This is a genomic window from Candidatus Brocadia sinica JPN1 (assembly GCF_000949635.1).
GTDB lineage: Bacteria > Planctomycetota > Brocadiia > Brocadiales > Brocadiaceae > Brocadia > Brocadia sinica.
In genome coordinates, this window is the sequence record NZ_BAFN01000001.1 from 2,536,891 (window position 1) to 2,594,561 (window position 57,671).

Genomic DNA, 57,671 nt, shown 5'->3' on the forward strand with positions numbered 1-57,671 from the left:
CGCTTACCAGAAGCGTGGGAAAGTCAACGCTGGGAAGGTCGCTTACCGGCAGGAATCTGTACCCTGCAATACCAAAGAGAAGTATCCCGATCATAACGAGGGTTGTCATGACAGGGCGACGAATAAAGGATCCTGAGATGCTCACCGATCCATGCCTCCGTTTTGTGCCAAGGGTTCTGTGTTATTTTTAATTTCCACTTTACTCCCATGGGCAAGCTGAAATTGACCATCAATTACTACTTTTTCTCCGGGTCGGAGTCCCTTTGTGATGACCGTTTCCTGATGAAAACGATTTCCTAAAACAACTGGACGGGATTCTACGGTAAAGTCGGATCTGACGACGAAGACATAATGGCCTTCTTGTCCTATCTGGATCGCCCGCGAAGGAATTACTACTGCGTCATATTGTATCGTGAGAGTTAATGCCACGTTAACAAACTGCCTCGGCCAAAGAGATTCATCTTCATTGGCAAAGAGCGCTTTCAGCAGAATGGTTCCTGTCGATTTATTTACCTCGTTGTTTATGAAGGTCAGTTTCCCAGCGGCGGGATTCATTTCATCGTTGGGAACAATAGCCTCTACTTTCAAATCTTTCTGGGCCATGTGTCGCCTGACTTCTGATAGTTCCTGTTCAGGCAAAAAAAAGGTGACGTATATCGGTTTCGTCTGATTAATCGTTACCAGTATGGTATCAATGTCTTTAACAATGTTGCCCTGGTTAACCTCGATCCTTCCGATACGTCCGTTTATGGGGGAACGGATATGACAGTATCCAAGCTGAAGTTTGGCATTTACTACAGCGGCCTCATCAGCTCTTACAGTCGCACTAAGCGCCTCAAAATTGGTACGATATTGGTCGTATTCCTGCTTAGAAACCACGCCACTTTTTAACAACTCTTCGTAACGACGGACATCTGCCTCTGCCTTTTTCATCTGAGCTGTATCTCTTGCCAGATTGGCTTCAAATTGCCTGAGCAATGCCTTAAAAGGACGGGAATCAATCATGAACAGGAGATCACCTTTTTTCACCTCTTGCCCCTCTTTGAAATAGACGTGCGACAGTTCTCCTTCGACCCGTGTCTTGACCAATACCGTAGAATAGGCCTCCACGTTTCCAATGGTGCGTATTTGAATGGGGACGTCGTTTTGTTCAGCGACTGCCACGGTAACCGGTAGGCTGGTGGGCATTGCATGTTTCTCCTTTGATCCGGGAGAACAAGAAATTGTGAGGATTACGATTCCCAGGATAAAACTGCGTCTTATAATGAGAAAAAAAGTCATTTCACGGTTCCTTTGATAAAGATTACGACGAATTCTCTGATGATCGCGTCAGTATCAGTACGCCGGTATTTTTTCAGTAACAAAAAATTCTCGGCATCGAAATAGGAAAAGAACATTCCAAGGAATGCCCTTGCCCCTAATTCTGTATCAAAAGTTCTCAGGATTCCCTTCTTTTGCATTTCAGCAAAGTAGGATGCAAGGGTCTTCAATATTTCATCAATAATGGAATGATAAATCCTATGGATTTTCTCGGTATAGCGGTGTATTTCTGAATGCATAATCCGTATTAAGTCTTTTCTCTCCGTGAGAGAGTCCAGAAACCTTTTGGAAATTACCCGTAATCCTTCTTCATATGGTAATCCGGCGATCTCCGGAAGGAGTCCTCTGAGAGCCGGCAGAAAAGAATGGGTATTGATTACCTCCTCAAAGAGTTTTTCCTTTGAAGGAAAATGCCTGAACAGGGTGATTTCAGCAATACCGGCCGTCCTTGCAATTTCTTTTGTGGTTGCGCCAAGATAGCCCTTTTTCGAAAAGAGTTTCAGCCCCGTCTCCAGGATTTTATCCTTTGTTTTCATAATGCCCGTTTTATAAGTATGTAAGTTATTACTTACATACATAATAGTCTTAAAAATTTTCTTATCAATAGAAAATTCTGTCTCTTTAACTATACGATAAAACCTCAGTTCTTCACGTCTTGTGCCGGCATTTCATGAAATCTTATAAAGAGGCTGTGATTTTATCTGCGTAATCTGTAAAATCTGAGGCTTCTTTCCTTTTCTCTATTGGTCTAAGGCTTTTCTTGCCAGTTCATGCCTGAAAATCAATTCCTTCATCTCTGAAACGGCCTTCTGGATTCCTACAAAGACCGCTCGCGACACAATGCTGTGCCCAATATGCAATTCTTCGACGTCCATGGATTCCACGAGTAATCCAACATTCTGATACGTCAGCCCATGTCCCGCATTTACCCGCAATCCCAATTTTTGAGCAACCTCCATACCGCTCTGAAGTTTCCCGATCGTTTTACTTTTAGAAATATCATCTCTAGCATGGGCATAATTTCCCGTATGCAATTCAATATACTGTGCCCCAACATCCTTTGATGCAGATATCTGATCTTCCTCCGGATCGATAAAAAAACTAACGCAGATGCCAGCATCTCTGAATCTTTTAACGATATCCACAAGTACCTTTTTATGAGAAACAACATCCAATCCCCCTTCAGTTGTAACCTCCTGCCTTTTTTCAGGTACAAGGGTTACCTGCTCCGGTTTCGTTTCAATTGCAATGTCTACAATCTCCCGTGCAATGGACATCTCAAGATTCAGCTTGGTAAACACTGTTCCCCGAAGCAATCTCACGTCACGGTCCTGGATATGCCTTCGATCCTCTCTCAGATGAACGGTAATAATATCAGCGCCTCCAAGAATTGCCAGAGATGCCGCCGTAACCGGGTCTGGTTCGAATGTCTTTCTTGCCTGCCGTATTGTGGCAACATGGTCTATATTTACTCCCAGCTTTATCATTTTACCTCCGCAGAACGTATGGTTTCCCGAATGTCCAGGTGTACTTCCGGTAATTTATCGACAAGTTCAACGTTTTTGGGTAGAATGCTTTTGACCGGTTGTTTATAGGGTCCCGGTGGTTTTAATGAAGTAACGTCAATATATAATACAATATCTTCAGCATTCAATTTATCTAATAAAAGCTTGGGACCTTTTATCCTCACATTGGCAAATTCATCCTGCAGCTTAATTGTGTAAGGATACTCCGCAGGTCCTATTATCTTGATCTTCATTTTCTCAAACAATCTTGTATCTTGCTGCTCCACAATCTGTAACCATACCCGTACATCCTCATTGCATACGACCGGCACTGAAATGGTTTTATCGCCTCGCTTAATTATCACCTTCTGGTCTATTTCAATCCTCCAGGGAAACGTACGGTTTTGCTCTCCGGTAATTCCACCAATGTCAATAGGAACCGTATGAATAAAAGAGGCCTCTTTTAAGGCGTTTAAGGGACCTGTTACCTCCACTTCACCCGGAAATACGAATTCATTTGCGACAGCATATCCGATTGCCGGTTCGCCTTTCTTTTGCAAACTGACTTTTAACCTTTTCTTTTGTAATTTACCGAGCACGATATCGACCTTATCAGGATAGACGGAAACCAATTTAACGGCGCTTGGCAGATCCAGGTTTTCTCTTCTGATGGAGATCGTTTGTTTGACTTGGTCTTCAATCATATTCGGAGATTCCCGCACAGTATATCTCGCCAAAATTTTCCGATCTTTTATCATATCTTCAACCGTGTCAATCACATTTTGCGGGCCTCGCAGATGTATGGTAATCTCCTCAAAGTTTTGTTCCAGTACGGTGATGCCTTCAGGGACAGAAACAGTCAGGCCAACCACCTCCGTCAAATCACCGGTATGCCGGTTGATAGCGTATAACCAAAGGGCAACTGCCATAACCAGTGCCATAAGTTTTGTAGGGATATTGCCGGTAAATATCTCTTTGATCAAACGTGGGCGCTCCTTGCAACTCCAAATCTTTCTGTGGATAGTTCATCGAGAACCTTTTTCAATCCTTTTTCATCGACATTCCGATTCAACACCCCTTTAAACCCGGTAGAAATCGTACCAGTTTCTTCTGATACAATGATAACCATAGCATCGGTTTCTTCCGTAAGTCCAATACCCGCCCTATGGCGCGTGCCAAGGCTCTTTGATAGTTCCGTCTTTTCAGTAAGCGGGAGCAAACAGCCCGCAGCGCTTATCTTCTGCTCTTGAATGATAACAGCCCCGTCATGTAAGGGCGAACCAGGCCAAAATATGGCATTGAGCAATTCGCTCGATACATTCGCATTCAACTTCGTTCCCGTTTCCACGAAATTATCCAGGCCAATTTCTCTTTCAAGAGCAATGAGCGCGCCAATTTTATTTCTGGATAAAATTTCAACAGCCTTTATAATTTCATTAGTCACCTGATATTCAGACTTTGAAAACATGCGGAAAACGGGATTTTGACCGAGTTTTAACAGTGCACGCCGGAATTCAGGTTGAAAGAGAATAATAATGGGAATGATAAATACGGGGACAAACTCTGTCATTAACCAATCGATTGTGTAGAGTTGCAATTTTCGCACAAAAAACAGTACGCCAATGGAGATCAAAACGATAATGAATGCCAGACCTCTCAGAATGCTCGTCCCGCTGGTACCCTGCATGATTCGTAAAACAACATATACCACCGTATAGATAAGAAATATCTCACCCAGAGACCTCCCTATCATCCAGACATTTATATTGTTGAATAAATCAGCTATACTTTCTAACATGAACTATTCCTGATTGCGTCACACATCGTTACAACGTGGACAGCTTCGCGCACATCATGAACTCTTACAATGTGCGCGCCATTCATGACTGCGATGGCAAGAGTTGCAAGCGTCCCATACAAACTTTCCTGAACAGGAAGTTTTAAAATAGTACCGATAAACCTTTTTCGTGACGTACCGATTAAGATGGGAAAGCCCATGCTTTTGAGATCTTGCAATCTTTTCAGTATCACCAGATTCTGTTGTAAGGTTTTACCAAAACCGATACCGGGATCTAAAATAATTTTCTCTTCCTCCACCCCTGCATCGAGTGCAATGGAAACGGACTTTCTCAGAGAAGATAATATTTCCGGCAATACATTTTTCCGTATGGGATATTTTTGCATCGTTCTGGGTGTGCCTTTTTTATGCATAATGATAACAGGCGCTTTTGTCTCTGCGGCGACTTTTGCCATCTTCCTATCCATAAGCAACCCGCCGATGTCATTGATAATCGATGCCCCTGCATCAATCGCTTTTTCAGCAACCTTTGCCTTATAGGTATCAATGGAAATTGGTTTCCGTATCTGTTTTGATAACAACTTTATCACAGGAATAACCCTCTGTATTTCTTCGGCCTCCGATACGGGATATGCGCCGGGTCTCGTAGATTCACCACCAACGTCAATAATATCTGCCCCTTCCTCCACCATTTCGAGCGCATGATCAATGGCATTTTCCCGTGTGTTATATCTTTCACCGTCATAAAATGAGTCCGGAGTTACATTCAGGATTCCCATGACATATGTTTTCCTACCGAGATGTAATATGCCACGTAGAGACGGCACATCGAAAAACTCTCTATTGAAATTATCAGTAATATCCTCGTTTTTTTGTTCGTATTCGTATAGATTCGTATTCATTGAAATTAAAGATAAGGAGGTGGCCGTTACCAGGGAGAGATGCAATAACAATTTCCACCGCCAGATGCCTTTAGCGTACTGCCTGCCGCATCATTTTTGCAGATGGTTACACCATCCGCTCAGGTTTCCAGCACAACCATCTCAGTGTATTACCAGTCCTCTTCCATAGCATCCACAATACTTTGGGCAACTTTTACAAATGCCTCATTACCGGAAGAAGTAAGTGTTTCATTTCTGCGAACGATAAATTCCGTAGGTCTTTTGATGTTTCTCCGCTCAACAATGGTTCTTCCTGTCCTCTTGTCTACCCATCGAATTTCGATTGTCACCGTAACCCGGCTTTCAACGATGTTATCTTCCCTGTCTTCAATTAAGACGTTCTCATCAACACCCGTGATCTTCCCAAACAAGATGGAATCAGCCTCATCCTTATCAACAATGTCAAGACGCGTTCTGAGCAATATCTGGTCACGGACGGCCTTGGTAAGGTCAAACTCATACCCTCTCCGAAAGGTATTATTATCAAAAATCGGGATATAGATACTCCGGACATTGGAACGGAGCAACGATTTTGAAGAATAGCCGCAACTTCCGATAAAAACAGTAAAAAGCAGTAACAAAGCGACAGAGGCAAAAGACGTTATAGTATTACCCGGTAAAAACTTCTTTTTCGAGAAAACTTTTTCATTTCCCCCCCTGTTCTCCCTTACAAAGGGAGAACAGAGAGGGGTCTTTTGGTTGACGCCGTCCTGCGCTCTGTATTTGTATTTCAGCATATGGCCTGGCAATTCGCTTAGTAAAAATATTCTGACATTTTTGGCAAAATGTACCGGTTTTCCTATTTTATTGCCTCAATCATTCTCAGGAATTCAATCTTTTCATTAGCCCTCTCTGCCCAGATTGTATCAGGAAAATCGGCCTTAACATATTCAAAATACATGGCAGCCGAAGCAGGTTTTTTCACTCTCAGATAAAACTCTCCAATGTTAAATTCCCTTTCCGCCTCAATAATCCTTATTTCTTCAATTATTCTTTTCGCGTCCTCTGCATGGATACCCTGTGGATTTGAGACTAAATATTCTTCAAAACCTTCCCGGGCAGAAATCAGGAGACCATAATTGCGTTCTTGTTGCTTCTCATGATGAACTTTTGAAAGCGGTATCTGGTATTGTACGTAAGGAACCCATTCACTCTTTGGATAATTTTCCAAAAACTTCTCATAAGCGTCAAGGGCTTCTTCATATTGGCCGAGTTTAAAGTAACAATCCGCTATTTTTACTTGTGCATCAGAGGCAATAGGTCCTAAATGATGCTTTTCTATAATCTTTTCAAAAACACCGATTGCCGCTTCCTCATTGGTGTCCATCTGTGCAACGCCGACCTGATACTCCCTTCTGAGTATTTCCTCTGTCCTTTTTGTCCCCGGATATTTTTGTAAGACCTTCTCGTAGGCCTTCAACGCCCTTTTGTAATCACTGTTGAGAAAATAGGCCCATCCAATATTTATCTGAGAAGCTTCCGCATATTCAGAATCAGGAGCGGTACTAATAATCGATTCAAATTCTTTTACTGCAATGGTGTACTTTTGTTCTACCAGAAGGGAAAGGGCATATTTGTAACGTTGATCCAATGTTGAAATTGCAGTGGAAGGGGATTCCATCCAGCCCGTCTCCTTATTCCACACCCATTTTCCATAGGAAGAAGTCGCCGTCATACAGAATATGATCCCTGCGAGAAAAAGATATTGTAATTTTATCATGTTATTCACTCAAAATATCCCGTTAAATCTTGATATATTTCCAGGAATTGAGTCCTTTGTTTAAGAGAGAATTTATATAGTATCTCAGCATCTTTTCTATTTCAACACAAATAGATGATTGTATCCTGACACGTTCCAACCTCTGCAAATTAATATCCACGAATCGACCGGCAATGCTTATTGCACCGGCAGGAACAACAATCCCATTTTTAAATTTAACCTGGCATCTTCTGCACAATATCCCACCTTCTCTTGCGTTAAAATATACCCCGGAAATCTGCGGAATGCTGTTTTTGCAATTCACACAACACCCCCATTCAGGTAAATACCCCAGGATCTTCAGCATTTTTATCTCAAAGGCTAACAATGATATCATAGCATCGGTATCCCTTGCTATTCCCGTCAGCGTGTTTACAAAAACATCAAAGAGCTGTTCACTGGGATCATTTTCTCCGGTAAATTCGTTAACGAGTTCTGCCGCACACGAAGCCATATAGTATCTATCTAGATCGGTTCGTAGCATTGGGTAATTATCTTGTAAAACTGCCTCCGTAAGGGTATGAAGAGACGTATGTGTTTTTTTAATAAAGAGAATCTGATAGTACGTCAACAGATCTACTGCTTTCGAGCTGTACCTTCCCGATGTACGCTTGAACCCTTTAGCAAGGGTATGGATTTTACCGTAGTCACGGGTGTAGAAGGTAATTATTTGACTGGAATCGCTGTAATCTGTCCTTCCCAGTGCAACCGCCTCTGTTCTGAAGATGGACATATTTTTGTCTAAGGAAACGTTGTTCAGTTCGGTAAAGGGACACGATAACCAAAATTCGACAATAGTTCCCCTTCTCTCTGGTGCATCTTTTTCGCATCTCCTTTCTGTTTGTCATCATACCCGATCAGATGCAATAAACCATGAACCAGATAAAGGGCAACTTCCCCTTCAATTGAATATCCACGTTTTTGTGCTAGTTTTGCAGCCATTTCAACAGAGATAATAATTTCTCCGTTGATGTTATTTTTGAGGGAATGCCCCTGATAGGGAAAACTCAGTACATCGGTGGCATAGTTATGTCTCAGGAATGTCCTGTTAATTTCTTTCATCCTTTTGTTATCGACAAAAACAACACTGAGTTCTGCATTCTTCCCTTCTTTTTCAGCTTTTAGAACACCGGCAACAAGTTTTTTTATTTTGCTTTTATTAATAGGATGAAATTTTTGCAGATCTGTAATCTCTAATTTTATAAAATTTTTTTGCATCGTTATGATTCATACGCATCAACAATATCCTGAACGAGCTTGTGCCGGACAATATCGGCTTTGGTCAGATATACAAAAGAGACGTTGTTGATGTTCATCAGTCTTTCCTGGACATCGATTAATCCGGACATCTCTCCGGCAGGTAAATCAACCTGTGTAATATCACCTGTTACCACCACCTTCGATTTAACACCCAGTCTCGTTAAAAAAGTTTTCATCTGTTTTACGGTACAGTTTTGCGCTTCATCCAAAATGATAAAGGAATCGTTTAGCGTTCTTCCGCGCATATAGGCAAGGGGGAGAATCTCTATCAGGTCAGTTTCCAGATATTTTTTTACATGTCCAACATCCATCATATCCGCGATGGCATCATAGAGCGGGCGCAGATAGGGATTTACTTTAGCCTTAATATCACCGGGCAAATATCCGAGTTTTTCACCTGCTTCCACGGCCGGCCTGGCAAGCACAATCCTCCTTATCCGTCCACTTTTCAGAAAAGAAAGTGCCAGGGCTACTGCTAAATACGTCTTTCCCGTCCCTGCAGGCCCTATACAAAAAACCAGATCATTTTTTTTAATCGCCTCTATGTATTTTGCCTGGCCATCTGTCTTTGGTTTTATAAAGATACCCCGTTGGAAGACGTCGATCGTTTGGGAGGAATCCTCACCTGACACGTTTTTTGCATCAACAATGGCTTGCTCCACGTCTTCCAGATCCAATCTTCCTGTAGAACGAACGATTTCCAGCAATCTGTTCAACACTTCTTTGCTGGCATCTACCTGCTCTTTTTCTCCTTCGAGTTTCAGGAGCCCATGACGGGCTACTAATTGGACATGAAAGGCATCCCTGATAAGACGCAAATGTCTATCATGACTGCCATACAGGACGGATGCTTCCGCGTCGTTTTCAAGGATGAGTGTATTCTGATAGGTGAGAGGTTCTTGAAAATATTCTTTGTTTACAGGATGTTTTTGAATTTTAACTTTTTGATTCATACTAAACTAATTGAAAAAATACGAAGAAATAATACGCAACCGGCATGCTAACCAATAGACAATCAATAACATCCAGTACCCCCCCAAAGGCAGGTACCAGGCGGCCTGAATCTTTTACATTTGCATCCCGTTTGAGAAGTGATTCTGCCAAATCGCCCAACAGAGCAGAAAAACCTATGGTTACTCCAAACAATAGAGACCACGGCAAACTCATCACCCTGGTTTGCGGGATAAGATTAAAAATCAGCGCTATGAAAACACTTGATAAAAGCGAAAAACAGGCGCCCTCTATCGTCTTATTCGGACTGATAACCCTTGACAGCTTGTGTTTTCCATATTTTCTGCCGAATAAATAGCCTCCAATGTCGCCAAACTTGGAAACGAGTAAAACCAGAATTACGATACAAAGACCGTGAGGGAAATGACGCAAGGCGATGGCGAAACTCAGGAGAAAGATTACGTAAAAGATACCGAATAGAGTTACCGCAATATTTTTTATGGCATCCCGGGTACCACGGATGAAAGTCTGGATGAGTAAAAGCCAGAAGATAAGGATAACCATGGTTTCGTGTCTGAGAAAATGGGAACCAATGCCAGAATTTGTGCGTACAGATAGCCAATACGACACAGATAACCACACGCCGGCAACAATACCAGAAATACGAAATGGAGAAAAATTGTTTTTCCCTGCAATATGGTAAAATTCATATAAACCAATTCCACCAGCCAAAATAGCCAAACACCCGAATCCTATATCTGTGGAATAAACAGAGTCTAATGCCAGAATGCCAAAGAACAGCGCGAACATAATAACGCCGAACATGATCCTCGTTTGAAGCGTACTCACTCTTGTAACCCGCCAAAACGGCGTTCCCGGCGTGCATAGTCTTTCATCGCTTCCTCCAGATGTTCCTTCCGAAAATCCGGCCAGCAGATGGGGGTGACCCAAAGCTCCGTGTACGAAATTTCCCACAACAGAAAATTACTTACCCGCATCTCCCCACCCGTCCGTATGAGCAGGTCGGGATCTGTCATTTCACCTGTATACAGAAATTTCTTAAAGGTCTCCTCCGTAATTTCATTTAAATCCATCTTTCCATCTTTAACACTTTTAGCAATATCTTTTGCCGCATCTACGATCTCGGAACGTCCTCCGTAATTGAGCGCAAGACAGAGTACCATCCCGGTATTATCCTTGCTTTCTTCTATACTGATAGCGAGTTCTCTTTGTACATCTTCCGGCAGGCCGCTTATTCGGCCAATAGCCGTTAAGCGGATATTATTCTCTTCAATCTCTTTTCGCTCCTTGACAAGGAACTCTTTCAGGAGTTTCATCAATAAATTAACTTCCCGTTTCGGTCTTTTCCAGTTCTCCTGGGAAAATGCATACAGCGTTAACTGTTTTAAATGTCTTTTCGCACATTCACGCGTTATTTCACGGACAGACTCGATCCCTTCCTTATGTCCCCTGATCCTTACCAGTCCCCTTTGCCTTGCCCACCGTCCATTCCCATCCATAATGATCGCAACGTGGGAAGGTAAATGCCCGTTTCCGCTCATAGAAGATTCACAATCTGACCACGATCCGGACCAACAGAAAGCATTTCCACCCTGATACCCAAAATCTTTTCAAGGGTATTTATATAGCTCTTCGCTTGCGAAGGAATATCTCTGATATCTCGCATTTTTGACGTATCCTTCTGCCAACCTGGTACTTCCTTGTATACTGGTTGACAATCAGGCCGCGCTGCCAAATCTGTGGGAAAAAGATCGTATACTTTATCAGCAAATTTATAGCCTACACATATCTTTATCGTTTTTTGTTCGTCCAAAACATCCAGTTTTGTCAAAACAGCGCCGTCCACACCATTCACCATTATTGCATGCTTTACAGCCACTGCATCAAACCAGCCGCACCGTCTGGGCCTTCCCGTAGTAGCGCCGTATTCTCCCCCTTTTTTCCGTAAATACTCACCCAATTCATCATTCAATTCGGAAGGGAAGGGTCCGCTGCCGACCCGTGTCGTGTAGGATTTCATTACGCCGAGTACCTTGTGTATCTGTTTGGGGCAAATACCCGTACCAACCGCCGCGCCACCTGCAGTAACGGAGGACGACGTGATAAAGGGATAGGTACCAAAATCCACATCGAGCAATGAGCCTTGGGCGCCTTCAAATAATACCTTTTTTTTTGCTTTTATGGCATCATCCATGAACACTACCGTATTGCACACGTAAGGTTTTATCTGCTCTGCATACGCGCAATACGTATCGTAAATATCCTCCCATGATAACGCATCTGCATTATACAAACGTACGAATATCCTGTTTTTTTCCTCTACGATCTTTTTGAGCCTTTGTTTAAAGTGCTCAGGGTGGTAAAGATCGGCTACCCGTATGCCCGTACGCGCCATTTTATCGGTATAACACGGCCCGATACCCCTGCGGGTCGTACCAATCTTTTCGTCCCCTTTTTCGGACTCAGAAAGTTCATCCAGTTTTTTATGGTAGGGAAACACAAGATGTGCTATTTCACTGATACGGAGGTTATCGCCTACTTCTATATTTTTCTTCCTCAACTCTGCGATTTCTTCCAATAATTGGAGGGGATCCAGGGCTACTCCGCTACCGATGATGCAATATTTATTTTTCCTGAGGATTCCGGATGGAATGAGATGTAATACGAATTTTTCATTATTTACGATGACCGTATGGCCCGCGTTGCTTCCACCCTGATACCTTACGATAATGTCAAACGACTCCGTGAGTATATCAACAATCTTACCTTTCCCTTCATCACCCCACTGCAATCCGACGAGGCAGGTATTAGAACCCATAGTTAAATTTTCCATAAAATTTTGGCAAAATCCTCCGAATCCATTGGGAAATAAGCTTTTACAGGATTATAAAAAATGGGGTAATGAATGTCAAGGGAATACACTTTTGCGACCTTGTATAAGGATATTTTGAAGAGAGGAAGGGCAAAAAAACTCATGGGAGGATGAGGAAAAAAACGGTATCATAGAAAACCCGTCACAAAGATTCAAATTATGGAGTATGGCAACATCACCTGCCTTATTCCGTCAGTCGAAGAGTCTATGAAAACGGACGGCGGTCTTTTGCCATCAAAACCGCCTCTTTCAAAAAGTCTTATAAACCATTATAGATATTCTGCGACTTCTGATCGCTCAATGCTTGGTTGAGTCGGTCGATGAGACTTCATAGAGTATTTAGTTCTTTCCAAACACTTCTTTCAGGAGGTCTGTCACCCTTGCCGCAGGATTTTTTCTGATGTTCTTTTCCTCCTCCCCTACCATGTAAAAAAGCCCATCAAGGGCCTTGTTTGTCACATAATCATCAAGATCAATTGACTCCGCTTTCATGAAAGGAATCGCCGTGAATTTACCCATCATGTCCTTATAATAATTTGTAACCCCTACCTGGTTCATTGAGTCAGAAATAGTTGGCTTGAACGAGTCGTAAAGTTTATTGTATGTTTTTTTCCTGAAGAAATCAGTGGCTGCAGTGTCTCCGCCATCCAGGATTTTCATGGCATCCTTGAAAGTCATCTGTTTTATAGCATCGACGAAATATTCCCTCGCGACAGGCGCCGCCTTTTCCGCTGCGCGGTTCATACTCAGCACAAAGTCATCGACCTGTTTCTGGAATCCGAATTTCCCCAGGGTATCTGCTACCTTTTGGATCTTTTCAGGCATTAAAATCTTAATAGCCTTATTGGCAAAATAACCATCAAGAGAGGATACGGAGGCTATAGTTTTATCCGTTGCAACGGACAGGGCCTCTTTTAACCCGGATATAACCGTACTCTCATCAAGGCCAGTTTTTGAAACACCACCACCTCCCTTTTTAAAAAGATTACTCAGAAACCCTCCATATGTGGTGCTTGCCGTCAGTACCAATGCCAGCATAATCACAATGTTTTTCTTTTTCATAAAAATTATTATCCTCAAAGAAAGCTTATATTTATTCCCACCCGATAACCGTGTACCCCTTATCACCTAAGCATTTTTCCATATATTGTCTGACCAAAGGGTCAGGATCTCTGGCTTTAAATAAACCAAAGAAAAGCCCGCTGGCACCCCCACCGGCGGCTCCTGCAGCGGCACCACGTCCGACGTCGCCGGTAACAGCCCCTACAGCCGCACCTGTCGCTGCCCCTACAGCAGCACCCACAACTGTCTGTTCGGCAACTTTCTTTTCAGTGCCATACTTACCAACATATGCCTCTGCAAGCTGAAAACAGTCATCGATATCTTTATCAGCTATTTCACGTCCGACCTTATTGAGATGCTCATTGGGATAAAGGACAGGCCTTTTTGTGGCACACGAAGTGGTTATGAATAGTACTGAAAGAAGAACTATAAATAAATGATGTATCATTTTCATAGTACGAAACATTATAAACAACAATAGCTATTTTTAAAATCAAATTATTCTGCACTCCTAAAAGAGATGTTCCTTTGTTTCGACGCCTTTTCATGAAGCAACTGTGTAGCTCACATAAAGTCAGCGAAATTGGCCATTCAAATAATCTTCGAAGGTATTCAATAATGCTTTCTGATTCATGCCTTTGTGCTTATGGGTGAGTAGGGTGCAGACCTGTTTTTTGGCATTGTTCAAAAGAATCCTGTGATCATAGATTAATCGGGCTACATCCTGAATTTCCAGATAGAGTTCAAGGATGTCTCCGCCTGGACTGCTCATAATACAGCGCTCATCCCAGCCCAGCCAGTCCCACTTGCATACCAGATTTAATTTCCCTGCAATAAATGTATTGAAGATCGCCTGAAACCAGAGGCGATGGTACCTGCCATCAAAGACTATATAAGCAGGTTCACCCCAATGGCCTTCGCAGGATGACCATGTTGAAATCCCAAGGGAAGAAATTGATTTCACCAGGCGTGCTATGAAAGGTTCCAGATCATATACCCGTATCGCAGGAAGTTGCCCGTATGTCATAAAGTGATCGAACCTGCCGTACCGGTCCCGCTCCCAATTTAAACGAAAAAGATCAACAGGAATCTCATTTGTAAAGAGCTCAATTACATATTGATTGTTATTTGTATCATACAATTGTGTATCGATATGGTCAAAATATACATGCCGGTTCTGAAGACTGTCCTCGTTATCATGTTTGTCAATAGCGTCCTGATGCGGTTTGTTATAAATCTTTTTATAATCGATATTCCGCAGGACTTCCAGGAATTCACCATCCTCTCTATGTGAATCATCACTCAATCGTATTTTTCCGGAATCCCTGTCCAATTCCAGTAAAAATCCCCGTGCCGAAAAGATTTCATAAAAACGTTCAAGATGTTCTTTTTTCCCATATGTTATTTTTTCAGTAAACTTTTCTATAAGGGATGTGTTCATTTGTTGGCAGAAGTATGAATATATGTGACAAAAAATTGATTTTGTCATGCGAATAATTGTATAATAACCGTCAAGGAAATACAACTTTTAATGTTGCTGGAATACATTTTTGCCTGATATACTTTGCAATATTTCTATTTCTTTAGGTGAAAAGAATTTTTAATTTTGCATGTCAGGACAAACGATCCTTCTCACCATCTTGCCGTTAACCTGGCCTAATATGCCTCCCATTGGACTGGGATACCTCCAGGCATTTCTTGCACAAAAAGGGATTAGTGCAGACTTAATAGATTTTAATCAGATTTTTTATACCTTTTCAGACCATCAACTGCAAAAGCAGTGGCTAATAAGTTGTAATACGCTTTTAGAAGAAAATATCCTTTCTCTTTTGAAACAGAACAATTCGGGGGAATTTCAGGATGCAATAGAGAAGATGTTGGACTATGAGGTTGTAGGATTCTCTTGTTTCAAGAGTAACTTTGAAACCACTGTGAGTATAGCAGAACTCCTGAAATCAAAGAAAAATACCCTTAAGGTCGTATTAGGGGGACCAGAAATAACCCGCCAATATTTTAAAAGTGAAGGCAGTTTTCACGAGAAAGTCCTCCAGGTAGCTGATTACCTGGTTGTGGGTGAAGGTGAAATACCTTTGTATCAATATCTTATTGGCAACAATACCCATAAAACGGCAGCAACGTTTGAACAACTTAGTGATTTAACAGACCTCCCGTTTCCCCGTTATACAGGAATTGACCTGAATGCCTATCCCAGGAAAAATACCATACCATTACAGTTTTCAAGGGGATGTATTCGAAGATGTAACTTTTGTTCGGAAAGGCTTCTCTACAACAATTTCAGGACCAGGGAAGTTAACAACCTTATTGATGAAATCAAATATCACAAGACCCACAACAATATTACCTATTTTGTGTTTTATGACTCGTTAATCAATGCAAACCTGAAGAAATTGGAGGCCTTGTGTGATAACATCATAAATCATTTTGGTTCGATTCCCTGGGAGGCGCAGATAGCCATAAGGAACGATATGGACAAAAGGCTCTTGAAAAAGATGAAGCAGAGTGGCTGCTATAGTCTTTTTGTCGGGCTGGAGTCTGCGTCAAATACCACCCTTAAGAACATGAACAAGGGTTTTACTACCGATGATGCCCTCAATTTCTTTCATGCCCTTCATCAGGTGAATCTTTTTTTTGGCATAAGTATCATAGTAGGTTATCCTGGTGAGACCGACGAGGATTTTCAAAATACCCTTGATTTTATTATTCATCATAAAGAGATTATACCTCAAGTTGCTCAAATTAATCCCTTTACGTATTATGATGGCACAACGGCTGATGAAACGGCAGATTATCGAACAAATCCAATAGCCCTGAAAAGAATGGAAATCTTTGTTAAAGAAATTAAAAAACATAAACTTAAGTATACCAATGCATTCATTGGGAATTTAATAGAGAAACTGAACTGTCGCAAATATGCTGGAAATTCATGAAATTACGATAAACAGGATATTGAATCCCACCTCTATAGATTTAGGGGAGTACGTAATAAATCCCTATATGGGTTGCGAGTTTTCTTGCCTTTATTGTTACGTGAGGTCAAACAAGGTCGTTCGTAAGAGGGAGAAACCCTGGGGCACATACGTAGATGTAAGAAAAAACTCACCTGATTTACTCGAAAAAGAAGTTTTGGAGAAAAAACCAAAGATCGTACTTCTTGGTTCTACGACAGAGTGTTTCCAGCCCATTGAAAAGGAATACCAGCTAACCGGAAAGCTCCTTGAAATTTTAAACAGATATAAAGTTTTTTATGTGATACTTACCCGTTCCCCCTATATTGTGGACTCTATTCCATTGCTCAATCAGGGATTTTGCAAAAGGATATATTTTACGGTAAACAATTTCAGCCATACTCTGAAACAGGTTTTAGAACCAAAAAGCCCGTCATTTCCTTCCCGAAGTAATGCAGTTCGTATCCTGCTTGATGAGGGTTTATCTGTCATACCCTATTTTTCTCCCGTTATTCCCTGGTTAACTGATATCAAAGAAGCGTTCTCAGCCTTTGAAAAGGCAGAAAGGATTGAATTCGAGCACTTAAATTTCAATTTCAAAAATACGCAGGAAATCATAAACAGTATTTCCCTTGCGCAGCCTGTACTGAAAGAGAAATTTACATCAATGATCTGCGAAAGAGTCTTCTATGAGCAAATCTGGAAAGAATTAGATGAGGAAATAGAAAGGCAGGCAAAAGGAGTAAAGAAGGGGTATAAAATATATAAACACAGTTTTGGTGAATATTTTAAAAATACATATTTGTAAACACGACTTTTAAGCAGTTTGGCCTGGCTTACGACAAAGCCTTGCCTTTTCAAACCATCAGTTCCTGTTGTCATCTCTTTTTACGCAACGACCACATGCGATGGTGGCGCCATAAATTCCGGTCCAACAGGTTCCTTGATAACCTTTTTCACAATTTGTTCAATGGTCAGGCGCGACGTATCATCCATCGCCCATCCCATCACATCCACCACAGGGTCTAACTGATCGGGCCTGCGTGCGCCCCACAGTGCTATGCTTACGCCCGGCTGGTCAAGCAACCAGCGGACTGCCAGCGCCAGCACACTTGTGCCAAAACGCTCACGGGCGAAATGCTCAAGCTGCGCGACGGCTTCAAGGTACTGACCATATCGTGGCTGCTGAAATTTCGGATCGACCTTTCGCAGATCGTCCCCCGTAAATTCCGTATCAGATTTCATCTTTCCGGTGAGCAATCCCCGGCATAGGGCACCGTAAGTTAGCGTAGTCAGGTTGTGTTTGCGGACGTAAGGCAGTACATCTTGTTCTATCTGGCGCTCGAATAGGTTATATGGCGGTTGCACAACGTGCAGTGGAGCGGCCTGGCGGAAGGTATCCATCTGTTTTGGCGAATAATTGCTTACACCAATAGCGCGGATCTTGCCCTGGCGATAAAGCTGTTGCATAGCCTCAGCGGTTTCCTCAATGGGAACCAAAGAATCAGGCCAGTGTACCTGGTAAATATCGATGACTTCGGTGCGCAGGCGTTGCAATGAATCCTCGATCTCTTTAAGGATTCGATCTTTTTTAGAATTGCGGAAGACCTTTGTGTCACGCCACTCTAAACCAACCTTGGTGGCCATAATAACGTCCTTGCGTTTACCGTACAACTCTATCGCCTTTCCGACAATCTCCTCCGAACGACCCTGTCCGTAAACTGGCGCGGTATCAATCAAATTGATCCCTTGTTCAATGGCCTTATGGATGGTGCTGATCGCTGCTTGTTCTTCGGTGCCTCCCCACATCCAGCCGCCGATAGCCCATGTTCCCAAACCAATTCGCGAAGCGCGTAATTCCGTTCCTGGGATATTGACGTATTCCATAGAGATTTTTTTTGCCTTTGACAGAAAATTTTTATAATACGCGGTCTATGCTTTTGTCTGCTGGTATCAAATCCCGGAGCCATCTGAGCAATTAATGTTGCAGTACTTCGGTCCTTCATCGCCTGCACTTACCAGATGTCTCCAACGGCCAGCACGCGGGTCTTCACCCGGTTCGACCGATGTGGTGCAGCACTCGCATCCGATGCTGGGATAGTTTTGCTTATGCAAGGGGTGTACAGGTACATCATACTCCTGAAGATATGTCTGAATCTGTTTGTCTGTCCAGTCGAATATCGGATGCAGGGTATATCCATGAGTACGTGGATCTTGTAAAAGTGGATTCAGTTTGGCACGCCGGCCTCCTTCGCTGCGACGCAAACCAACCATTGCAAGTTTACGCCCGTACTGCTTCATATGGTTGAGGAATGGAACTGTCTTACGCAAGCGACAGCATTCTTTCTGTCCGTCGGCAAAGAGATATAATTTCCTTTCGAAGTTTTTTTCCTGTTGCTCCGGGGTTAATTCCGGGTACAACGTCACCATATTTAATTTATAACGCCGCATGAATTCATCACGAAGCAGCAAAGTTTCGCGAAAATGATATCCAGTGTCTACGAAGAGTATCTCATTTTCCAGTTCCATGCTATAAAAGTAATGCATCAGCACAGAGGCCGAACTCTGCATGCTGCTCAACAGTACGGCATCCTTGCCAAAGGTTTCCACTGCCCAGCGGATCCGGTCCGCGGCTGTCAAATCCTGGAGCAGCTTATTTACAGCCATCAGATCTGGTTCTACAATATGTTTCATTGTTGTTTTTTCCTGAATGAAAGGATTTTTCAATCAATATCATCAAAATCTCTTTCAGATTATGTTTGTTTTGCTCGTTTGCGAAAATACAGGAATGTAAGCATAATAATTATTATACAGAAAAGACCTCCAATCGCAATATTTTATGCAGTATAATATGAAGAGTCAGTTTCTTTCAATAAAAAACAGCAAGAGGAAATAGTCCAGATGAACAATCAGAAATCCTCAGCCGCCGTTGAAGAAGGGCTTATTCAAGAGTGTTACACTCGTTCGCTACGGTTATTAAAAAGCAATTCAACCCCTGACGGTATTATTGCGTGTGCAAAATCGAAGAAGGCTGTGGACAGGTCCTATGCCAGCATTTTTGGGCGAGATGCAGCCATCTGTTCCCTGGGGATGATTGCATCGAAAGACCGAGAACTCGTGCACAATGCAAAGATAAGTATCCTCACCCTGGCGCACTATCAGGCCCCGAACGGACAGATTCCAAAATACGTAAAACCCGAACTCAAAGAGGTCGATTTCTGGTATTCGGGATGCATTGACGCCACACTCTGGTGGCTGATCGCCATAAACTTTTACGACCATTTCTTTCCCGAAGAACGGTTTGCGGAGCAGTTACGTGCGGCAATAGATCGCGCCTTTAACTGGCTTTTCTGCCAGGAACATCAGGGGTTATTCCTGCTACTGCAGAATGAGGCAAGCGATTGGGCAGATATTATGCCGAGATCTGGTTTTGTGCTTTATTCCAATGCCCTGTGGTATCATGTAAAAAAACTGTACAAAATTCCTACTGCAGACAAGACGAGACAGTATTTCAAAGTCATATTCTTTCCTTTTGATAAGGCGGTACCGGAACACCGGCGGGTGCGTATTCTGATGCACTATATCAGGAACAGGGCAAAGCGCAGCGATTTTTATCTCAGCTTTGTGAATTTTTCCTTCTGGGGAGAAGAGATAGACATTTTTGGCAACATCCTCAGCGCCTTTTTCGGACTGGCATACGCTTCCAAGTCATCCCGCATGGTTGATGCCCTGCTCAATTTAAAGATTCATCAACCTTATCCCGTGAGGGTAGTCCATGATCCCATACGGGAAAACAGCCCATTCTGGCGTCCTTACATGCGACGCCACAAGCAAAATCATCCCTATCAATACCACAATGGCGGCATTTGGCCATTTGTTGGCGGGTTTTGGGTAATGCTGCTGGCAAAATTAGGAAGGAGAGAGCTTGCGTGGAAAGAATTGGAGCGACTTGCTGAGGCAAATAGGGTCAATAACTGGGAGTTCAATGAATGGTTTCATGGAACGACAGGTGAACCAATGGGTATGGCAGGACAGTCCTGGAATGCGGCAATGTTCATACTGGCATTTCATGTCCTGCGGGATAACATTCATTTATACTAACTTTCATAAACAAGAAGGGCAACCTCATGGTTGCCCTTCTTGTTTTATGGATTTTGATTTTACACAACACTGAAACGTAACATTACTTCACTTGTTGTGTTCCATAGGATGATTTTAACAGTTAAATCAATTCACCCGACTTTCCTTCTTTGTCCTTCTCTTTGCTTTTGTCTTCAGACATGATGGAGCCAGCGAAGGCGGTCTTTACGGAGCCAGTCATTAATTCATCCGACTTTCCCTCTTTATCCTTCTCTTTGTCTTCCGCCAGGACAGAGCTAATAAAAGAACTATTTACAACACCAGCGCTGAACGTTAAGGCACTTACAGCAATAAGACTATAACCAAACTTCTTTAACATTTCCTTCTCCTCCTCACACTATTGGAAATTGAGCCATGCCGCCGAGAACACTCCCAGCACACCTAGCCGGCTTTTTAAGACACTTTTTATATGTCATGTAATTGATTCATTGTCAACAAATTATTTTTGTAATTCCAGTAACATACCTATAATGCTGCTTTATATATTGACAACAATAAATTCTTGTAAAATTTCGCCTTGTCGTGTGTCTTTTTGTCAGTTCAAATTAATCAAGAATGACATTCAATTTCAGCCATCTTTAGGCATGAAAGGCCATTAGTATATAGCGGGAGGGGGGTGAGGCCCCATATCGCTAACTTAAAATGACGGATCAATTTAACCGTATTATTGAATAACGAATATCGAATATCGAACAAGGAATTTCGAATTATGGGTTTTCTTATCCTCCTTTGTACGAATAATTCTGACGGCAAAATCTATGAAGCGTTCTTCAAGATCAAAAAGTTTTCTATTATCCTTCGACATTCATTATTCCTTGTTCGATATTGGAATCCTTATAAAAAGATAGTCCAATCTTTCTGTATTGCATATCTCATTCGTTTCAGATATAGTAATAAACCTGATACAATAAATTTTATTGGGAAAAAAACGAATGATGGGAGATGATTTGAATAAACCCGATGCATCTCTGAAAAATGACATAACTATCACCGCTGAAGAGCTGGCAAAGAAAAATAAAGAACTTCAAGCTGAAATTGTTGAGCGCAAAAGGGCGGAGGAAGAACTTCGCAAGTTATACCGCGCTATAGAACAAAGTTCAAGTACGATTGTGATTACGAACAACTGGGGCATTATCGAATACGTAAACCCCAAGTTCACTCAGTTAACAGGCTACCGTCCCGAAGAAGTCATAGGGAAAAATCCACGCATCCTAAAACCCGACAATGTATCGTCTGAAGAATTCCGTCAATTGTGGCAAACTATTACCGCGGGAAGGGAGTGGCGGGGAGAATTTTGTAATAGAAAAAAGAATGGTGAACTCTATTGGGAATTCGCATCCATTTCTGCAGTAAAGAACTCAGAGGGTGTCATCACCCACTTTGTTGCCGTTAAAGAAGATATTACCGAGCGCAAGCGGGCGGAAGAAGAAAGAAATAAACATATTAAGGAACTCGAGGATTTCATGTCCTATTCCACAACCATGAACGATGCGACAACAGAAGATGCGGTGTTTAAACACATGGTTCTTGCCTTACGAAAATATTTCGACCCGGATATTGTTGCTGCAATAATGCTGGACAGAGAGAGAAATATGCTGTATGTGCCTATTATTGATCCCCCTGTGCCTGTAAATGAACTCGTCAGGAACGAGGTCATCCTTGATCCCGCTTTATGCCGTGTAATTAAGACAGGCAAGGAGTGTTTTATAAAAGATATAACCAAAGATGCTTCCTGTGAGTGCGTAGTCCGCAAAAATGAAGAGGTTGGATATTTGTGCATTCCTTTAATAGCAGGTGGGATAACGTTTGGAATCGTTATGCTGATAAAAAAGGATATTCGTTGCTGGGACGATGAAAAGACCCACAGGCTTATATCAAACTATGTGGGGCTGACCGCTTTGTCTCTTCATAGACTGGAGCTCCTGGATATCGCGAAACATAGAAACATAACAGACGAGCTTACGGGGGTATACAATAGAAGATTCTTTAATGAGATACTGGACAAACAGTTGATCCTGGCAAAAAGACGTAACGAACACGTTAGTCTCCTTATTCTGGATTTGGATCATTTCAAAAATTTAAATGACGCATACGGAAATAGGGTAGGTGACCGTTTATTGCAACAAATAGCCAGGGTTCTGAGTGATTCTGTAAGTAAATCAGATATTGTTGCGTGGTACGGCGGCGAAGAATTTGCCATTATTATGCCCACATTGTTTGCAACAAAAGCCATTGTGAAGGCAGATGCAATTCGGAGAATCATTGAAGCCACGGACTTTGATGATATTGTATCGGGACAGACCCTTAAAATAACCATAAGCATTGGGATCGCTTCATACCCGGAGCATGGGACAGAACAAGAAACCCTGATAAAGCTTGCAAACAAGGCGTTGCATAAGGCCAAAGAAGAAGGAAGGAACAGGGTAGAATCGCTTTAAGTGTTTCTCTTCTGAAATGTACCTACAAAACGATAATACCCTTTTTCTTACCGGTTTGATTCAATTTTCCATCATTTCTCCATACCATTTAACCAAGTCACTCGTATCGATGTAAACGATCTCTTCTATAACGCAAATAAGTTTTCTTGACATCTTAAATCCTAGTTGATATGTTATGAAATCTTTTTAAATATTAATGAAACGTTATGTGCTATTTAAATTATCCCTTCATTTAAAGGCTGAAAAAACGTGTTCGTAAAAAAAGAAAATACGGGCTTTAAGGGTGGTTTAAATCTCCTGGATGTTTATCCGCTAAAATTTTGTAGCATCATAGAAGAAATTTCCTCTGACGGCATACCTGAGACATTTCAATTCCAGGTCCCAGATCACCAGGTAGAGCATATTATTGTAAATCTCTGTCCCACCGAACCATGGGCATTACCCAACTGGGTAATCCTGAAGCACAAAACTCCATTGTTCCTCAACATGCTCAGAGAGATAAAAACCCGCTACTTTTCGGAGGCAAAATTTTCCCTGGCGATCAATGAAAAAGAAGGCAGGGTTGTTGAGGATGCGGGGAATTTTGCATCCAATGAAGATTGGATGCGTGTCTTTCCATTATATGCGAAATATCCACAAGACGATCCTGTTTTATTGACGAAGGTCATTCTGGGTATGGATGTTCATTTTGGCCAGGATGCGAAGCCGCTCGGTGTATTGATACTCGATGCCCAGACAGTTTCAGCCATTTATGAAAGTTGCATCCTGAGAAAGAACGTTAATTCGCGCTTCATCGTTCTTTCAGGTACGGGTTTAACGGAGAACGAGATTGTCAATGTTCAACTGGGGACGCCTCTTGAAAAGATCATGAAGGACAAAAGAAAAACTACGGGCAGGCATCGTGTGTTTATCAACGGTCCCTTACGTGGTCAAGAAATAACCGACTTGTCGCAGAAGATAGACTGGTCTGTCAATCATATTGTGGTCTTAGAGGAGAAAAATCGGAAAGTAATATTTCCCATGATCAAGTCGGATGAATTCGTGTTGACCACAAATTTGCTTGGTGAATTACGGCGATGCGTCTACTGTAATTATTGTGATGATATTTGTCCGGTAGATTTAGAGCCTGCACTCTATTATCACAGTTATATGAGAGGGGAAAAGCATAAGGCGCGTCTTTATAATCTGGGAAAATGTATTGAATGCGGCTTGTGCAGCTTTATCTGTCCGTCGAAGTTAGAACTCTTACAAATTATTAAAGAATGCAAGGCGCTGGATAAACAAAATGAAAAAATTACTTAAACCTGTAGAACCCGTTCTGGACAAGGGTCTCGACACCGTAGAATCTTTTATTCATACCCATCCCAAAGTAAATTTCCTCTTTGGTGCCCTTTTTGGGGCATTTGATGGCCTTCTCCGGAGTTCTGAGGAAACAACGCATACTCAGCCATTTATCCGGAACAACTACGACGTAAAACGGTTTATGGGCGCTGTGCTGGTGGCATTGGTAGCTGGATGGGTATTGCCGGCCATATATTTTTACGGTTGGCAGAGCGTTGCATCCAAACTGATCGTTTCATTTATTATTGGTATATTTGTTGTGGATGTGATTTGGGCTATTATCGCCCGGGAAGAACATATCAGCGAGGGTGGATTTGTTTCGTGCCTGTTCATTCCGGCTATCCTGCCTCCGCAGGCACCGCTCTGGTTAATAGGCTTGGGGGCTGCACTGGCCATTATCTTTAGAAATATCATGGGTGGAGTTGGGAATAATCTTGTAAATCCAGCCCTTTTCAGCCGTTTGTTTTTAACCATCTGTTTCCCCGCGCTTTTGGTTACCGGCTATCAAACACCCTTTGTGGGTATACCCGACCTTCATACCTTTCGCTATGGGCTGGATGCCGTTACCCATGCAACCCCGTTGACGGCATTCAAGGCCAATGGAGAAGTTGCATCGTATCTTTCCCTGTTACTGGGTACAGCAAGCGGTTCTTTGGGTGAAACGTGCCGGTTGGCGCTGATACTGTCTGGTTTGTGGTTAATCAAAATGAAGGTTGCAAACTGGCGGATACCTGCGTCCTATCTGGGCAGCGTACTTGTCTTTTCGGTATTCTTCTCATTCATTTTGGGTAAGACGGTTGCCCCACCCCTCTTTCAGCTTCTGAGCGGTGGATTGATCCTCGGGGCATTTTTTATGGCTACTGACCCCATAACGGCAACATACAATCAGACTGCAAAGTGGATATTTGGCGCCGGGTGTGGATTTGTTACCGTGCTGATAAGGGATTTTACCACATTGCCAGAAGGGGTAATGTATTCCATCTTACTCATGAACCTTCTGGCCATACCGATTCAATCATTCATGGTGAAAATACGGTATCGTGTATGAGAATAATGCCAAAGTTATGATCAGTTTAATACCAAACGACATAAGATGTATATTAAATGGCTGAGGATTTACTCACGGTATCATGACGAATCACTGAAAAAATCTGTGCCATCTCTGGAATTTGCAGTTTTTTAAAAATACATGGAAGAACTTAAAAAAATTATACTCCGGATTGTTTCAATCCTCCTGATTACCTTTTTGCCCTGCGGCGGGCTTCTGATGGTATATTTTTACACGTCTCCCAAAATTGCCGAATACTACGATGTGAAGGAGAAGCGTGCCGTATTGGATATTTTTAAGATACCTTACCGCGCTAAGGAAAATAACATATTGGGTTTTCATTTTAAGAGCTACGACAAAAAGGATATCAAGGAGGTTTTTGGAAAAAACATAACAATCGAAGAACCAACATCGGTATCCTGGAATGTTCAACGGGCTGGCACACAAACAGTCAAAGAAAAACCAAACGGTGGGAAAAGGATTTTTAAATATGTAAAAGATGGAAATTTGCAGGGTGTTGGATTTGTTGAATCCAGGATGGGTTACGGTTACAACAAATCGAGTATTATGTCTCTTTTTATCTGTGTTGAGCCTGATCTGGAAACACTGAAAGGTATTGAGGTGCTGGACCATAGTGAAACACCCGGTTTGGGGGGTAGGCTTACCGAGGATCAGTTTAAGAAACAATTTATTGGAAAAAAGTTGAGACCCAGGATACTGGTGGTTAAGGGAAGGAAGGCTGCGGGTGCTAATGAGGTGGATGCGATTACTGGCGCCACGAATACAAGCAAAGGAATCGAGTCTTTTCTTAACGATGCCATGAAAGAATTTTGGGAAGGGCAAGGGGACATTAAATGGTAGGGTTAAAACGAAACATACGAAAGATTTCCAAATATTTTATGAGGGATAACCTCATCCTGACGGCCGGAGCAGGACTTGGGTTCTGCTCCTCCCTTGCAGTAACAAACAAACTGGAAAATTCCCTCACCATGGGAATCGGCGTAACACTGGTAACATCTGGCAGCTTTTGCATGGTCTATCCCTTCAAGCGGCTTATATCCACAGCCGGAACACATCATAAAATTTCCCTTTTAATGATTATTGTATCTGTCTTTGTGGCCATTTTTGGATTTTTTGCACAGGCCTTTGTTCCTGAGATTACAGCCAATATAAAGGCATACATCGATCTTATTACGACGAATTGCATCGTGCTTGCCGTTATTTCCGAGGGGTTGACTGTTGACTTTTGGGAGGCCCAAAAGAAGATATTGAAGGCCTGCCTTGGATATTCCATGGCTTTGATCCTGCTTGCATTTCTGCGGGAACCCCTGGGTTTTGGAACGATTATGGGCTTTCCTGTGCTTTCGGATACATTCCCGCGGGTTGTTCTCATGGTTACACCGGTGGGGGGATTCTTTGCGCTTGCTGCCTTCAGACTCCTGTTGCGTCCTTTTCTTCTCAGGGCAGGGATTGTATATCAAGAGGCATCTTCTTGTGAGTGTGCCGCTGCTACAAACGGAGGAGTTCCCATTGTCACATCCCGTCCGAAGCGGGGAATCTCCAGGGTATCTTTAGTCGCAATAGGGTTGGGTGTCTGTCTGTTTATTAGCCTTATTATCCATATGCAAACAATCCCGACTCTTCATCAGCATTTCCTCATTCTTTTCCCTGTCCTGCTCAATGCCCTTTTCTTTGATGGGATTGTGCTAAGTAAACTGTTAGGGATATGCCCCTTGCTAAACAAATCACGTCAAATTGATGCGGCATGGAAGATGGGAGTTGCTGTGATTATTGTCATAACATTGTCCACGGCATTGAACTGGTTGGTATATCATCATATCCTGGTCAGGTGCAGTGACTTCCTGTCCACATATTCGTCTCTCCCTATCCGGTTAGAAGCTATTTTCTATCTGACGGTCTTCATCGTTACTATTGCCGTGTTCGTGCAGATTTTGAGTGTGCTCTTAAGAAAATTTGCAAAAAATGTATACGAACAGATGGGGCAGTTCCTGGAACTTATCACGGTCAATTGTATTGTCCTTGCCAGCGCCACGTTTACGATTCCCACGGGGGCAAAGTTTCTGGTTACAACCGTGACGGCGTTTGGATACGGGCTTCACTGGATGATGGTCGTTGTGTGGTTGGCCTTGTTAAGACGTCAGCGTCTCTTCGTTCCAACTACTGCCTGGGATGAAGACACCATTGCTATTTTACTTCTGGGTATCATGGCTGCTATCTTTACTGGTATTGGCATGATTCATATTTTTTAAGCTTGGAGTGAAACAATGACCATCCCCCTTATACTTGGTGCAGGTATACTTGCACTGTTGGTTTTGCTACTCAGTATATTTAGCGAGATAGCCTACCAATTCTTTGGGCGAGGTGAAAAACGCAAGCTTACGGTATTGAGTGATGACGAGTACAAAAAGGAGTTAGACATCGAGGGGGGGGAAAGGCTCCTTTCCTTGCTTCAGAACAGAGGATTTAACATTCCTGCCGCCTGTGGGGGTATGGCTACCTGTGGCCAGTGTAAGGTAAAACTCCTCACCGATGTCGGGACTTATACGGCTGTAGAAACTCCCCATTTTGACATGCGTACCAGAGAGGCATCCAGGAAATTTTTAGAGCAGGGAGAAGGTGATGGATATGTGCGATTGGCCTGCCAGGTCAGGGTCGAAAAGGACATAGAACTGTATCTCCCAAAAGATACATTGCATGTGAAAAAATACACTGCCCGGGTAATTAAGAAAAGGGCGCTTACCAGCGATAAGATGGAGATGTGGCTCAAACCATCGAAACCTATTCAATATAAGCCAGGACAATATATCCAATTAGCAATTCCTGAAGATTTTGTAGAAGAGCATTATAAAAAGTATGGCAACTTTATTAAGGAAGCATGCAAGAATCTGGGAAAAGAGTTCATTCCGTATGTGCCAGGCACTACGCTGTACAGGGGATATTCACTGGCCTCTACGGAGCCGGAACTTTTAAAACTCATTGTTCGAATGGCTCCTGTTGATCCGACCATGTCCATAGAAAAGGGCGGTCCTCCTTGCATAGGGCCGAGTTGTGTGCATAACTATATCCTGGAGAAAAGCCTGTGGAATTTTTTTCGTGGTGAAAAGATTCATTTTACCGGGCCTTATGGTCATTTTATGCTGAAGGGAGAACCGCACACTGCTGTTTTTGTGGCTGGCGGGGCAGGTTTGGCGCCCATTATGGCAGTTTTGGATCAATGGTTTCAGGAAGGCAGGCAGGATAAGGCGATATTTTTCCTGGGTGAGAGACGATTCCAGGATATTCCCATGGCTTATTTACCCAGGTGGTTAAACTGGCAACGAAAGAACCCCAATTATAAATTTGTACCGGTACTTTCAGGCGCATTTCGAGGCGACAATCCTGCCGAATTGAATGATGTGGACAAAAAATGCCTCCACTGCGTTCCTCCGGAAGGCAAGCAGATTATCAAAGAACAAGGGCTTGTGGATGAGACGGGTAATCAATGGAAAGGTGAGGTCGGGTTTATAGGGCCGCTCCTGAGAAAATATCTTTCACCCGATCTCAATATCGTGTTTTATCTCTGTGGGCCGTCTCCGATGACAGTAACCGTTATTGATGCGGCAGCAAACCAATTGGACTTAAAGAAGGAAAATGCCCTTTTTGACGACTTCACCGGCACCCTGACTCCCTCTGTAGACCTGATCTATCAAAAGCTCGAAATCAAAGAAAAGATTTATGGCTTAAACATACCCAACGCCGACAAGCTCATCGAAAAGATCGGCCATATCCTTATCATCCAATTGATATTGAAAGACAAGATTGAAGAAAGTTACCGCTTCCTCGACCTGGTAAGAGGGGCGCTTGGGAAGTCAGCACAAGAATTGGAATCGATGCTGCTTTCATATAAAAGCTAACTATAAAAAAAATCATTGAGATACTGAGGCGCATAAGATTTATTTTACAACACTTTTCTATACGCCCTGTTTCTCTTCTGTGTACTCTGTGGTCGCCACCTGTAGAATGACTTTTCATGAGATACCTAATTTTAATTACTTTATTTTTCATAACTTTTGCATCCGCTCCTCAGATGTCTGCGCAAGATTTTTTCCCCATTACAGACTTTAGTAAGGAGGAACTGGCTAAGGGTGAGCCTGTGGGCTGGAAGACCCATAAAGGTATTTGCAGGGAGATTAAGAGCAAGATCATGCCCAGGATAGTGGAAATTGAAGGTCGAAGGACACTCTATGTAAATGCCCGTGATAATGGTTCTATTCTCTTTAAGCCAGCAGGTCTTAACCCGAAAGAATATCCCTTTTTGAGCTGGAACTGGAAGATATCCAACATCCTGCCGGAAAGCCGGGAAAAAGAAATTGGTGGCGATGATTACCCTGCTGCTGTGTGTATAGTTTACGGTAAGACATTTCTTTCAATACCATATTGGTACAGGATATTAATCTATGTTTATGGAAATAACGTAGCTATGGGGGAACGATTTGAAAATCCCTGTGAGGTCAAGGCAAGGATGATCGTAGTGCAGAGTGGTGAAAAAGATGCGGGTAAGTGGCTCAGTTATAAGATGAACCACTACCAGGACTATATCAGGGAATTTGGAGAGGAACCACCCAGGATTATCTATGTGGGAATTCAGACCAATGCCGACCGCACCCACGGAAGGGTTGAGGCATGGTACTCGGATATTTTTTTGAATAGATACTAACCCAAGGTTGGGTAACGCTGAATGCCCACAACGTAATCTCCCCACGTCTCCCTTTGAGACTGTGTCGTAATTACCGCGAAAGGGGGGGGATTAATTGTGCTATGCCAAAAGAAGAACAGCAGACGGTAAGCGTTTCCTTAGTATTTTTTCCTAAAAAAGTATCATCTTTTTCATAAGTACCTGAAGAAACAACATCTATTCAAACTGAAGTACGAATTCAAATAGCAAGTGATATTGAACTCGGACGTCACTTGCGAATTGAGGGTAACGGAACACGCCAGCTTGGTAGCGCCTACAATTGTTGTATAGCGAGTGTTCTGCGGTAAATCCAGGCATGTTCATGTTAGCCCGACTTTCGCAATTCGCACTCAAAAACGGTTATTTTTGGGCATGTATAGCTGGGAAACCCTTGATATTAAAGGGGTGAATTTTCAAAACGGCTTGTAGTGCCGACCTAGCCTATTGACGCATGCAAGGGAAACTGCGAAAATGCTTGCATGTTTCTCCGAGAAAAATCACGGACGAAGGATGGAAAAACACACCGGTATTGGAGCGTTGTAGAGAACCGCCGGGTCAGCGGAAGAAGAGTGGTGCAGCGGCAAGTGCTCTACCTGGGAGAACTCAATGATAACCAACGGGCGGGATGGATTCGAACGATAGAGGCGATTTCGGGTGCAAAACCCAAAGCAAAACAACTGGCGTTATTTCCGGATGACTAGGAAGAATTGCCCATACTGGGCTGTGAAACCATCCGGGTGAGGTTGGACAAAATAGAATTGCGCCGTCCGTGTGAATGGGGTGCGAGCTGGTTGGGATTGTATGTGTGGAATCTTCTGGAACTGGACACCTTTTGGAGAGGGCGTTTGCCGTCAAGCCGCAAGGGGACAAGCTGGCTGAATATGCTGAAGGCGCTCGTCTGTTACCGGCTGATAGATCCGGGAAGCGAATTTCGTTTTCACCGTGAGTGGTATGTGCGGAGCGCAATGGGAGAGCTGTTGGGGGAAGATGATTCGCTGGCACAGAAGGACAAGCCGTATCGTTGTTTGGATTTGCTGCTTGAGCATCGCGACGAGCTGTTTGGTTTTTTAAAAGGGCAATGGGGCAAGCTGCTTGGCGCGAAGTATGATGTGCTGCTGTATGATTTGACGAGTGCGTATTTTGAAAGTGATCCGCCACCGACGGGATCTGGGGGTAAAAAACGGTTTGGGTACAGCCGGGACAAACGTTCAGATTGCGTTCAGGTATTAACGCCGGAAGGATTTCCCGTGGCCTACGAAGTATATCCCGGGAATACAAGAGACACTGCGACACTGGAGGAATTTCTGGATAGGATCGAAAAGCAGTATGGGAAATTCCGGCGCACCTGGCTCATGGATCGTGGTATTCCAACGGAGGATATGTTGGAAAAGATGCGTTCCCGAGGGATTGATTATTTGGTTGGCACCCCGAAGGGACATTTGACCCGTGTTGAAAAACCGTTGCTCGAACAGACCTGGATGCAGGCGCGAGAAAGCGTCAGCGTGAAAAGTCTTCAGCAAGAATCGAAGTTCTACGTCTCTGTGAAAAGCCATGACCGTGTAGCCAAGGATCGCTTTCCATCCGTCCCATATGGCACCAATTGGAAAAGAGAATTGAAGCCCATATTTTTGTCTCCTTTTTGGCTTTTTGTCTCCACACGGCGTTGCGAAATCTTGCGCGGGAACGAGCCGCAGGGCTGACATCCGAAGCCATTTTGGAAAAAATGTCGAACATTCAAATGATTGATGTTCATTTACCAACCACGGATGGCCGTCACATTGTCATGAGCCGATATACACAGCCAGAAAAGGATGTTTCTCTCCTTTTGGCACAATTGGGATTGACGCTTCCTGAACAACCTCCGCCCAAGGTTTATGCCTCAGGACAGGTCGGTCTGTAGTGCCGACCTTTTTCCACGATCCCTTGAATTTACTGGCTTAGCGGCTTATACACCCCTCGAATTGCGAAGGTCTGGTTAGGAAATTTTCTGATATAAATTTATATTTTTTCATTGACACATATGTATGAATTTTAGAGAATTCCCGTTAATTCCTGAGCTAAACCACCCGCTAGCCACCAGCTACGCTGGTGGTACTGAGTTAATGCAAGGAATTTCAAATTGCAGTTGTAGCACGAACTTCAGTTCGCTTACATCCCATGCGAACTAAAGTTCGCGCTAGTGCGCCTGAGAGTGCGCAATGTCAGAGGGGTGAAAGTCCCCTTCAGGGAAAACGCTTTCCAAACCTGTAACCGACCGTAACTGCGACACCGTGAGGTGTGGTGGAGAGCAACGGGAGGTGAAAAGCTGGTTCGTAGGATAACAAACTCGATTCGGCCTGTTGTAACGGTGAGCCTGCTAGGGAATGGCGAAGCCCAGACCTTTGAGAGGAGAAAAAAGAAGAAAGGAAGCCTCATAAGCTGAGGGGTAGCGTGATAAAGCGATGGTAGGGAACAATGGGTGGTTGGAGACGGAATGGCTGGAAGGCAAGGTGCATGAATCAGGAATACCTGATAGAGGGAGTGACTGTATCAGGAGATAGAGCCTCCATAGGAGCGAAGAGACACCGTAATGGGTGTGGAGCAAAGGGAGGCAGGAAGGTGGAGGTATGAAGTGGACAAGTCAGGAAGCCAAACCAATGTGAGTGGCCGAGATGCCTAAGCAAATTGGAGAAATCCAGAGAGAACAGGATTGAACTTGGCTTGTAGCGGAATACTTGCTGACGGTCGATATAAGATGAATGATGAGAAGCGCTGCCATCATTATTAATCTTGGGTTGTTCACGGTAATCACAGCCCATGTATTAATCTGTCAATCCCGAAGGGGTAACCACTGACTGGAGAGCCGTATGCGGGAGATCCGCCTGTACGGTTCGGAGGGAGGGGAGGCGAAAGCCTTCCCTACCCCTATCGTTGAAAAAGTTGCCGAAAAGGCCTGATTTAAACGACAACAAAGAAAGACATACGATAAGGGCAAACCCTGAGTGATCAGGGGACGCAAAGGAAAGGGTCTTGATAAGCCGTTGAAACGGTTTAAACAGTTTCAGCGGCTTATGGGAAAGATAGCCTTACTGCCGAAGATGTTTTTAGGAAAATCTTTGCAGTAAGGCTTTTTTGTTTTGTAGGAAGATTGTTTTAACCACAGAGACACAAAGAAAAGCCTTCTGGATTACGGACATTTTCGCCGGATTCATCTTGAAAAGGAGGGGTAATTTTATGAGGAATAGATCCACTTTATTATTGGCCGGTCTTGTTGCAGCAATGCTTGCCACGTGGTTTATAGACAGTTCAAACCTCGCAAGTGAGGATAGAACAGAACAGAACAGAACAGAACAGAACAGAACAGAACAGAACACAAACACCTTATATTGTCCTCACATAAAATATGGTCTGGATTGGCAGACATCCGTTCAGATCACGAATATTGAATGCAGTTGTAAACAGAAAAGGGTTCGGGTAAAACTCTCCACCCATGATAATAACGGTACATTTACCGGTACTATAAAGAATGTTAGGAAACTCAAGGCAAATGAAACAAAGGTTATTGATCCCCAATCATTGCCTCCCAGTGCGGCATCTTTAAAGATTGCACCCAACGGAAACCTCATATCCCACGTCATTTACAGGACAAACGACGGTAAAAAATCAGAAGTAGTCCCTGCCGTAAAAGCGCCATCCATGCAACTGGACTTTCCCGTATTGGCCGATTATGAAGACGTTTTTATCTACGAAACGATCACCCTTTTAAATCCAAATCCAACCCCTGCAAGTATCGAGATGATAGCCTTAGATAAAAACGGATATGAAATAGAGCGCATGGCAGTATCACCCCTTTCTTCGTGGGAGAGCAATACCATCGCTCTCGTAGATATCTTTGGACCAAAAACATTAAAAGACCTTTCAACGGTAAGGGTTGTTTCAGACACCAATATTGCCGGAATTCAGCTTGTGGATTATCCGGGGAATGACCTCGTTGGTCTGCCGGCGCTGACCGTTGCCAGTAAAGGCTGGACATTTCCCATTGCAACGGAAGGCGGCAACCAGGCGCTCTGGACAAGGGTTGGGGTGATAAATCCCGGAGGCGAAACTGCTGATATCAGTGTTGAGGCCTTCGATGCAAGTAACAATTCCCTTGGAGCCATCGACAGAAAAAGTCTTTTACCCGGTGCGATATATTTTACCGGCACAGAAAACACAAGTACGGATGGTGGTGTCATACCATTAAATGCCGCTTATATAAAGGTCACCGCTGATAGACCTATAAGTGGATTCGAGGTTGTTGGCGTTATAGATGGTAGCGGTCTTGCGGCAGTTATGGGAATTCCTGAGGAAGACCTGACCGCAGTGGGATTTGAGATAACAGGCACCAATGACAGTGGTGTACTGAATGCATATTTGATGGTGAGAATGGAAGATGGGAGTGTGAAGTCAACTGCGATGAGTTTGGAAAATGAAGAGTGGAACAAAGTTTTAAAACTAATCATGGAATCCGAAATAGCAGGAGATTTTACACTAAAAAAGGATTTAGCAAGAGAAAGAGATGCCTTTATACCCTCCTATTACCCCTCTGACGTTAAACCTTGTGAAGCTAAATTAATTAAAAAGCTAGAGAAAAAAGGAGCTAAAGTAATATATTTAAATCCTAGCAATGAAAAAAAACCAGTTTGTACACAAGGAACAGGATGTGGTGAGTGGGAATGTTATGATGAAAGAAAAGTTGCTGATAAAGTGGCAGATATGCTTTACGCTGAAGGATACTCAGTAATTGTGGATTACGACCAATATAATGCAGGAAAGAGGGCGAATGAGGAAAGTACACTACCAAATGTATTTGTATCAATCCACTCCAATGCAACGACTGAAGAACTTACAAATATTTGCAAAGGAAAACAAACCGGTCCAGAAACTTGGTGGGAAAATAGTAATACAGGTGATGAGACTTTGTCACTAAATATTCAAAACGCACTTGTGGCAGAACTGAGAAAAAACGAGTACAAGGGCAATTTAAACCGTGGAATAAAGGACTGGAATAAAAAGGAATGCCGTAACTGTGATAATGATAACTGTAGTAATCCGAAAAATTGTAAACATCCGATGTGGCCTAATTGGTATGAGGCCAAAATGCCCGCGTGCTTAGTTGAGACACTCTTTCACGATAATCCAGAGGATGCATATATTTTATGTTCTAAGGCAGAAATAGTTGCACAAGGAATTGCTGATGGAATAATAACATTTCTTACTGCCACACCTCCGCCTTCTCCCTTCTTGTCGTTCCCATTACGAGGCAAAAATGCTTATAACGCGGAGATAATATCGGTTTTTGATCATTCAATGAAAAAGAAAATGAGGTATTGTCCCGACAACGTTAAAGATTCTTTACACAGTTCGGTAATTGCATATACAGGTGAAAAAGGAACAGAACCAAATGAAAAAGAAAGTGGTAAGTCTGGTACGAATTGTCCTGGCCATAAAATTTATAGTTTTTTTAAGAGTCAGGATGATAAAACACCATTTTATATAAATGGCCATTACGTTGGTACAAAAAATAGTGGACCTAATACATTGAATTATGATGGCCATCCGGGATATGATTATAATATTGAGCATGTTGATGGAAAAGATGTTCTTGCGGCAGGAACAGGAACGGTAATTGTGGCAGATTGGGAAAATACAGAAAACCATGACAAAGGACTAGGCCTTCGCATAATTATAGATCACAATAACGGTTATCGTACTATATATGGACATTTATCATCTGTAAAAGTACAAAAGAATGACAAGATAACTACAGTAGGGCAAGTTATTGGAGAATGGGGTAGCACGGGTAATTCAGGTGGGCGCCATCTTCATTTTGAAGTGCGAACTGAAGATGATATATCAGTCGATCCCTATGGTTGGGATCAGGATAAATTAGGAGACGACCCATACACACTATATAATCCAGGAGTAGTTAATTATACACTTTGGGTGACAACAGCCATCCTTCCAAAAATTACCTCAATTAGTCCGACGAGCGGAGTTTCTGGCACTTCAGTAACAATAAATGGTACGAACTTTGGTACAACGCAAGGGACGGTAAAATTTGGCACAGCGGAAGCCACCGTTACTTCATGGAGTGATACCAAAATTGTTGCAACTGCACCTGCTGGTACTGGAACGGTAAACGTGACGGTAACAACAAATGCAGGAACAAGCAATGGGGTACCATTTGCATATACCACTGTCACTATCATCTTTCCCAATGGAGGCGAACACTTACTAGCTGGCAGCGAACAAACAATTGAATGGAAGGTAGATGGTGATACTTCACAAATTAAAGACTTCCTGGTCGCTTCCTCCATCGATGGAGGAACCAACTATACAGCAATAGGTACGGTAACTGCTACTGACCGCTTTTTGTCTAAAAAGATACCTTCCTATGTATTATCTACGCAGTGTAAGGTAGCGGTGGTTGCCCATGATGCTTCAGGACGCACTTTGGCAGGGGATGCCAGTGATAATAACTTTACCATATCAAAATGTCAGATGCCTGGTACATTCACCCTTACAGCCTCTCCTGGGTGTAACGGCAGTAGTTCTCAGATATTGTTAAGCTGGACTGGTTCGAGTGACGCAACATCATACGATCTCTATCGTAACGGAAGCTCGTATAAAACCGGATTAAATGGTACACAATACACAGATAAGTCAGTAACATCAGGAACGATATATACCTACTACGTGACAGCAAAAAACTCCTGCGGTTCCACCAAATCCAATACCGCCTCTGCAACAGCAAACGATTGTAACACAACATTCACCGTTACTTATCCCAATGGAGGTGAGACATGGCAGACAGGGAGTACCCAGAAAGTTACGTGGACTTACAAGGGTGACCCAGGACCAAATGTGAAGATTGAACTTCTAAAGGGCGGTGCTTGGAACTACACCATTGCTTCAAGTACATCGATAGGAAGCAATGGAAGCGGATCATATATCTGGACGGTTCCTAAAGATCAAGCTTCGGGAAGCGATTACAAGATCAGAATCACCAGTACGAACGTTTACACTGATACGAGTGATGGCAATTTTACGATAGGAGGCACTATTCCAAGCATTGCCTCAATTAATCCTATGAGTGGAACTGCTGGCACTTCAGTAACGATAAATGGTAAGAACTTTGGTACAACGCAGCAGGGTACAAGCACAATAAAATTCGGCATTGCAACAGCAACTGTTACTTCATGGAGTGACACCAAAATTGTTGCAATTGCGCCTACTAATAGCGGAACGGTTAACGTGACGGTTACCACAACCTCAGGAACAAGCAATGGTATACCGTTTACTTATAATGAAAATCCACCGCACATTGACAGTGTGAGTCCGAATCCGGTGATAGGTTCAAACAGCCCCCAGATCGTCACGCTTTACGGCCAGTACTTTGCATCGGGATTGACGGTGACGGTTGGCTGGACTGGGGGTTCAAAGGTGTTGAGCAGTTCACAGGTATTTGTGGACAGTTCAACCCAGGTGCGTATCTCAATTACCACAACCACCGATCCGGACACGTGGACGGTAAAGGTAACGAATCCTGACGGACAGAGTTCCAATACGGCGTACTTCCAGGTGATCGCGCCACCACCAAATCCACCGCACATTGACAGTGTGAGTCCCAATCCGGTGATAGGTTCAAACAGCCCCCAGATCGTCACGCTTTACGGCCAATACTTTGCATCGGGATTGACGGTGACGGTTGGCTGGACTGGGGGTTCAAAGGTGTTGAGCAGTTCACAGGTATTTGTGGACAGTTCAACCCAGGTGCGTATCTCAATTACCACAACCACCGATCCGGACACGTGGACGGTAAAGGTAACGAATCCTGACGGACAGAGTTCCAATACGGCGTACTTCCAGGTGATCGCGCCTACCACCGAGGTAATTGTTGACGATCAAAGCTCTGGTTTCAGCAAGTACGGAGGCTCTTCTTACTGGTATGAGGCATGGATTGGTTACAATGGTCACATGTTTTGGACTACTAACAATCAAAATACAATTTATAATTCTGCAAAATGGCAGCCAAATCTCTCAAACGGAGGGGCTGGATATTATGCAGTGTATGTCTATATTCCAAGTGATTTTTCTAATACAACGAATGCAACCTATACCATTTTTCACAACGGTATTACCGATACTCGTTCGGTTAACCAAAATAATTATTCTGACCAGTGGGTTTTGTTGGGAAATTTCTATTTCTCCGCTAATGGAAGTGAATATGTTGAATTGGTTGACAAAACTGGTGAAACATTTAATACAAAAAAGATTGGCTTTGATGCAGTAAAATGGGTTAAGCAGTGACAAGGGAAAGACAATCCAAGTATATTTTCTTGCTACCACTGACTCATATAATACTACGGTGTTCAGGATAGATGATGTCAGCCTAATGTCAGATGGGAATTGATTTAATACACGGGAACTGTCATCCGCTTACGAGGTTTCAGTTTTTCCTGGATGGCCTGCTCTATCCTTTCAGCCTCAGCGCCAGGTATCCAGAGTTCGTTACATTGGTCACAGACCTGTACAGGGACTTTTTTATTAAAAGGCTGGAACTACAGTGAGGGGAAGTTTTTTAGACTTTGTGCGGATTTTTCAGGCGTTATTTTCACTTTCTAAAAAAGGCAAAGAGTACCCCGACAATCGCCCAGAACTGCCCAAAGATGAATATGAACATCCATATTAAGAGATTGGGGCTGTCTAAAAAGTTCGATTTTCAAACGTCATTGCGAGCGTTAGCGAAGCAATCTATTTTGAAACCCTTTAATGATCAGGGGATTGCTTCAGTCGTTCCTCCTTCGCAATGACATGGTAATGACTTTTTGGACAGCCCCAATGACACGCATACACTGTCATTCTGAATGAAGCGGAGCGGAATGAAGAATCCATAAGGGTTTTACCAAAGATGCATTTCAAAAAGCTAAATTAGTACAAAATTATAACAACGTTTCATAAAGGTTTCATAAAAGGAAGAGGGTAAATATATGAGAAACACCGTATTTAGCCTTGTGCATGGCAGATCTGGTATTTTGTGGTGTATGGCAGTTCTTTTATCGGTAACATTCCTAGCAGAAGCAATTCTGGCTGAACAGGAGGGGGTGGATAATGTGAGGTTGGACGAAACGCGCCCAACGGAAATCTGCAAACTCCTCACAAACAAAACTGCCTCCGAAAAAGCACAAATCAAATCCCGTGAAATTGCCAGGCAGGATTTTAAGGGTGAATACATAAACACGCAGTACGGCGTAAAGGTGGAAATAATCGGTGAAGTAAAAGAGATTAACATCAATGGACAGAGCGGTATAGAACTCTTTGCAAAGGCGTGGAAAGGCGACAAACAACTCGGTTTCGGTAAAGACGGCTCGGTGGAAATAGAAAGGTTTAGGATATTTAACCCTCCCATTCTGGTGGACGACCCGAATGGTGATATTGTAAGAGAATGGACGGATGAAAAAACCGGCGAACTAAAACAAAGAAAACTAAGAGAAGACCCGATTGAAGCAATACGGCAGACAGTTGCCCATAATGTCAAAATTGTCGGAAAAGAGAACGCTCAAATAGTAATTGGTAAAATCGGCAATACCACCTCCACTTTTTATCCAGACGCTCACCCAGAAAACACAAGCCACGATGCAATGTTATACACCAGTCCTAATGCTTCTTGGGATACTGTTCACGATACGGCAAATGCAGACGGAGCACTTGATAATTACTCCGGTCCAGACCGATTCGTCTATTCTGGCAAAGATGGAGATAATTTCAGGATAATAAGATTCCAAACTCTTTTTGACACTTCAGCTATTGGTTCAGATACTGTAAGCTCCGCCACCGCTTCTTTGTATGTTAATTTGGTGAATAATGGCGATAACGACGGTGATGATTACATAGCGGTTGTTTCTTCCAATCCTGCTTCTAACACAGGTGCGGCTGTTGGTGATTATTCTTTAATGGGAACAACTGCTTATTCCAATACAATAGACTTATCTTCCATGTCCACAGGTGATTACGTTGACTGGACGATTAATGCGACCGGTTTGGCGGCAATTAATACCAGCGGAATTACCAAATTCGGTTTTCGCGAAGGGCACGATATTATTGATAGTGCTTATGCCGGAGGATTTGATACAGTAAACTCTATTGTTACCTACGCGGCTGAAGCATCCGGTACCGCCAACGATCCAAAACTTGTAGTGGTACATAGTACGCCTACCCCAACACCCACGCCGACACCAATCGACACCTCCGCCCCAAGCGGTTCAATAAGCATCAACAGCGGCGATTCATATACTAATTCAACCAGCGTTAACCTGACGCTTTCAGCAACGGATAATGTCGGGGTGACGGGTTATTACCTCTCTACCAGTTCAACCAAGCCCTCTGCCTCAGATTCTGGCTGGGTATCCGTCTCTTCCACCACCAGTTTTAGTACCAGTATTTCATATGCATTAAGCAGCGGTGACGGTAGTAAGACGCTCTATGCCTGGTATAAGGATTCTGGGGGAAATGTGTCAGATACCGCCAGTGATTCCATTATTTTAGACACCACATCGTCAACAGTGACTATTACTAACCCCACCACAGAGTCTACCTATACGACAATGAGTAGTACAATAAACCTAGGAGGTACCGCTTCGGATAGCACCAGCGGCGTAAATAGTGTGACGTGGAGCAATAATAGGGGAGGTATCGGCACGGCAGGTGGAACGACGAACTGGATCGTTTCCAGTATAAGTCTGTCATACGGAGATAATATAATAACGGTAACAGCTACGGATGGGGCGGGCAATCCGGGGAAAGATACAATAACCGTAAATTATATTCACGTAGATACACCACCACCAACGCCATCACCAACTCCCTGCACGGACGATTATGAGCCAAACAATAGCTTTAGCACGGCGTATGGTCCATTGACGTCAGGAAACAGCTATACTGGCAGGATATGCAGCGCCTCAGATGTGGATTATTTTAAGATAATAGTAGACAGCGCCGGTACGATCTCGCTGACGCTTGGAGTGCCGTCCAACAGGGATTACGATCTTTACCTCTACGATGCATTACAAAATGAGGTTGCACTTTCACAAAAAGACACGGGAATTACTGAAACAATATCATACGATACATCTACGACAGGGACATATTACATAAAGGTCGTTGGCTTTCAAAATGACTACGACGAGAGTCAAGCGTATACACTATCAGGGACATGGTCTATATCCGATGAAACAGGCGATATTTATGGCAGGGTAACAGACGCAAAGGCAGGTACTGGTATTAATGGGGCGACAGTATCGACCGATACGGGTAAATCTACCACAACGAGCAGACAGAGAGGACAGGATGGAGCTTATGTGTTGCAGGATGTAACCGCAGGGGTACGCACGATAACCGCAACGGCATCTGGCTATGCATCGTCTTCTCAATCTGTCACGGTTGATTCTGGTGAGCAAGAAAGGCTTGATTTTGTATTGACATCTGCTACAACTCCTCCACCGACACCAACAACAACTGTCTCACCTGTGCCAACACCCACATTTACCGGCAGCATTGAAGGCGAGGTCGTGAATCAGACAGATGGGAAACCTATTGCAGGTGCAAGCGTGGTGCTGGATTCAAAGGCGAATGTAACCAAGACCGATACAATTGGTCATTATCGTTTTGATAATGTATCTGTCGGGCAGCATAAGATAACAGCAGGGGCAAAGGGCTTCAAACAATCAGAAATAGAGACAATTACGGTAATTGCAAATCAAACAGCACATCAAAACTTTTCTTTAATGCCGTTGACTACCCCAACACCAGTGGTATCGCCAACACCAATATCATCGCCAACGCCGGAAGTAATGCCCACACCGCCATGTGAGGCAGAATTGATGGAGGTATTTCCGGTAGAACTCGAACTTGAAAAAGAGGAGAGCAGTGAGGTGACGATTACTATCACGTGCGAGGATGGTATTACCCCTGTTCCCGGAGAAAAGGTGAAGGCAAAGGTCAAACCTGGCGGCGATATTGTGACGGTCTCTCCGTCAAACGCAGCTACCGATTCCAACGGTCAAGCCGTATTTACCATTACTGCTAAAAATAAGGCAGGAAAAGCAAAAGTGATGTTCAAGGACCAAGCCGCTGGCCTTAAGACAAGGGTAAAAGTGAAGGTAATAAAATGAAACATGGGGTTCAATATACTTGCCTTTGTTAACCCGACTTTCGCAATTTGCACCCAAAAACGGTTATTTTGGGCATGTATAGCTGGGAAACCCTTGATATTAAAGGGGTGAATTTTCAAAACGGCTTGTAGTGCCGACCTACCCTATTGACGCGTTCACTGAAAACTGAGAAAATGTTTTCATGTTTTTACGGGCAAAATCACGGATGAAAGATGGCAAAACGCACCGTTATTGGAGCGTGGTGGAGAATCGTCGGGTGAGCGGGGGAGGGCGTGCCTTGAAGTATGGAATACCTGAGTGGTTGAAAATACCACCTCTGGTGCGCCTGAAAGTGCACAATGCCAGAAGGGTGAAAGTCCCTTTCAGGGAAAACGCTTTCTGCCCTGTAACCGACCGTAACTGCGACACCGTGAGGTGTGGTGGGGAGCAACGGGAGGTGAAAAGCTAGTCCGTAGGTTAACAAACTCGATTCGGCCTGTTGTAACGGCGAGCCTTCTAGAGAATGGCGAAGCCCAGACCTTTTGAGAGAAGAGAGAAAAAAAAGAAGGAAGCCTATCAAGCTGAGGGGTAGCGTGATAAAGCGATGGTAGGGAACAACGGGTGGTTGGAGGCGGAATGGCTGGAAGGCAAGGTGCATGAATCAGGGATACCTGATAGAGGGAGTGACTGTATCAGGAGACAGAGCCTCCATAGGAGCGAAGAGACACCGTAATGGGTGTGGAGCAAAGGGAGGCAGGAAGGTGGAGGTATGAAGTGGACAAGTCAGGAAGCCAAACCAATGTGAGTGGCCGAGATGCCTAAGCAAATTGGAGAAATCCAGAGAGAACAGGATTGAACTTGGCTTGTAGTGGAATACTTGCTGACGGTCGATATAAGATGAATGATGAGAAGCGCTGCCATCATTATTAATCTTGGGTTGTTCACGATAATCACAGCCCATGTATTAATCTGTCAATCCCGAAGGGGTAACCACTGACTGGAGAGCCGTATGCGGGAGATCCGCCTGTACGGTTCGGAGGGGGGGGGAAGGCGAAAGCCTTTCCTACCCCCTATCCTAACAGTCCAGTACTCATACTTTTTCTCTGAAGTTTATGCACGGCCCATCATTAAATATCCGCACTAAAAGCCGTCTTATTTTACGGCTTTAGTACGGATAATACTCTTACTGGCGACTACTATATGCCCATTTCGGCGTATAATGCATGATTTTCAGGTCACAATCGTTTTTAACTCATAAAAAAAAGCCTTACTGCAAAAATGTTCTCTTAAAACATCTTCGGCAGTAAGGCTATCTTTTTCACTAAAGGATAAGGTATCGTCTTAAACTACATCCCTGTGTGTTTAAAAGACCCGTTACTTTGCGCCCCCCGATTACTCAGAGTTTGCCTTTATCGTGATTTTTTTATTACTCTCCTTTTATAAGGAGTAGCCATTGTATATCAAATATCTCTTTTAGATGTCAAGAAAAAAAATTACAAGGCAGTACCTCGTCCATTGTTTTTATTCAATTCGTAAATCAGCGGGATTTCTCCACAATCAGGGAATTTATGGCATTTGACACATTCTGACCATATCTTGTGAGGCAGGGTTTCCTTCTCTACCCTGCGGAATCCGCATTTCTCAAAGAACTCAGGCACATAGGTAAGGACAAACATCTTTGCAATTTGCAATTTCTTTGCCTCCCGTACACAAGCCATCGCAAGTTTTTTACCAACACCTTTGCGCTGGTGAGATTCCAGCACAGCGACTGACTTTATCTCCGCAAGGTCCTTCCAGAAAATATGCAAGGCTGCACAACCAATCAGATTATCATTTTCTATAAACACAAAAAAGTCCCTGATATTTTCGTACAGCTCGCTCAACGAACGAGGCAGCATCACATTTTTTGCCGCAAAATCGTTGATGAGTTTGTAAATCTTTTCTACATCTTCAATGATTGCTTTTCGTAACATGTATTTCTCACACGACACTAAGGCACAAGGACACAAAGGAAAAAATAGTTTTGTTCTTCGTGCCACGATGGCTTTGTGGTAAAAAACCATTTAAATTAACCAAGTACATTATACTTTCTTATCCTGAAATCTACCCCAAGCTCCTGGGCAATCTTTTTACATTTTTCTGTATCTATACCGGGCATTTCTACTATAGAAACCTGTACATTGGGTATTGCCCGCTTTGCGCTCTTGATAAACTGAATGAGGGCAGGATATGCCTTTTCCCCAAAAACCGGTTTACAGATCTCTTCATACTTTTCTGCCGTATCAGCATTCAAACTAATGCACATGGTATCGATCAGGCCTTTTAATTCGTTGATAATGGGCCTCCCGTTGATCAGGTCACCATGACCGTTTGTGTCTAATCGAATACGCTTCCCCTTCGATTTCAGGAATCGAGCAACGGCTATCAACACATCCAACCGTTCCGTAGGTTCACCATAGCCACAAAAGACGGCCTCGTCATAACCACCCGGATCTCCAATGGCGTGTATTACCTCTTCTGCAGTCGGTTCTTTTTTTAAGCCCAAATGGTGTCCCTTAACAATAGGATAGGTCTCCCTCATGCAAAAGGTACACACATTTGAACACCGATTTGTGAGATTTATGTATAAAGAATTTCGTATGGCGTAAGCAACCTTCCCTTCCTGTTCAGGCTCACCGATTCCAAATAATTTATACGCATTAAAGGTGGTAATTCGTTTAATATCCTGTACAGACAGTCCGTAGACATCGGCTAGTATAGGAATAATGAAGGATAGATAGGAGGGCTCGTTGCGTTCCCCCCTTTTGGGTTGCGGCGACAAAAAAGGGCAATCTGTTTCTAAAAGGAGCCTTTCAACAGGAACTGTTTTGGCAATCTCACGCAGATTGTTCGCATTTGAAAAAGTGATCGGCCCTGCAAAAGAGATATATAATCCCAGCTCTATGCATTTTTCTGCAGTTTCCTTTGTTCCGCTAAAACAATGAATAACACCCTTTATCACAGTATTTTTGTACTCATGTAATATTGTTAAGCAATCGTTACTGGCTTCACGGCAGTGGATAATGACCGGCAGGTTGTGGGATTTCGCCAGAGTCAGGTGTTTGCGAAAAATATGCTGCTGGTCCTCATGGGGACTGCGATTCCTGTAGTAGTCAAGTCCCGTTTCCCCTATCGCTATCACCTTCGGCTCTTTTACCAGGGATTCCAGCGTCTGCCAATCCTGTTCTGAAACCTTTGAGGAGTCGTGGGGGTGAATCCCGATACTCGCATAGATATTGTCAAATCGATTAGCTAACGCAATACTTTTCTTGCTCGATGCAAGGCTTGTCCCCACATTAATAATACAGCCTACATCGGCTTCCTTTGCGCGAGATAAAACAGATTCCAGGTCTCCTTTATATTCGGGAAAATCGAGATGGGCGTGAGTATCAATAATCATATGAAGCTTCGCGTCCCGGAAGCCGCCAAATCGCTTTTAGCAAAGGCATTTTTAAAAAGTGTTATCGTCGGATGTTTTTTATCTGGCGGGTAAAAGATGGAAACTACGTCAAAGCGCAGATTTCTATCTTCTATCTTCTTTTCTGCAATATACTGCAAGGCGACCTTGATAATTTGTCTCTTTTTGGCTTCAGTAACAGAGAGTTCCGGAGGACCATATTTGTCAGAATAACGTGTCTTTACCTCGACAAATGCGATGGTTCCGTGATCGTAACAAACAATATCGATTTCCCCATTTCTGCGCCTGTAATTTCGCTGCAGTATTTTATATCCCCTTTTTTTCAGAAATTTTACGGCAAGCATCTCCCCCTTTGTACCGATAGCTTGCTTGTAAGGTAGTTCCTGAATTTTGCGTTTGAACAGATGTATTATCAAAGTAGCATATTTAGCACAAAATAGTTGCAATATTTTCTTTCCCGGAAACTGCTCGTTTGTTTTTTTGACAAATTCTCAATTCAAAAAAGAAGTGTTTCTGCAATAATTACGATAAAATTACGTTATTTATCTTCTCCCTGAACTTTGGTGCTTTGTGTTGAGCCGCTTTTCGATGCGGTAGTTTCAAATTTTTCCTGCAATCTTGTTCCCTTGCTTGTTCTCTCGCGCATATAATAAAGTTTTGCACGCCTTACTCTGCCCGATTTTATGACTTTAATATCAACGATCTTTGGTGAATGAACAGGAAACACCCGCTCTACCCCTTCACCCTGAACAATTCGTCTTACAGTAAAAGTTTCTTTAAAACCACCACCATTCTTTGCTATTACGACGCCACTAAAAACCTGTACACGCTCCTTATCACCCTCAACAATCTTTACTGATACATCCACCTGATCCCCCACAGAAAATTGCTGTGTTGTTTTTTTCATTTGTTCTTTTTCAATAGCATCAATGATATTCATGGTCATCATCTCCTGACTTAGCTTATAAAATTCCTGGTGCGGCTGCGCCACAACCAGACGAAAAGTTAGATTATATCTTGCTTAAAAGATCCGGCCTTCTTTCCATAGTTCTTTTCAGAGCATGGTCTCTTTGCCATTCTTTTATCTTCTGATGATTCCCGGACATCAACACATCAGGTACCTTCATACCCCTGTATTCCGCCGGCCGGGTATATTGAGGATACTCCAGCGAAACCTCAGTAAAAGATTCATTGGTGGTGGAATCCAGATCACCTAGTACCCCCGGAATCAGGCGAACCACGGTATCTATAACCACCATTGCAGGTATCTCGCCGCCGGAAAGTACATAATCGCCAATAGAAAGTTCCGTCACATCCAATCCGATCCGTACCCTTTCGTCGAACCCTTCATAGTGACCGCATATCAGCATCAGATAAGATTCTTTTGCCAGTTCTCTGGCAACGGATTGCGAAAACGGATGCCCCTGGGGTGTTAATAATATCCGTTTGGAACAAACACCAGTTTGTTGTTCGATAGCCTCTATCGTATTGAAAATAGGCTCGGGCTTCATCACCATGCCCGGTCCCCCGCCATAGGGCCGGTCATCTACGCATCGCCTGTTTTCGGCATATTCCCGGATATTGAACAGGTTATACTGAACGAGCCCTTTCTCTCTGGCGATCTTCAAAATACTATGCCCCAGCACGTTTTCAAACATCTCTGGGAATAATGTTAAAATATCGATACGCATGTCTTATTTTTTGAACGGAATACCAAACTTTTTCAGCACAGCAGCAACCGACTCCGTCGGCTTTGCGCCTACACTCAACCAATATTCCACCCGGTCTTTTTTCAAAGTAACCTGCTTTTCATTATTTGATTCCAGAGGGTCATATGTTCCCAGATTTTCAATCACCTTTCCGTCTCGTTCTTCATGGGCATCAAATGCCCCAATCCTATAATACGGTCTATTTTTACGGCCCATCCTCTTCATTCTAATCCTTACAGCCATTTTTTTCTCCTGACAAAATATACATTATCGCATCATTCCCTTACCAAAGGGTAAACTGTTGGATAACTGTTTCATTTTCTTCAGACTTTTTTCATTTCCTTTAAAATGTTTCATCAATTTCTTCATTGACTTAAATTGTTTCAGCAATTGATTTACATCCTGAATGGTTGTCCCGCTTCCATTGGCTATTCGCTGTCTCCTGCTTCCGTTAATGATGTCCGGTACCGACCTTTCCTGAATTGTCATGGATCTGATTATCGCTTCAACCCTCAGTAACTGTTTTTCATCCACATTCAGTCCATCCATCTTATTTCCCATACCCGGAATCATCCCGAGGACCTCCTTTATCGGCCCCATCTTTTTAATCTGTTGAAGTTGCATAAGAAAATCGTCCAGGCTGAGCGAATCATCTTGTATTTTTCTGCTCAGCTTCTGGGCTTCTTCCAGATCAATCGCTTGCTGTGCCCGTTCTACAAGGGATACAACGTCTCCCATCCCAAGTATCCTAGAGGCCATGCGATCCGGATGAAACTCTTCCAGGCGATCTAACTTCTCTCCGATACCTACAAATTTAATCGGCTTCCCGGTAACCGCCCGTATTGAGAGGGCAGCCCCACCCCGCGTGTCACCATCAAGCTTGGTTAAAATCGCACCATCAAATCCTAGCTGGGTGTTGAACTCCTTTGCGCTGTTAACGGCGTCCTGACCCGTCATCGAATCACAAACAAAATAGATCTGTTCCGGCTGGAGTTTTTCTTTGATCTCCTTTAATTCCAACATCAGTTCGTCATCGATGTGTAACCTTCCTGCAGTATCAAGGATAACAACATCATTTGCATTTTCCCTGGCATGCTTGACCGCATTCTTGCATATCTTCACAGGCTGAGAATTCGTTTCAAAGTACACCGGGACATTGAGTTGTTGACCCAGCACCTTCAACTGCTCAATTGCAGCGGGCCGCTGCACATCCGCGGCCACGAGCAGGGGTTTTCTCCCTTTCGAAAGTATCGTTTTGGCAAGTTTTCCCGCCGTAGTAGTCTTTCCGCTACCCTGTAACCCCACCAGCATGATCAACATCGGCTCGCCATCCTTAAAAGGAATCGATGTATCAGACTCCCCCATCAGTTTAATCAGCTCATCGTGAACAATCTTGATAACCTGCTGGCCTGGGGCAATACTCTTAATCACTTCTTCACCAACAGCGCGCTCCGTAGCATGCTGAATAAAATCCTTAACGACTTTATAATTTACATCTGCCTCGAGGAGCGCCAAGCGTACCTCATGCAACCCATCCTTGATGTTGGCCTCCGTCAGACGCCCCTTCCCGCGAAGTTTGCTGAAAACACCTTCCAGGCTATTTGTAATTGCCTCAAACATAAACCCTTAAATCCAATATCTCAACAATGAAATAGGTAAATATAAACCTAAAACTCCTATTATAGGTAATTACTATAAATATTCAAATGAATTTTTATCACTATTATAAAATTCTATTGCAGAATGTTAGCCGGTCTGTTAAAATTTTCAGCGTGTTCAGGATACTTGGTTATCTCGTTTTTATTTATGCGTTCTATGAACGCATTGTTTATTTTAGGAGAAAGCAATGAAGGAAGGAATTCATCCGGAATATAGAGAAACTATTGTGACATGTGGATGTGGTGAGACTTTCAAGACACGGTCAACAAAACAGAAAATTGCTGTAGAAGTCTGTTCAAAGTGCCACCCCTTTTATACAGGCAGGCAGAAGTTTGTCGATAGCGCAGGCCAAATAGAAAAGTTTCACAAGAGGTTTCAAAAGAGTCAAAAGGCTGAAGAAGTTGTAAAACAAAAATGAATGATAAGTTGTTAAAAAAGTTAGAAAAAATATACGAAAGATATACTGAGCTGGAAAGACTGTTGTCTGACCCTGAGGTGATTGCAGATTCGGGTCGTTATACCACATGTATAAAGGAGCACGGCAGCCTTTCGAAAATGGCAAACAAATACCTGCAACTAACGGAAACCCTTGCCAGGAAAAAGGAAACTGAGGGCCTTTTGGCCCAGGAAAGCGAAGATAAGGAATTAGCCAAGATGGCTCAGGATGAGTTAGGATTCCTGGAAAAACAGGAAGAAGCCTTGTTTGATGAAATCAAGGGGTTGTTCATCACGGAGGATAAAATCTCCGGCAAAAACGTGATTGCCGAAATACGTGCCGGTACAGGCGGCGAGGAGGCAGCTATCTTTGCGGCCGATCTGTTCCGCATGTACACCAAATATGCAGAGAATCAGGGGTGGAAGGTGGAACTTTTTGACTGCAGTGAAACAGACCTCGGGGGATTCAGAGAAGTCACCTTTTCCATTGAGGGAAATAACGTGTACCAAAAGCTGCGCTTTGAAAGTGGAACCCATCGCGTTCAAAGGGTACCGCGGACAGAAGCCAGCGGCAGGGTTCACACATCAACGGCGACGGTAGCTATTCTTCCGGAAATTGAAGAGGTAGAAATCGATATCAACCCGAACGATATTTTAGTGGACACATTCCGTGCCTCTGGCCCTGGCGGGCAAAAGGTCAATAAAACCAGTTCTGCTGTCAGGATTACGCATGTTCCCACGGGGTTGGTTGTAAAATGCCTTGACGAAAAATCCCAGCACAAAAACCGGGCAAAGGCCATGCGTATCCTAAGAAGCCGCCTATACGAATTAATCGAGGGGCAAAAGCGGAATGAACGCGACCAAATACGCCGTGATCAGATTGGAACCGGTGATCGCAGTGAGAAGATACGCACCTATAACTATCCGCAAAATCGGGTTACCGATCATCGGATAAACTTCTCCGTACATAATCTGGAACAAGTAATGCTGGGATATCTCGACGAAATCGTTGACGCTTTAATGGGCTATTATAAAGACGAGCAATTAAAGCAACTTGCGGCAAGCATATAAAAGAACCGTTAATAAATCAGACAAAGATGCCGCCCGAAACTCATGGAACAAGCATGCCTCATGAAGATTCAACACAAGATGCAAATTACCACCCACTCATTCAGGATTCCCAGGATAAAGACGTTACCGGAGGGAAGAAAAATGCATTTCCGGACAAATATACCGTGTCCAGTCTCGTTCAGTGGGCAAGTACGATGCTACAAATGCATGGCATCGATTCCCCGCGTCTGGATGCGGAGGTTATTTTATCATATCTTTTGGGTTGTAAACGCATCGACCTTTATGTAAACCCTGAAAAGCCCATAGAAAATGCTCTGGTGATAAGCTACCAAAAAGCCGTCCAGAGGCGTGCACTACGGGTTCCGCTACAATATATCACCAATCATGCAGAATTTATGTCCCTGGATTTTTACGTAGACGAACGGGTGCTCATTCCGCGCCCTGAAACGGAATTGGTTGTTGACACCGTTATGAAAAGGGCAGAAACCCTATCCGAAGAAAATGAGATTGTCATTGTGGATATTGGGGTGGGAAGCGGTAACATTGCAATAGCTTTGGCAAAAAAACTAGAGAAAGCCAGGATATTTGGCATAGACATATCACCAGGCGCCTTAGCGGTAGCCAGAATCAATGCTCAAAAACACGAAGTGCTCGATAAGATAACCTTTTTCTGTGGCGATGTCTTCAAACCGCTCGAAGGATACGGAATCGAATCAAAGGTAAATTTCATAGTATCCAACCCCCCTTATATATCAAGCGACGAATTCAATATCCTGCAAAAGGAGGTAAGGGATTATGAACCGTATGCTGCACTTGTCAGTAGCCAGGATGGTTTACACATGTTCAAACGTATTATCTCACAGGCAAATACATGGCTGAGATCCGGAGGTTTTATTATTTTTGAGGTCGGTGAAAAACAGGCACACCAGGTAGGGATGTTGTTAGAGAAGACAGGGTGTTTTAAAAAGCCGGAATGTATGAAGGACTATCAGCACATAGACCGCATCGTCATTGCACAAATGGAGGGGGATTGTGGATAAAATCGTCATTGAGGGAGGAAATTGTTTAGAGGGAAGTGCAAGAATTAATGGGGCAAAAAACGCTGCCTTACCCATTATGGCAGCCTGTTTATTATTAAATGGTCCGTCTCGGATAAAAGGAATACCAAATATTGTCGATATCCAGACACAATCGGAAATACTGAGAAATCTTGGAGGAGAAGTCAAAAAACTTGACGATGAAACCCTTGAAATAATATTCAGGGATGGGGAAAATAGCGATAAATTCACAGCGCCCTATGAACTTGTCAGAAAGATGAGGGCATCCATATGCGTTTTAGGCCCGTTGTTAAGCAAGAGACGCAGGGCAAAAGTCTCCTATCCCGGAGGGTGTGTTATTGGTCAACGTCCCATCGATTTGCACATAAAAGGGCTTAGCGCATTGGGCGCCCAGATAGAAACGACGGAAGGTTACGTAAACGCTTCAGCGGATAAGCTGGTAGGAACAAATATTTCTTTTACGGGAAAAACAGTACTTGGAACGTGCAATGTTATGACTGCGGCTGTATTGGCAGAAGGTACAACCACAATCGAGTACGCAGCTTGCGAACCTGAAGTGCAGGATCTTGCAAATTTCTTAAACAAAGCAGGCGCAAAAATTACCGGCATTGGTGAAAGCAAGTTAACGATTGAAGGCGTTCAGGAATTACGTGGTGTTGACTATGAAATCATTCCTGATCGGATTGAGGCAGGAACCTTTATGATTGCCAGCGCTATTACCAGGGGTGACATAACACTGCAAAATGTAAGGGCAGACCATTTAAGCGCGGTGATCGATAAATTAAGAGAAACCGGTGTAGAAATAACTATTACCGGCAATGAAATCAGAGTCAAAGGGAATACTGTATATCATGCCGTTGACCTGATGACAGTACCTTATCCGGGCATGCCTACTGATATGCAGGCGCAGTTTATGGCCTTGTTGTGCATTGTGGAAGGAAAAAGCATTATTACCGAAAAGATATTCCCCGATAGATTTATCCATGCTGCTGAATTGCGGCGGATGGGTGCCGATATCCGTGTAGATGGACCCAGCGCGATTATAAGGGGGGCCCCTTTTCTCTCCGGTACCGAAGTAATGGTTTCTGATCTGCGTGCCGGCGCAGGTCTTGTACTCGCTGGTTTGGTGGCAAAAGGGACTACACATATACATCGCGTTTATCATTTAGACCGGGGATATGAACGGCTCGAAGACCGCCTATCGAAGCTTGGCGCAGCCATAAAACGCGTTAGAGTGTAGGCGCGCCTTGAAGTGTTGGATGCCTTGAACGGTTGAAAAGACCATTTCTGCAAGACAGACCCTCCGGAGAGAAGTTTGTGCCTCTGCATGTACAATGGAGTAATTCGTTTTCATTGTTTAGTAGTATTTCCGACATGAATATTCGTTGACCACATCTCTGTTTGAGTTGTATCCCCTTCTCCACAAAATGCCTGTCCCCTATCATAAATTGAGTTATCCAGTTTAAACGGTATTACAAAACCATCCTCGTTAATATCGGTGACAACAATCTTACAAAGAGTCCCAAAAACACCAAATGGCAGGTACTTGCGGGGGGCATTCTGGTCAGGAGCGGTTAATCTATACCTGCCATCCCCGAGATTTTTTAACGTCCAATCCTGGCATAAGCCGCCCTCATTAAAAGAAGTAAGTGTTACTTCATAAGGCTTGTCGGTACCGATCCAGAAATGAAAATCATTAATATATCGTGGTGCATGTTCACACCACATAAATATTTCAGCCCTGTTGTATTTAATAATAGAAGGAGCAGTAAAACGAATAACCCCCACGTTCGTCTTGCTGAAAATCGAAGAAGGGTCTATTTCGTCTTGCAATAAAGGGGTGCCGGTAACGCCATTATAGGTAATTTCACTCGCCACCTTGAAACTCCCGTCCTCAGGCTTTTTGGGAGAAATATACTTTATTTTATATTGACCTTTTACATCAGTAATCGTCTGTTTAAATCTTTCCTGTAAAACCTTCAGATTTTCAGCGTAAACATAGGTGCCCCCGGTTTCAAAAGCAATGTTTTTTAACACATTTTCCTCACGTATATTACCTATTCCAACCGCAAAAATATGGACGTTCCGGTCTTTTGCTAATGCGATAATGTCATCGGGGGTCTTGAAACTGCTATTGTCAAATCCGTCTGATAAAAACACAAGTGTTTTAAAGACATTCGGATCAGGTTTTTCCGGAAACTGTTGCAGTCCTTTTTGCACGGCATCCCAGCAGCATGAAAAGTCACTATATATCTTACTTGTGCTGAAATTGTTAATAGCCTCTTTTGCTGAATTTTTATAGGTAGTAAATGATTGAAGGACTGCCGGTGGTTCATCAGGCCGATGGAATTCTACCACCCCTATTTGATGTGTTTCTTTCAGGCTATCAATTAAATCATTTACACTTGCGAGCATCTTATTAATATCCTCATTTGTTTCATACATTGACGCTGAAAAATCCAAAACAAGCATTACTTGTAATTCAAAATCGTCTTGTGCATAAAGAAGTGCATGACTTTCCAGATAGTCAATTTCATTGTTGTTTTCCCATATTTTTATGTTTTTCCAGTCAACTTTGTCTGGAGCAAATAGAATAGCGTGATTATTCTGATTTCGTAAAGAAAATATAAATTGAACGGTGCTTGGAAACTGATGGTCGTTCGTTTGATTTAGCACTTTAATTGACGAAAGGGGCTGAAAAATCTTTATTGGTCCAACTTCATCAAATAGTTTGGAGTCTCCGGCATCCTCTACCCTAATCGCATAACCGCTGTCCTCCCTTACAAAGTTACTGACCTTCCACAGAAAAGACCCTTTACCATCACTGTCTTTTCTGTAGTTATAATTCTGCGCAATTGTTTCAATATTCTCTCCTCTTAAAGATAAAGAAATATTGGCAAAATTACTCACGCCCGAAGTTGCTGACCATTCTGTCAATACTTCATCGCCAATTGAAAAAGAGGAATTTGTTGTCGGGGAAGTAATAATTATTTTTTCCTTCTCTTTTTGAGCTAATATCCGAACAACACTGTCTCCTCCATTTGTAAAAATCCGTAATTCTTCTATAGTACTTTCCGGAGGAAGAAGACGTCTGTCAATCTTTACAACAATTGTTTCCTGCTCATCTTCAACAGTGCCTGATATTGGCTGAACAGTAAGCCATCCTGGAGCTTGCCTGGCATCAATAGTAAATTTTAACGGAGTAACTCCTCGTTGAAAGAAACCTCTGGCCTTTGCCGTATTTTTTACGGTAAACACCATTTCATTTTTTTTGTCGCCAAAATCCAAACCAATCGGAGAAAGGTTCAGAACTGGCGGGACGTTTCTGCGCAACAGCAGGATCACGACTGCTATCAATAGCAGGATGAGGGGAAATGCTACATATATTGCCTTCTTCTTTCTTTTTTTGTTATTTTCAAAAGACATTTTTTAGGCTCCTGTTTTTCTGTCATGTATTCAAAACAATCAAATGGTTGAATATGCATTCTCCTGCAAGGGGGCGTTCCAAACCATATTCACCATATTAACCAAAGAGGAAATTGCCGTCAATACATTTATCATTGCAACGTAATCGTTTTCTCTATGGGATTGATAATATTGATAATAAGGTAATTGCATTACAAATTACTGACTTATAGTACTGCAGTGGACTTGAATTGCTATGCCACAGCAATCACTGAAATGGCATATTATATGATATGCGCAATAGAGTATCGTAATTGTAATCTTTGGTGAGAAGTAATGATTCCAGATGATGTAATCCAAAAAACTTGAAACCATACTTTGCCAAACTCTTTAAAAATTTACACTTAAATCCATTTCTGAACTGTTGAATGCCCACTTGATAATAATAGTTCTGCCGTTCATCATGTTACGAAAGCAGTATCATGAAATCGTGAAAATGTTCATTTTTTTCATAGTAACAGAAATTTTTGTATAAAAAACGAACAAAAAAGTGAAAAAAAGTGTATTTGTAATTCTATTTTTTGTATTGGGATTATCCGATACGACATTTGCAGCCCAGGACCCTCAAATACAATATTTAATTGATCGTCTTCATATTCTTGAAAAAACGGTTAATATCCAAAAAGAGGAAATATGCGCCCAAAAAAAAGAAATTGAGACACTGAGAGATGAAGTTACAACATTAAAGGAGGAAAAATCCCAGGTACTTCCTCACCTTACAAGAGAAAAATGTGCCGATTCTTTTGCAAAAGAGATTAGAGAAGATTTGAAACCCATTTCAGATGAAAAATCCTTTAATATATCAAATGACAATCAAAGCGCTGAGGAGACTAACAAATCTGTGGCCGATACTTCCTCATCTTATGTCAGGGTAGGATATGAGACAGGGAAAGGTTTCTATCTTAATACCGTGGATGATAAATATCTGTTAAATATCCACCAAAGGACTCAACTTCTTTACACTTTTACCGATAACGACTGTTCTGAAGATGTCAGCTCATTTCGCATCCGTCGTCAAAGGGTTAATTTTGAAGGCCATGTATTCACCAGTAACCTTACCTATGAAGTGGAATGGGATCTTTTTGCAGAATCCGGCAGGGGAGAGTTAAAGGATGCATATATCAACTATAAACTGGCAGACTGGCTTCAGCTTCGTGGTGGGCAATGGAAGGTCCCTTATAACCGGCAGAAGATGATATCTTCTGCAAAGATGCAATTTGTAGACAGGTCACTGGCAAGCGAAGAGTTCCATTTGAGCAGAGATATAGGCATCATGATGCATGGAGAATCCGTGGAAGAACTTTTTGAGTATAAGCTTGCTGCCATGCAGGGGGCCGGCGAAAATGAAAAGAAAAATGACGACACCAAACACCTCTATGTAACTCGGTTTGCCATAAACCCTTTTGGAAAATTTAAATCATATTCTGAATCTGACCTCGAGCATGAAAAAACACCCAAGCTGGCATTAGGCGCCGCATATGCCGTGAATAGCGGCAAACAGTTGTTTGTTAGAGACGAGATTATGACCTTCCATAACGATCTTGACGTAGAACAGGCTACGGTAGATGTTAGACTCAAATGGCTCGGTTTTTCTTTTATCAGTGATTGTTTCTGGAGAGATATCGATGCCCACGAAGGAGAAGAGGAAGGGTTTAGGTCGGGCGGTATTATTGCCAATGGCTATACTGTGCAAGGTGGGTGCTTTGTGCCTGTTTCGTCGCTCCAGAAACATCTGGAATTTGCTGGACGGTATAGCCGAATTGATCCGGATACCGAAATAGTCAATGACTCAAAGAGCGAGGTGGGTTTCGGCATCAATTGGTTCTTTAAAGGCCATGGCCATAAGCTCCAGGCTGATATTAGACGCATAACTACTCAACAGGATCCACCGCAGGATGAAAAACGAGACATTGAATTCAGGATGCAATATCAGCTAATATTCTGACAAACTGTTCGGTAACCGATTGGCATGAGATGGTAAAAATAAAGTGTGCTCATCCAAATGGACGGCAAGGATTCTCCTCTTTTCAATGAATAACAATATAATGATCGCTACAAAAACTCTTGACAATAGCAAAAATATGATATCAAATCTCAGAGTCGAAGTTTGCAGGGTGATAATCCTCTGGCTACAAAATTATCGGATTAACAGGAGCCTTCCGGGGTAAATCATGAGTAGAGCAATTGTCACGGGTTTCATTCTCTTGTTGAATTTTATCCTTGCAGGAATTGCCTATAATCAGGAGGCGCCACAAAAGAACGTTATCACCATGGGCAGAGTCACTGAAAAAGTGTTTAAGCTACAAAAGGACATTGAACCCATCATAACCTATCTGGCATCCAGGCTCCGGGATGTGGGAATTGAACGGGGGGAGGTAGTGCCCGTCAGTAATAATAAGACGATAATCAGGTACTTGAGAGAAGGAAAAATCGATATCGTTCTGGAAACGCCATTTTCAGCCCAGACGTATAGAGCCGGGGCAAATGTGA

Annotated in this window: 51 protein-coding genes, 1 pseudogene and 2 riboswitches (2 of these 54 only partly in view); of the genes and pseudogenes, 23 read left to right on the forward strand and 29 right to left on the reverse strand. The window is 43.0% G+C overall.

The window, feature by feature from the left end:
• From BROSI_RS11515 to BROSI_RS11600, 18 genes are all read right to left on the reverse strand, one after another.
• A protein-coding gene (locus BROSI_RS11515) for an efflux RND transporter permease subunit (protein ID WP_082059185.1) crosses the window boundary here: on the reverse strand, positions 1-145 show its 5' portion. 3,008 nt of this gene lie to the left of the window's left edge; 145 of the gene's 3,153 nt are visible here — the first part of the coding sequence; its start codon is at positions 143-145; its stop codon lies off the left edge, out of view.
• Positions 142-1,188 (reverse strand): efflux RND transporter periplasmic adaptor subunit, encoded by a 1,047-nt coding sequence (locus BROSI_RS11520; RefSeq protein ID WP_230400680.1) that lies wholly within the window; start codon positions 1,186-1,188, stop codon positions 142-144. The genes BROSI_RS11515 and BROSI_RS11520 overlap by 4 nt, the downstream gene beginning before the upstream one ends.
• A gap of 89 nt (positions 1,189-1,277) precedes the next feature.
• Positions 1,278-1,856, reverse strand: coding sequence for a TetR/AcrR family transcriptional regulator (locus BROSI_RS11525; RefSeq protein ID WP_082059375.1), 579 nt, complete (start codon positions 1,854-1,856; stop codon positions 1,278-1,280).
• Positions 1,857-2,060: 204 nt separating this feature from the next.
• Complete coding sequence (locus tag BROSI_RS11530) at positions 2,061-2,807, reverse strand: pyridoxine 5'-phosphate synthase (RefSeq protein WP_052563947.1); 747 nt, start codon at positions 2,805-2,807, stop codon at positions 2,061-2,063.
• Positions 2,804-3,808: a CdaR family protein gene (locus BROSI_RS11535; RefSeq protein WP_052563948.1), complete on the reverse strand. Its 1,005-nt coding sequence runs from the start codon at positions 3,806-3,808 to the stop codon at positions 2,804-2,806. The genes BROSI_RS11530 and BROSI_RS11535 overlap by 4 nt, the downstream gene beginning before the upstream one ends.
• A complete protein-coding gene (gene cdaA, locus BROSI_RS11540; protein WP_052563949.1) occupies positions 3,805-4,623 on the reverse strand; it encodes a diadenylate cyclase CdaA in 819 nt (272 codons plus the stop codon). Before cdaA ends, BROSI_RS11535 begins: the two co-directional genes overlap by 4 nt.
• Positions 4,617-5,402, reverse strand: a complete 786-nt coding sequence (gene folP / locus BROSI_RS11545) for a dihydropteroate synthase (protein ID WP_052563950.1) — start codon at positions 5,400-5,402, stop codon at positions 4,617-4,619. The genes cdaA and folP overlap by 7 nt, the downstream gene beginning before the upstream one ends.
• Before the next feature lie 272 nt (positions 5,403-5,674).
• A complete protein-coding gene (locus tag BROSI_RS11550) occupies positions 5,675-6,301 on the reverse strand; it encodes an LptE family protein (RefSeq protein WP_052563951.1) in 627 nt (208 codons plus the stop codon).
• A gap of 62 nt (positions 6,302-6,363) precedes the next feature.
• Positions 6,364-7,239 (reverse strand): outer membrane protein assembly factor BamD, encoded by an 876-nt coding sequence (gene bamD, locus BROSI_RS11555; RefSeq protein WP_052563952.1) that lies wholly within the window; start codon positions 7,237-7,239, stop codon positions 6,364-6,366.
• 67 nt (positions 7,240-7,306) lie between these two features.
• The gene (recO, locus tag BROSI_RS11560) at positions 7,307-8,056 is read right to left on the reverse strand and encodes a DNA repair protein RecO (RefSeq protein WP_052563953.1); all 750 of its coding nucleotides are present in this window, start codon (positions 8,054-8,056) and stop codon (positions 7,307-7,309) included.
• Between the two features lie 23 nt (positions 8,057-8,079).
• Positions 8,080-8,541, reverse strand: coding sequence for an rRNA maturation RNase YbeY (gene ybeY, locus BROSI_RS11565; protein ID WP_052563954.1), 462 nt, complete (start codon positions 8,539-8,541; stop codon positions 8,080-8,082).
• Between the two features lie 2 nt (positions 8,542-8,543).
• Positions 8,544-9,536, reverse strand: coding sequence for a PhoH family protein (locus BROSI_RS11570; protein WP_230400681.1), 993 nt, complete (start codon positions 9,534-9,536; stop codon positions 8,544-8,546).
• A gap of 1 nt (position 9,537) precedes the next feature.
• On the reverse strand, positions 9,538-10,383 hold the full coding sequence (locus BROSI_RS11575; protein WP_157842500.1) for a phosphatidate cytidylyltransferase: 846 nt from the start codon (positions 10,381-10,383) through the stop codon (positions 9,538-9,540).
• Positions 10,380-11,096, reverse strand: a complete 717-nt coding sequence (locus BROSI_RS11580) for an isoprenyl transferase (RefSeq protein ID WP_052563956.1) — start codon at positions 11,094-11,096, stop codon at positions 10,380-10,382. The genes BROSI_RS11575 and BROSI_RS11580 overlap by 4 nt, the downstream gene beginning before the upstream one ends.
• Complete coding sequence (locus BROSI_RS11585; protein ID WP_082059187.1) at positions 11,093-12,388, reverse strand: adenylosuccinate synthase; 1,296 nt, start codon at positions 12,386-12,388, stop codon at positions 11,093-11,095. Before BROSI_RS11585 ends, BROSI_RS11580 begins: the two co-directional genes overlap by 4 nt.
• A 378-nt stretch (positions 12,389-12,766) precedes the next feature.
• A complete protein-coding gene (locus BROSI_RS11590; protein ID WP_052563958.1) occupies positions 12,767-13,489 on the reverse strand; it encodes a DUF4197 domain-containing protein in 723 nt (240 codons plus the stop codon).
• 31 nt (positions 13,490-13,520) lie between these two features.
• The gene (locus BROSI_RS11595; protein WP_082059377.1) at positions 13,521-13,943 is read right to left on the reverse strand and encodes a glycine zipper family protein; all 423 of its coding nucleotides are present in this window, start codon (positions 13,941-13,943) and stop codon (positions 13,521-13,523) included.
• 120 nt (positions 13,944-14,063) lie between these two features.
• On the reverse strand, positions 14,064-14,930 hold the full coding sequence (locus tag BROSI_RS11600) for a hypothetical protein (protein ID WP_157842501.1): 867 nt from the start codon (positions 14,928-14,930) through the stop codon (positions 14,064-14,066).
• A gap of 169 nt (positions 14,931-15,099) precedes the next feature.
• Between BROSI_RS11600 and BROSI_RS11605 the strand changes: the two genes are divergently transcribed.
• Positions 15,100-16,437 (forward strand): B12-binding domain-containing radical SAM protein, encoded by a 1,338-nt coding sequence (locus tag BROSI_RS11605; RefSeq protein WP_052563960.1) that lies wholly within the window; start codon positions 15,100-15,102, stop codon positions 16,435-16,437.
• Positions 16,421-17,263: an SPL family radical SAM protein gene (locus tag BROSI_RS11610; RefSeq protein WP_052563961.1), complete on the forward strand. Its 843-nt coding sequence runs from the start codon at positions 16,421-16,423 to the stop codon at positions 17,261-17,263. The genes BROSI_RS11605 and BROSI_RS11610 overlap by 17 nt, the downstream gene beginning before the upstream one ends.
• An 80-nt stretch (positions 17,264-17,343) precedes the next feature.
• Here the strand turns inward: BROSI_RS11610 and BROSI_RS11615 are convergent, their stop codons facing one another.
• Positions 17,344-18,342 (reverse strand): aldo/keto reductase, encoded by a 999-nt coding sequence (locus tag BROSI_RS11615; protein ID WP_052563962.1) that lies wholly within the window; start codon positions 18,340-18,342, stop codon positions 17,344-17,346.
• Between the two features lie 66 nt (positions 18,343-18,408).
• Positions 18,409-19,149: a phosphoadenylyl-sulfate reductase gene (locus BROSI_RS11620; protein WP_052563963.1), complete on the reverse strand. Its 741-nt coding sequence runs from the start codon at positions 19,147-19,149 to the stop codon at positions 18,409-18,411.
• Between the two features lie 207 nt (positions 19,150-19,356).
• On the opposite strand from BROSI_RS11620, the gene BROSI_RS11625 reads away from it, so the two are divergent.
• Positions 19,357-20,556: an amylo-alpha-1,6-glucosidase gene (locus BROSI_RS11625; protein WP_052563964.1), complete on the forward strand. Its 1,200-nt coding sequence runs from the start codon at positions 19,357-19,359 to the stop codon at positions 20,554-20,556.
• Positions 20,557-20,677: 121 nt separating this feature from the next.
• On the opposite strand, the gene BROSI_RS11630 is transcribed toward BROSI_RS11625, so the two are convergent.
• A complete protein-coding gene (locus BROSI_RS11630; protein WP_052563965.1) occupies positions 20,678-20,914 on the reverse strand; it encodes a hypothetical protein in 237 nt (78 codons plus the stop codon).
• 613 nt (positions 20,915-21,527) lie between these two features.
• Here BROSI_RS11630 and BROSI_RS11640 point away from each other — a divergent pair.
• The 14 genes and pseudogenes from BROSI_RS11640 to BROSI_RS21010 all read left to right on the forward strand — a co-directional run bounded on the left by BROSI_RS11640 (position 21,528) and on the right by BROSI_RS21010 (position 43,060).
• Complete coding sequence (locus BROSI_RS11640) at positions 21,528-23,033, forward strand: sensor domain-containing diguanylate cyclase (RefSeq protein WP_082059188.1); 1,506 nt, start codon at positions 21,528-21,530, stop codon at positions 23,031-23,033.
• A 249-nt stretch (positions 23,034-23,282) separates the two neighbouring features.
• On the forward strand, positions 23,283-24,335 hold the full coding sequence (locus BROSI_RS11645; RefSeq protein ID WP_052563968.1) for a 4Fe-4S dicluster domain-containing protein: 1,053 nt from the start codon (positions 23,283-23,285) through the stop codon (positions 24,333-24,335).
• On the forward strand, positions 24,319-25,422 hold the full coding sequence (locus tag BROSI_RS11650) for an RnfABCDGE type electron transport complex subunit D (protein ID WP_052563969.1): 1,104 nt from the start codon (positions 24,319-24,321) through the stop codon (positions 25,420-25,422). The genes BROSI_RS11645 and BROSI_RS11650 overlap by 17 nt, the downstream gene beginning before the upstream one ends.
• Positions 25,423-25,563: 141 nt before the next feature.
• Complete coding sequence (locus BROSI_RS11655) at positions 25,564-26,283, forward strand: FMN-binding protein (protein WP_052563970.1); 720 nt, start codon at positions 25,564-25,566, stop codon at positions 26,281-26,283.
• Positions 26,277-27,692 (forward strand): Rnf-Nqr domain containing protein, encoded by a 1,416-nt coding sequence (locus BROSI_RS11660; RefSeq protein ID WP_052563971.1) that lies wholly within the window; start codon positions 26,277-26,279, stop codon positions 27,690-27,692. The genes BROSI_RS11655 and BROSI_RS11660 overlap by 7 nt, the downstream gene beginning before the upstream one ends.
• A gap of 15 nt (positions 27,693-27,707) precedes the next feature.
• Positions 27,708-29,336, forward strand: a complete 1,629-nt coding sequence (locus tag BROSI_RS11665; RefSeq protein ID WP_052563972.1) for an NADH:ubiquinone reductase (Na(+)-transporting) subunit F — start codon at positions 27,708-27,710, stop codon at positions 29,334-29,336.
• Positions 29,337-29,452: 116 nt separating this feature from the next.
• Positions 29,453-30,139 carry a DUF3047 domain-containing protein gene (locus BROSI_RS11670; protein ID WP_052563973.1) on the forward strand — a complete coding sequence of 229 codons (687 nt, stop codon included), beginning with the start codon at positions 29,453-29,455 and terminating at the stop codon, positions 30,137-30,139.
• A gap of 497 nt (positions 30,140-30,636) precedes the next feature.
• A pseudogene (locus tag BROSI_RS11680) lies at positions 30,637-32,057 on the forward strand (IS1634 family transposase).
• A 554-nt stretch (positions 32,058-32,611) separates the two neighbouring features.
• Positions 32,612-32,767 (forward strand): hypothetical protein, encoded by a 156-nt coding sequence (locus tag BROSI_RS19900; protein ID WP_157842502.1) that lies wholly within the window; start codon positions 32,612-32,614, stop codon positions 32,765-32,767.
• 349 nt (positions 32,768-33,116) lie between these two features.
• A riboswitch (cyclic di-GMP riboswitch) is annotated at positions 33,117-33,233 on the forward strand.
• Between the two features lie 137 nt (positions 33,234-33,370).
• Complete coding sequence (locus BROSI_RS11685) at positions 33,371-38,488, forward strand: IPT/TIG domain-containing protein (RefSeq protein WP_052563976.1); 5,118 nt, start codon at positions 33,371-33,373, stop codon at positions 38,486-38,488.
• Between the two features lie 92 nt (positions 38,489-38,580).
• Positions 38,581-38,748 carry a hypothetical protein gene (locus BROSI_RS19905; RefSeq protein WP_157842503.1) on the forward strand — a complete coding sequence of 56 codons (168 nt, stop codon included), beginning with the start codon at positions 38,581-38,583 and terminating at the stop codon, positions 38,746-38,748.
• A 420-nt stretch (positions 38,749-39,168) separates the two neighbouring features.
• A complete protein-coding gene (locus BROSI_RS11690) occupies positions 39,169-42,348 on the forward strand; it encodes a carboxypeptidase regulatory-like domain-containing protein (RefSeq protein ID WP_052563977.1) in 3,180 nt (1,059 codons plus the stop codon).
• 181 nt (positions 42,349-42,529) lie between these two features.
• The gene (locus BROSI_RS11695; RefSeq protein WP_052563978.1) at positions 42,530-42,796 is read left to right on the forward strand and encodes a hypothetical protein; all 267 of its coding nucleotides are present in this window, start codon (positions 42,530-42,532) and stop codon (positions 42,794-42,796) included.
• Positions 42,797-42,931: 135 nt separating this feature from the next.
• A complete protein-coding gene (locus tag BROSI_RS21010) occupies positions 42,932-43,060 on the forward strand; it encodes a hypothetical protein (RefSeq protein WP_261338852.1) in 129 nt (42 codons plus the stop codon).
• Between the two features lie 563 nt (positions 43,061-43,623).
• Positions 43,624-43,745, reverse strand: a riboswitch (cyclic di-GMP riboswitch).
• 75 nt (positions 43,746-43,820) lie between these two features.
• Here the strand turns inward: BROSI_RS21010 and BROSI_RS11700 are convergent.
• The 7 genes from BROSI_RS11700 to ffh all read right to left on the reverse strand — a co-directional run bounded on the left by BROSI_RS11700 (position 43,821) and on the right by ffh (position 49,113).
• The gene (locus tag BROSI_RS11700; RefSeq protein WP_052563979.1) at positions 43,821-44,300 is read right to left on the reverse strand and encodes an N-acetyltransferase; all 480 of its coding nucleotides are present in this window, start codon (positions 44,298-44,300) and stop codon (positions 43,821-43,823) included.
• A 95-nt stretch (positions 44,301-44,395) separates the two neighbouring features.
• Complete coding sequence (locus BROSI_RS11705) at positions 44,396-45,766, reverse strand: TatD family hydrolase (protein ID WP_052563980.1); 1,371 nt, start codon at positions 45,764-45,766, stop codon at positions 44,396-44,398.
• Positions 45,763-46,173, reverse strand: a complete 411-nt coding sequence (locus BROSI_RS11710; RefSeq protein ID WP_420886081.1) for a YraN family protein — start codon at positions 46,171-46,173, stop codon at positions 45,763-45,765. Before BROSI_RS11710 ends, BROSI_RS11705 begins: the two co-directional genes overlap by 4 nt.
• Positions 46,174-46,322: 149 nt before the next feature.
• Positions 46,323-46,724: a 50S ribosomal protein L19 gene (rplS, locus tag BROSI_RS11715; RefSeq protein WP_052563982.1), complete on the reverse strand. Its 402-nt coding sequence runs from the start codon at positions 46,722-46,724 to the stop codon at positions 46,323-46,325.
• Between the two features lie 70 nt (positions 46,725-46,794).
• Positions 46,795-47,475, reverse strand: coding sequence for a tRNA (guanosine(37)-N1)-methyltransferase TrmD (gene trmD, locus BROSI_RS11720; RefSeq protein ID WP_052563983.1), 681 nt, complete (start codon positions 47,473-47,475; stop codon positions 46,795-46,797).
• A gap of 3 nt (positions 47,476-47,478) precedes the next feature.
• Complete coding sequence (gene rpsP / locus BROSI_RS11725; protein WP_052563984.1) at positions 47,479-47,736, reverse strand: 30S ribosomal protein S16; 258 nt, start codon at positions 47,734-47,736, stop codon at positions 47,479-47,481.
• Positions 47,737-47,760: 24 nt separating this feature from the next.
• A complete protein-coding gene (ffh, locus tag BROSI_RS11730) occupies positions 47,761-49,113 on the reverse strand; it encodes a signal recognition particle protein (protein ID WP_052563985.1) in 1,353 nt (450 codons plus the stop codon).
• Positions 49,114-49,339: 226 nt separating this feature from the next.
• On the opposite strand from ffh, the gene rpmE reads away from it, so the two are divergent.
• The 4 genes from rpmE to murA are packed head-to-tail and all read left to right on the forward strand — an operon-like array spanning position 49,340 to position 52,956.
• The gene (gene rpmE, locus BROSI_RS11735) at positions 49,340-49,570 is read left to right on the forward strand and encodes a 50S ribosomal protein L31 (protein WP_052563986.1); all 231 of its coding nucleotides are present in this window, start codon (positions 49,340-49,342) and stop codon (positions 49,568-49,570) included.
• Positions 49,567-50,658: a peptide chain release factor 1 gene (gene prfA, locus BROSI_RS11740; RefSeq protein ID WP_052563987.1), complete on the forward strand. Its 1,092-nt coding sequence runs from the start codon at positions 49,567-49,569 to the stop codon at positions 50,656-50,658. The genes rpmE and prfA overlap by 4 nt, the downstream gene beginning before the upstream one ends.
• 26 nt (positions 50,659-50,684) lie before the next feature.
• Positions 50,685-51,698, forward strand: coding sequence for a peptide chain release factor N(5)-glutamine methyltransferase (gene prmC / locus BROSI_RS11745; RefSeq protein WP_082059189.1), 1,014 nt, complete (start codon positions 50,685-50,687; stop codon positions 51,696-51,698).
• On the forward strand, positions 51,691-52,956 hold the full coding sequence (gene murA, locus BROSI_RS11750) for a UDP-N-acetylglucosamine 1-carboxyvinyltransferase (protein ID WP_052563989.1): 1,266 nt from the start codon (positions 51,691-51,693) through the stop codon (positions 52,954-52,956). Before prmC ends, murA begins: the two co-directional genes overlap by 8 nt.
• 110 nt (positions 52,957-53,066) lie before the next feature.
• Here the strand turns inward: murA and BROSI_RS11755 are convergent, their stop codons facing one another.
• Positions 53,067-55,142: a vWA domain-containing protein gene (locus tag BROSI_RS11755; protein ID WP_052563990.1), complete on the reverse strand. Its 2,076-nt coding sequence runs from the start codon at positions 55,140-55,142 to the stop codon at positions 53,067-53,069.
• A gap of 529 nt (positions 55,143-55,671) precedes the next feature.
• Here BROSI_RS11755 and BROSI_RS11760 point away from each other — a divergent pair.
• The gene (locus BROSI_RS11760) at positions 55,672-57,126 is read left to right on the forward strand and encodes a porin (RefSeq protein ID WP_052563991.1); all 1,455 of its coding nucleotides are present in this window, start codon (positions 55,672-55,674) and stop codon (positions 57,124-57,126) included.
• A gap of 226 nt (positions 57,127-57,352) precedes the next feature.
• A protein-coding gene (locus BROSI_RS11765) for a phosphate/phosphite/phosphonate ABC transporter substrate-binding protein (RefSeq protein ID WP_052563992.1) crosses the window boundary here: on the forward strand, positions 57,353-57,671 show its start. It continues 593 nt past the right edge of the window; 319 of the gene's 912 nt are visible here — the first part of the coding sequence; its start codon is at positions 57,353-57,355; its stop codon lies off the right edge, out of view.

Excerpts from the sequence above, each read along its gene's own strand:
- BROSI_RS11520 (WP_230400680.1), bottom strand. The coding sequence starts at position 1,188 with ATGCCCACCAGCCTACCGGTTACCGTGGCAGTCGCTGAACAAAACGAC.
- BROSI_RS11525 (WP_082059375.1), bottom strand. The coding sequence starts at position 1,856 with ATGAAAACAAAGGATAAAATCCTGGAGACGGGGCTGAAACTCTTTTCG.
- BROSI_RS11530 (WP_052563947.1), bottom strand. The coding sequence starts at position 2,807 with ATGATAAAGCTGGGAGTAAATATAGACCATGTTGCCACAATACGGCAG.
- cdaA (WP_052563949.1), bottom strand. The coding sequence starts at position 4,623 with ATGTTAGAAAGTATAGCTGATTTATTCAACAATATAAATGTCTGGATG.
- folP (WP_052563950.1), bottom strand. The coding sequence starts at position 5,402 with ATGGGAATCCTGAATGTAACTCCGGACTCATTTTATGACGGTGAAAGA.
- BROSI_RS11550 (WP_052563951.1), bottom strand. The coding sequence starts at position 6,301 with ATGCTGAAATACAAATACAGAGCGCAGGACGGCGTCAACCAAAAGACC.
- bamD (WP_052563952.1), bottom strand. The coding sequence starts at position 7,239 with ATGACGGCGACTTCTTCCTATGGAAAATGGGTGTGGAATAAGGAGACG.
- recO (WP_052563953.1), bottom strand. The coding sequence starts at position 8,056 with ATGTCCATCTTCAGAACAGAGGCGGTTGCACTGGGAAGGACAGATTAC.
- ybeY (WP_052563954.1), bottom strand. The coding sequence starts at position 8,541 with ATGCAAAAAAATTTTATAAAATTAGAGATTACAGATCTGCAAAAATTT.
- BROSI_RS11570 (WP_230400681.1), bottom strand. The coding sequence starts at position 9,536 with ATGAATCAAAAAGTTAAAATTCAAAAACATCCTGTAAACAAAGAATAT.
- BROSI_RS11580 (WP_052563956.1), bottom strand. The coding sequence starts at position 11,096 with ATGAGCGGAAACGGGCATTTACCTTCCCACGTTGCGATCATTATGGAT.
- BROSI_RS11585 (WP_082059187.1), bottom strand. The coding sequence starts at position 12,388 with ATGGAAAATTTAACTATGGGTTCTAATACCTGCCTCGTCGGATTGCAG.
- BROSI_RS11590 (WP_052563958.1), bottom strand. The coding sequence starts at position 13,489 with ATGAAAAAGAAAAACATTGTGATTATGCTGGCATTGGTACTGACGGCA.
- BROSI_RS11595 (WP_082059377.1), bottom strand. The coding sequence starts at position 13,943 with ATGAAAATGATACATCATTTATTTATAGTTCTTCTTTCAGTACTATTC.
- BROSI_RS11600 (WP_157842501.1), bottom strand. The coding sequence starts at position 14,930 with ATGAACACATCCCTTATAGAAAAGTTTACTGAAAAAATAACATATGGG.
- BROSI_RS11605 (WP_052563960.1), top strand. The coding sequence starts at position 15,100 with ATGTCAGGACAAACGATCCTTCTCACCATCTTGCCGTTAACCTGGCCT.
- BROSI_RS11610 (WP_052563961.1), top strand. The coding sequence starts at position 16,421 with ATGCTGGAAATTCATGAAATTACGATAAACAGGATATTGAATCCCACC.
- BROSI_RS11615 (WP_052563962.1), bottom strand. The coding sequence starts at position 18,342 with ATGGAATACGTCAATATCCCAGGAACGGAATTACGCGCTTCGCGAATT.
- BROSI_RS11620 (WP_052563963.1), bottom strand. The coding sequence starts at position 19,149 with ATGAAACATATTGTAGAACCAGATCTGATGGCTGTAAATAAGCTGCTC.
- BROSI_RS11625 (WP_052563964.1), top strand. The coding sequence starts at position 19,357 with ATGAACAATCAGAAATCCTCAGCCGCCGTTGAAGAAGGGCTTATTCAA.
- BROSI_RS11630 (WP_052563965.1), bottom strand. The coding sequence starts at position 20,914 with ATGTTAAAGAAGTTTGGTTATAGTCTTATTGCTGTAAGTGCCTTAACG.
- BROSI_RS11640 (WP_082059188.1), top strand. The coding sequence starts at position 21,528 with ATGATGGGAGATGATTTGAATAAACCCGATGCATCTCTGAAAAATGAC.
- BROSI_RS11650 (WP_052563969.1), top strand. The coding sequence starts at position 24,319 with ATGAAAAAATTACTTAAACCTGTAGAACCCGTTCTGGACAAGGGTCTC.
- BROSI_RS11655 (WP_052563970.1), top strand. The coding sequence starts at position 25,564 with ATGGAAGAACTTAAAAAAATTATACTCCGGATTGTTTCAATCCTCCTG.
- BROSI_RS11660 (WP_052563971.1), top strand. The coding sequence starts at position 26,277 with ATGGTAGGGTTAAAACGAAACATACGAAAGATTTCCAAATATTTTATG.
- BROSI_RS11665 (WP_052563972.1), top strand. The coding sequence starts at position 27,708 with ATGACCATCCCCCTTATACTTGGTGCAGGTATACTTGCACTGTTGGTT.
- BROSI_RS11670 (WP_052563973.1), top strand. The coding sequence starts at position 29,453 with ATGAGATACCTAATTTTAATTACTTTATTTTTCATAACTTTTGCATCC.
- BROSI_RS19900 (WP_157842502.1), top strand. The coding sequence starts at position 32,612 with ATGGGTGGTTGGAGACGGAATGGCTGGAAGGCAAGGTGCATGAATCAG.
- BROSI_RS11685 (WP_052563976.1), top strand. The coding sequence starts at position 33,371 with ATGAGGAATAGATCCACTTTATTATTGGCCGGTCTTGTTGCAGCAATG.
- BROSI_RS19905 (WP_157842503.1), top strand. The coding sequence starts at position 38,581 with ATGGGAATTGATTTAATACACGGGAACTGTCATCCGCTTACGAGGTTT.
- BROSI_RS11690 (WP_052563977.1), top strand. The coding sequence starts at position 39,169 with ATGAGAAACACCGTATTTAGCCTTGTGCATGGCAGATCTGGTATTTTG.
- BROSI_RS11695 (WP_052563978.1), top strand. The coding sequence starts at position 42,530 with ATGTTTTTACGGGCAAAATCACGGATGAAAGATGGCAAAACGCACCGT.
- BROSI_RS21010 (WP_261338852.1), top strand. The coding sequence starts at position 42,932 with ATGGTAGGGAACAACGGGTGGTTGGAGGCGGAATGGCTGGAAGGCAAG.
- BROSI_RS11700 (WP_052563979.1), bottom strand. The coding sequence starts at position 44,300 with ATGTTACGAAAAGCAATCATTGAAGATGTAGAAAAGATTTACAAACTC.
- BROSI_RS11705 (WP_052563980.1), bottom strand. The coding sequence starts at position 45,766 with ATGATTATTGATACTCACGCCCATCTCGATTTTCCCGAATATAAAGGA.
- rplS (WP_052563982.1), bottom strand. The coding sequence starts at position 46,724 with ATGAATATCATTGATGCTATTGAAAAAGAACAAATGAAAAAAACAACA.
- trmD (WP_052563983.1), bottom strand. The coding sequence starts at position 47,475 with ATGCGTATCGATATTTTAACATTATTCCCAGAGATGTTTGAAAACGTG.
- rpsP (WP_052563984.1), bottom strand. The coding sequence starts at position 47,736 with ATGGCTGTAAGGATTAGAATGAAGAGGATGGGCCGTAAAAATAGACCG.
- ffh (WP_052563985.1), bottom strand. The coding sequence starts at position 49,113 with ATGTTTGAGGCAATTACAAATAGCCTGGAAGGTGTTTTCAGCAAACTT.
- rpmE (WP_052563986.1), top strand. The coding sequence starts at position 49,340 with ATGAAGGAAGGAATTCATCCGGAATATAGAGAAACTATTGTGACATGT.
- prfA (WP_052563987.1), top strand. The coding sequence starts at position 49,567 with ATGAATGATAAGTTGTTAAAAAAGTTAGAAAAAATATACGAAAGATAT.
- prmC (WP_082059189.1), top strand. The coding sequence starts at position 50,685 with ATGCCGCCCGAAACTCATGGAACAAGCATGCCTCATGAAGATTCAACA.
- BROSI_RS11755 (WP_052563990.1), bottom strand. The coding sequence starts at position 55,142 with ATGTCTTTTGAAAATAACAAAAAAAGAAAGAAGAAGGCAATATATGTA.